The organism is Collinsella sp. AM36-4AA (genome assembly GCF_003467795.1).
Taxonomy (GTDB): Bacteria; Actinomycetota; Coriobacteriia; order Coriobacteriales; family Coriobacteriaceae; genus Collinsella.
Window position 1 is genome coordinate 132,822 of sequence record NZ_QSHS01000001.1, and the last position, 55,960, is coordinate 188,781.

The window sequence follows — 55,960 nt, forward strand, 5'->3', positions numbered from 1 at the left end:
CAAGCCCTCCAAGTTGCGATACTCCGAGATTGAGATTTCGGACTCCTCGATGCCCACCGTGGCACAGCCGCACTCCTTGAGCGCACGCTCGAGCTCGACCAAATAGCTCTTCCCCTGCTCGTGAACACGGAACTCCAGATCGAACTCGCGACCCTGGGCCTCGTTCACATAGCGGCCGTCCATGATGAGAAAACCGCGGTCACGCGTGATGAGCACCTTGCAACCGCTACCGGTCAACGTGCCCAGGTAGCGCTTCATGGTTTTACTCTTGATCAGCAATGCGTCGAGCTCGTGCTCGTCCAAGAAGGTACGGATATTATCCACATGTGCATTCATCGAACGTAGCGCCTTTCAAAGGAGCCCGACAATGAAGTCTCCCCCATCGCCGGGCTTTCATACTTTCAAAATTAGCAGGCGCAGGCGCCTGCTATTCCACTTGATTAGAAGTCGAGGTCAAGATCCTCGAGCAGAGCCTCGTCCTCAGCAGAGATCTCGGAATGTTTCTCGGCAGCCATACGAGCCTCTTCAGCCAATGCACGCTTCTCGGCAACCTTGCAGAAGGGGTAGTACACGATCAGTGCGAGGACCAGCTGAACCACGTTGGCCGCAATCGAGGTCCAAGACATGTTGGTCAGGAAGCCTTCCAGGAACACACCGACGTAAGGAGGCGTGAAGGTAGAGCAGGGTACCCAGCCCCAGCTCATGAACCAGAACGGGATGGAGGACAGGATGCCGCCGAAGATAACGAACGGGATAAAGAAAATCGGATTCAGAACAATCGGAGCACCGAACAGAATCGGCTCGTTTACGCCGAACAGCGACGGGATGAAAGCGATGCGGCCGATCTCGCGCTGGACCTTGGACTTGGAGAACATGAACCAGATAACAACGCCCATGGTCACACCCAGGCCGGTGAAACCGCCAAATGCGGACATGGGGCCAGGGGTGAAGATGTGGGTAGCGACACCACCGGCCTGAACCGCAGCGATGTTCTCAGCCAGGAACTGCGTGGAAATCGGCTGAACAATCGGCGACAGAACGGAGGGGTGAATGCCGAAGAAGAAGATGAAGCAGCGCAGGATGTGGTAGAAGGTAACCGCGAGCGGGCTGTCCATCGAACCGACGAGCGGGGCCAGGATGATCGAGAAGATCTCGTTGGGCATGATGCCGAAAACGCCCTGACACAGAACACGGATACCCAAGAACAGGCCGATGACGATAGCGGTGACCGGGATGATCTCGAAGGAGCTCGAGATGAAGTCGGGCACGGTATCAGGCATCTTGATGGTGAAGTGACGCTTCTTGCACCAACGGTACACCTCGACCGCGAGTAGCGAAGCGACCATGGCAACAAACAGACCCTTGGAACCCATGCCACGCAGCGCGATGCCGCCGGCCTCGTCCATTTCCATGCCGAGCAACAGGAAGGCAACGAGGGCCATGGACATGGAGCCGGGAGCGTCCAGCTCATAGGACTTGGCCAGGTGGTAGGCGGTAACGACGGAAACGAAGACCGACATCAGGCCCATGGAAACGTTATAGGCCAAATCGAAGTACTGGGTGTTGTTCAGAATCCAAACGGAGATGGGGTTGGTCTCGCCAATCATGTTGGGAATGGCGGCCGGGATCAGGCAGAACGAACCAATCAGTAGCAGCGGGGTCATGGCGATCATGGCCTTCTTAACTGCGGACAGGTGACGTTGCTTGTCCATCTTCTCGGCAACAGGGCCAAGATAGGTGTTCAGCAGGTTTTCGAATTTATCAAAGGCACTCTGCTTTTTCTCTACAGCTTCCGACATACGTCGCATCCTCCACTTCAGGAAATATCAAACAGGGGCTTACTGGTTTGCCTCGGCGGCCTCGCGGGCCATGTCAGCCTTCTTCTTGGCGATGAGCAGCTGCTTAAACACGGTAGCACCGTCCATCTTGCCGTAGGTCTCCTGATCGACGATCACGTATGGGATGTGACGAGGCTCAATCAGGGGCTTGATGGACTCGAGCTTATGGGCGATCTGAGGACCCATAATCAACGCGTCCATGTGGTCGACCTCCTGGTCCAGCAGGTCGGCAGCGATGGCCTTGAGCTCAAAGTCATCGTCGTTGAGCTTCTGGCTGTTGTGGATCGTCTGCTTGATGCGATCCATCAGCATGGTGGTGGAGAAACCACCGGCACAGCACAAAACGATGTTCATCTTTGCCATTGTTTATCCCTTTCTAACGGCAATTGAATACTGTTGGAGAAGGAACGGACCGCAGCGCTCGTAGCGCGCATCGCTCCTTCGCAGACGTGTTTCTTACGCCTGCTTGGCCTCGGCGTCGCGCTCCTCGAAGATCTTGACGATCTCCTCGATGAGGTCACGGGCGAGCTGAGAGGTCATGTAGTGATCCTGGGCATGGACCATAAGCAGGCTCGCAGCGGCGGCGTTCTCCGCGCCGGACAGGGCCTGGGTAATCACCTCGGTCTGGGCGGCATGGGCGGCCAGATCGGCCTCCTTGGCTTCGGCAAGCAGCGCACGGGCGCCCTCGTAGTCGCGCTCACGCACGCAAGCGAGCGCGGCGAACGCCTTGCCCTTGCTGGCGCCGGCAGAGCCGATGATGGTCATGATTTGCTGTTCGTTGTTTTCCACCGGGATAATCCCTTTCTGCTCGGCGGGCACGTCACCGCTTTGACGGCGCGCCCGATTGAAACCGTTGACTGCCGAAGCGCTACTCGAAGCTCTTAAGCTCCTCATAGGTGACGCGATCGATCGAGGTTGCCAGCGCGCATACCAGATCGACTGCCGCGTCCAAATCGGCACCACGCATGACAGACCACGAACCGTGGCAGTAGCGCAACGGCACGCCGATCACCGTTGCCAGCTTGCCGTCTCCCACTAGATGAGCGGTGCCGGCATCGGTGCCGCCGCCCTTGAACAGGTCACGCTGGAAGGGGATGTTGTTCTTCTCGGCGGTGTCCACGATGAAGTGCAGCAGCTTCTCGTTGGGGACATGCATGCGGTCGTAGTGCACGATCATGGGACCGTGGCCGTTCTTGCGGCTGTTATTCCAACCGCGATCGAACTCGGGCGGATTAGCGATGTCCACTGGGATGACGATATCGGCATCCAGGTGCGCCGCAGCCGTCTGAGCACCACGGCAGCCAACCTCCTCGGAAGAGGAACCGGCGAACCACAGCTCGGCTGCGTGCGGGGTGTTGGCCAGGCGCTTCATGGCCTCGGTCACCACATACACACCGGCGCGGTCGTCGAACGCCTTGCCCAGCAGAATGTCACTCACGGGCTTGAGCTCGCACTCGGCCGCAAAGGTTCCCCAGTCGCCAATCTCAATGCCCAGCTCACGGACTTCTTCAGCCGTCTCGCAGCCAAAGTCGATGTACATATCGGTCGGAGTGCCGTCGGTATCGCGCTTGGCAAACAACACGCCGCGAACTTTCTCGCCGCTACGCGTCTTGATGCGCACAATCTGGCTCTCGACGCTGTTCTTACGCGGGCCGCCCACGCCGATCACATGAACCATGCCGATATCGGAAATATAGCGAACCATAAAGCCGGCCTCGTCCATGTGGCCGGTGAACAGAATGCGGACCGGATTCTCCTCGGTACCCGCGCTCTTAAACATGATCGAACCGAGTTTGTCGTACTCGACGGCGTCGGCGATATCGTCAAGCTCGGCATGCATGATGGAGCGGACCTCGCCCTCGCGGCAAGCGACAGCGTCGGCGTTGCTCAAGGCGAACATAAGCTCCTTGTTCATAGGTAACCCCCCTTGTGGTCGTATGGCGGCGCCCGTAGTGGCGGCGTCTGTATGCGAGTGTATCGACAGCGCGCCGCAAATGATGTATCCGGGCTTTCACCGTAGCGGTGAAACGGTGAAAGCCCCTCCCCTTTCACCACGGCCGTGCAATTACTGGGGATGGGGCTCCATATGCATCTTTGTCATACTTATCTGCAACATACGCCGCTGATGCGAACCACGCCGGCGGTGTGCGACCCACATCCGCGGGTCGCGCCTATATCGCCGAGGAGGATACCTTATGCCGGTTTACGACTTCGATTCCATGGCTGACCGCTCGCTCGATCACGCTCGCAAGTGGGACCCCGCCATCATCAAGCAGAAATTCCCTAAGGCTGGGGATGACTACATTCCCATGTGGATCGCCGACATGGACTTTGCCGCCGCCCCCGCAATCTGCACGCGTCTGGCCGAGGTAGCCCAAAACGGAGCATACGGCTATGGCTATGCGCACGACGGCTTTTACAACGCCGTCATCAACTGGCAGCGCCGCCGCCATAACAACGAGGTCAAGCGCGAGTGGATCACACTCGCCTATGGAACCGTCCCGACCATCCACTACCTGTATCAGGCATTCTGCCAGCCCAACGACTGCGTCATCCTCAACACGCCGGTCTACGACCCCTTTGGCTACGCGGCGCACAACAACGGGTTCCGCGTAATCGAAAACCCGCTCATCTATCGCGATCGCACCTATCGCATCGACTTCGACCTGCTCGAGGAACAGATGGATCGTTTCCGTCCACGCGTGCACCTGTTCTGCTCGCCGCACAACCCCGGTGGTCGCATCTGGACGCTCGATGAAATCACCCGCGTCGCCGAGATCTGCCACAAGTACAACTGCTTACTGGTGGTCGATGAGGTTCACTGCGAGCACATCATGGCCGGCTCGTTCATCTCGGCCCTGCAGCTGCCCGAGCGTTATCTGGACAACCTTATCGTACTCACCTCGCCCAACAAGGGCTTTAATCTGGGCGGCCTCAAGACTTCCTACTCTATGATCCCCAGCGAGCGCATCCGCACTATCTTCCGCCATCGCCTGGAGATGAACTCTATTACCTCTCCCAACACGTTTGGCTGCGCCGCCATCATCGCCGCTTACGATGAGTCCGAGGAGTGGCTGGACCAGATCACCGACTATCTGCGCGAGTCTTATGCACAGACCGCCGCCTTCATCGAGGAGAAGATGAAGGGTTGGGAGCTCATGCGTATGGATGCATCCTACCTACCGTGGGTGAACATCGCTGGCACGGGCGCCACGGCAACCGAAATCTGCAACCACATGGCAGCGAAGGCGGGCGTCATCGTGGGCGATGGCACCTTCTATGTCGCGAACGGCGCCGACTTCGTGCGCTTGAACCTGGGCATGCCTCGCAAGCTGGTCATCGAGGCCATGGATCGCATGGCTACCCACCAGCTCATCAAGTAGACCTCGCCCGCGTATCAAAGGCCCTCCTTTCATGCAACGCCCGCCCGAGTATGTGCTCGAGCGGGCGTTGTTATTTATGAGTTGAAATGTCGCGAAGCGACAAGCGAGAAGGCGACCACCCGACAGAGGGCCTTTTTGACGTAGCCACCCCCGCTTGTACGCAAACCCTACGCACAACGCAACAGGGCGTCCAAGAACTCCTGGTAGCTTTTTGCATGGGAGATGGCGCGCACAGCACCGGGCTTGAGTAGCACACCCGAGATGTAATTGAACAGCTCGCCAAAAAACGCCCGGTCATCACGGGTAATCGACAGCATGATCACCGCATGCACCGTCGCGTTGTTCCACGCAAGGCCGCGCGGGAACAGAGCGACCGAGACGGCAGTGCGCTTGGCGTCCATATCGAGCGGGTGTGGCATCGCGATGTCACAGTATGCACTGGAGCTGATGTCCTCACGCTCCAGTAGGCGCTCAGTAAAATTCTCAAACGCGTAGCCACCCTCGATCAGCGGCGCACTCATCTTGCAAATCGCATCGCGCCAATCGTCAACCTCGGGCTCGATCGCAAAGAAATCCTCGGTGAAGAAGGTGCGCATGCTGCACTCAAGGTTTGTCCGCAGGCGCGCCTTAAGCAGCGCTTCGACACGCTCACGCATCAGCGAAATATCTTGCTTGCTAAAGAACGGAGAGACATTAACCACCGGTACCGGGCAATACCCCGACAGCGGCACGGTTGAAATCACGAGGTCAACGCGCGAGATGTCACCCGCCGCGTCGATGGCAGGCACGATACCCTCAACCACCACACAAGCATCAAGGGCATCGAGGAAACTGTCGATATGAGTCTCGTAGGCGTTGTGACGTGTGCACACCACCAGCGCATGCAGTTTATCGGCATTGGCGCGCTGCCCCTCCACCAAGCACCCCACGTGGAGCGCGATGTAGGCGATTTCGTCTTCGTTGACAGAAACGCCGGTCTCCGCAGCGATGACATCGGCGACAAACACCGCAACATCGTAAATAAACGGTTGACTGCTCTTGATGGCCTCGAGCTGCGGGTTACGCAACAGCATCCCGCAGCGCACGCGGGATAGCATATTGGCCAGATGCAGAGAGAAACGAAGCTCAAACTCGCCATCACTCAAATTAAGCCCGAATTGATCGTGCACGCGCTCCACAATCGCACCCAACAGCTCGCGCGCATGCCGGTGCTCCGGGTCACTTGGTTCAAAACGATTCGCATGAATCAAGTTTGCACCCAGCATCAAGCGGACGGCATCGCGATCGGCATCGGACACGAGCACAGAGAAAAGGTCCTCGATAGCCGCACAAACCTCACCCGCCACCTCGTCAAGACCCTCGCGCGCCTCGTTACCGGCGGGCTGAGCCGCCTTGACCGTCGTCGGTACCGACTCGAACCCATTGCTTGTGCGCTCCACGAAGATGGCAATATGTATGATGAGGCTCGAGAGCGCATAGCCGTTGATGTAGAACCCGCGGCGCTTCAGGCATGCGTCGATGCGCTCCTGCAACTGCGCGAGGTCGAGCTTGGGGAAATAGCGATTGATAAGGTCGATTTGGCTGAAATAGTCCTTCGTCTCGTCAAAGATCAGCTGGTTGACCATCTTCTTCTCACCCGATGCACTGCCCTCGATATACAGCGAGCCCGCGCGCGAACGCAGCACCAGGCCGTACCCGGACAACTCTCGTTTGATGGCAACCAGCTCATTATCGAGCGTCGCAAGCGAGATATAGAGGCTTTCCGCCAAATCAGCCGCGCGCACCTTGCGGTGGCGCATCAGCAGTTCAAACAGAATATAACGCTTGCGCGCCTCGGCCGTCTGCGGCACCTCGTTCGCCTGCTGCGACAGCAGCTGCGCCGCTGCTGTGGCATCCTCGATACGATAGCCCTTCGAGCTGGCACCAATCATGCCCTCATGGGTGCGATTCAGCGCGGTGATGTCGCTTTTGACAGTACGGGAAGAGCATCCAACCTGCGAAGCGATCTGAGACGCCGTGGTCCAGGACGCCCCGCTTTCGAGAATACGAACAATTTCCCTGCTTCGATCGGAACTCACGGCACCCTCCTATCATCGTCTCAGATAACTATACCTTCCGTCATAGGACCTGCCAATTTCACGCACATTCAAATCTTTCACCGCGTAGGTGAAATAGCAATCGTGGAAGTGCTGGTTATGCGATGTTGCAGCACGAAAAAACCGCCTATTATCGTAACGACGATGAATGCGCCACGGGAACGGTATCCCCGAGCGCGGCGGACGGGCCACATGGGCACCGGCCGCGACGTATCATACGCCGACATAGAAAAGGAACGCTATGAACATCAGACTGTTCGAATTGCGCGACGACGAGGTTGCCGCCTACATGCGCGCTGCCGCCAATCTTCCAGCAGGCTACTCCATCTCCTTTGACACTCAAATCCTCTCCGAAGCTAACATTGACTCCGTTGCAGGCTGCGAGGGAATCATCATCAACAACAAATCCGTGATGTCCGCCGCTTTGGTGGAGCGCGCGCACGAGCTGGGCGTTCGTTACATCGCTATCCGCTGCGTCGGCTTCAACCACGTGGACGTCAAGCGCGCCCAGGAGCTGGGCATCAAGGTGTGCAACACCGCCTATCCGCCCTACGGCGTTGCCGAGTTCACCGTTATGCTCATCCTGATGGCCTTGCGCCGCTGCAAGGCCGCCATTTGGCGCCAGCAGGTGAATGACTACTCCCTGGACGGGCTGCTGGGCCGCGAACTGCGCACGCTGACCGTGGGCGTGGTTGGCACCGGCCGCATTGGTCGCACCGTCATCGACAACCTCTCCGGCTTTGGCTGCAAGATCTTGGCCTACGATCCCTACCCCAATGCCGAGCTGGCAAACCGCGACAGCCTCGAGTACGTTGACATGGATACGCTCGTTGCCAACTCCGACGTCATCACCCTGCACGTGCCCCTCATGGACTCCACCCGCGCCATCATCAATGCCGATGCCATCGCCAAGATGCGCGAAGATGTGACCATCGTCAACGTCTCGCGCGGTGAGCTCATCGACACCGATGCCGTCATCGAGGCGATTGAGTCCGAAAAGATCGGTGCGCTTGCTATGGACGTCTTCGAGGACGAAGTGGGCATCTACCATGAGAACCGTATGCACGACATTCTTGCCAACCGCAAGATGGCTTACCTACGCCAGTTCCCCAACGTGCTGCTCACCAACCACATCGCGTTCTACACCGATATCGATGTAAACTGCATGGTCGAGCAGGGCGTTGCCGCTGTTCCCGCTATGGTTGAGGGTACCTGTGCCACTCAATTGTAATCACACCCATTCAGCGCGATAGCGCACCGTAGCCCCCGTCGGAACTTAGGTCCGACGGGGATACTTTTGTTCTTGGGCTTTGCCTTCTCAGCATGATATGGGCTCATAACTCGTCGCAACGCGCCAGCGTGCAGAGCAATCTGGCAACGAAGGCGATGAACACACCACCGGATGAACTGCATCCTGGCCTTTTTGTTTTTAGAATCGTGTTGAGCGTGTCACTTGCCCCTGCTTGCAAGCCTGCTCCACCGGCCGCCGCGACTATCGCGCGCGATTGAGCACCTTACCAATCCCGATTGCATGGGCGCTGCGTCCATGCGCCTCTTTCCGTGTGGCGGATACGACCTTCCCGGTGGATGCCCCACATCCTTGGTCGTATCTGCCTTTTTTGCTTTTGAGCGGCCCGCGCCGCACGTTTGTCTCAATCTGTAACATCGAGCCGGGTTTTCGGTCCCAGCTGTTACAGACCGAGACAATTCGGCGACGCCGATTATTCGATACGGTGTGGTACAATTATGTCCCAACGCAAAGGAGGTACCTATGCCCACCTGTGTGCCTGTCCGAGACATGAAGGACACCGCTGCATTTACCGCGCTTGTTGAGTCCGAGCGCGACGTCACCGTAACCAAGAACGGCTACGAGGCCATGCACTGCATCAGCAGCGACCAGTATCGCCTCATGCAAGACGAAATCGCCAAAGCCAAGCTGCTGTCTCGCATGATGCTGGCAGAAGACGAGATATCGCAAGGCGACTACAGCGACTACGACTCCTTCGCGACCTCGATACGAGACAAATATGACCTATAACGTCGTAATACTCAAAAGCGCACGATACGAATACGAGAGTATTGTCGGATACCTTGCTCAAATCCTCATGAATCCACGTGCAGCAGGCAATTTTGTTGCTGAGTTTGAATATCAGCTTGATCTGCTTCGCGAGCAGCCGCTCCTACGGCCTCTCTCCCATATACGAGAGCTGGCGGCACGCAATTATCGATCGTTTCCCGTCAACAACTACGTGTGTCTTTACAAGTGTGAGCGCGATACGATCTATATCGCCCATGTCTTTCACCAGTCACAGGACTACGCCCGCCTGGTCTAGCCCGGCAGCACGAGCTAGCAGATGACCTGCGTGTGTTCCTCGATGGCGGCGCGGTCCTCGGCGGCGATACCTGGCTCGCACACCACGGCGTCTAAATTGTCCAGGCGACAGAAGGTATAGAAATCGCGCTTGCCGATCTTGCTGGAGTCGGCGATCAGATAGCGCGAGTCTGCCTTGCTAAAAGCGAGCTGCTGGATACGGCCCTCGTCCATGTTGGACGTAGACACGTCACCGTCCAAGATGCCGTTGGCGCCGATAAACGCCGCATCGATGCCCAGCGCGCGCAGGGTATCCTCGGCCGTTGGTCCCACAAAAGCGGCGGTGCGGCGACGGTACATACCGCCCACGAGGCACAGCTCGCAGTCTTCGCGCGCCTCGAGCAGGTTAAACACCGAAAGCGAATTGGTCACAATGCGCAGGCGAAACGTCGGCAGCATCGAGGCCATCTGCTCAACCGTGGTGCCCGTGCCCAAAAAGATGGTCGAGCCCTCCTCGATAAGCTCCACAGCACGGCGCGCAATCTGCAGCTTTTCCTCGGCATGCTTAGTGCGCTTTTCGCTGTGCGAATACTCATGGCGCAACATAGCGTGCGGACGGCCCTGTGCACTGCGGGCTCCGCCGTGCACGCGCTCGATCTCGCCTAGGCTCGCAAGTTCTTCGAGGTCGCGGCGAATCGTCATGTCCGAAACGCCCAACGCATCCGAAATCTCTTTGACCGAGACCGTGCCCTGCTCCTCGAGCAGCTGACGAACCTTATCCTGTCGCTCTGCCTTAATCACGATGAATCCTCGCCGTTCTTTGCGCGCATATCATTCAAACAGTAACGAACAAATTGTATCAGACTCGTACGCGTCAAAAATGAACGCCCGCACAGCTCCAATCATCACTTTTTTGAGAAAAATACCCCCAGCTTTAGTGGGGTGTAGTGATAATCTCGCCTGTTCGCGCTACAGTTTGTCGGAAATACCTCGATGTTAGGAACCAAATGATCACTTCCGAGCTTTTCGGCACCGCGCCGTGCGGTACCCCCGTTCATCGCTACACCCTCAACGGGCCCGAGATCTGCGTTCGCATTATGGACTATGGCGCCACCGTGTTGGGCATCGATGTGCCCGACATTCCCGGCAACGTGCGCGATGTGGTGCTGGGCTTCGATAAGCTCGAGGATTACTTTGACAACCCTGCCTGCTTTGGCTCGACCATCGGACCCGTGGCAAACCGCACCGCGAGCGCCACGATCACCATCAACGGCACGGACTGGCATATGTCCGCCAACGAGGGCGCCAACAACCTGCACAGCGATCTTGAGCACGGCCTGCATAAACGCGTGTGGGATGTTGAGCTCGACGAGGTCCATAACGCAGTGCGCATGACCACCTCGCTTAAGGATGGCGAGCTGGGTCTTCCCGGCAACCGCACCTTTACGGCCGTGTTTACCGTGACGCGCACCGGCGCCTTTCGTATCGAGTATAGCTGCGAGAGCGACTGCGCCACGTACGTGTCCATGACCAACCACACGTACTTTAACCTTGCCGGCCATAACGCCGGCATGGACTGCGAGCACTTCTTTGTTGCTAATGCTGCTCACTACCTGCCCATTAACGAGCAGAACATCCCCACCGGCGAGATCGCTCCGGTCGAGGGAACACCGTTTGACTTTCGCGAGCTTCGCCCCGTCGCACCCGGCATGGAGGCCGACGACCCGCAGATCAAGCAGGCCCGTGGCTACGATCACTGCCTGTGCATCGATGGCTATCAGTACGGCCGCAACCTGCGCCGCGCGATGCACGTCGAGGAGATGTGGACCGGTCGTGAGATGGACTACTACACCACTGCCCCGGGCGTGCAGCTCTACACCGGCAACTGGCTGGGCGACGAGCACGCCAAGGACGATGCCAACTATGGCTGGGGCGCCGGCTTTGCCCTCGAGGCCGAGATGTACCCCGACACGCCGCACCAGCCGCTGTTCCCGCAGGGCATCGTGGGCCCGGGACACCCCTACAGCAATGTGATCGAGTACCACTTTATGAGGCATTAAGCCCACAACGCGACATATCGCACAGCAGCGCCCGCCGGCACCACCGCCGACGGGCGCTTTTTCATCTTTTGGGCTCATTTTCGCTGTGACTGTATGGGTGACATATCAAAACTATGTCCATTTACTACGTTTAGCCCGAAATGCTCGACCATGCGCCAGTTTTTGTTTAATTCGCGAGCCGTCTACCTGCGGTTTTGTTTTTCTCAAATTCAACATGCTCGGCGATAGCCGATCAAACGTAGTAAATGGGCATAGTTTTTGACAGGCGGCATCGCACGCGTCCCTCGCAAGGGCAAAATGATCCGTTTTCCTCCGTCCCCAAGGATCAGTTGAACAGATTGCCGATGGGGTCGGGATTGGAGCTGGGGAGATAGCGGATTTCTAGCTCTATACCGAGTGCTTGCAGCTCTTTGAAGGCAGCGAGGTCTGCGTCGTCTACGGCAACTGCAGGCGTTATGGGGCGCTTGCCTTCCCCTGCTTGCATGTGACCGATGCTGATCTTGGTGATCGGCACACCACCCTTAACCAGCGCGAGCGCATCGGCGGGTGAGGCCACCATGATCAGAATCCATTGACGCGGCGTTGCGGTATGAATGATGTCGATGGTCCTTTGCACCGAGAAAAACCGCATCCACACGCCTTCTGGCGCCGCGACCCTCATAGGCGCCCACTTGCGCGAATCCGCCGCAATCTCGTCGTTAACGATTAGGACGAGGTTGGAACCAACCGCCTCATTCCACAGCACAACGTCTTGCCCGTAAATGAAACGGTCGTCGATGCGTGTGAGAAGAATCTTGGGTTGAGCCATCGCTGCCCCATTCTGTTTGAGACCCGTAAGAGCAAGACATCGCGTCTCCAATATTAGTGCATTTAAAGTGAGAAAAGCCGTCAGAACACTTGCGCGGATGTGCGATGTCCCGTATCATAGACAGCCGTTGACGCCTCACTTGCGTCACCACATGGCCGCCAGCGTAGCTCAGTTGGTAGAGCACCGCTCTCGTAAAGCGGGGGTCACCGGTTCGAGCCCGGTCGCTGGCTCCATTGCTCAAGATAGCCGCCTTCGGGCGGCTTTTTTGTTGCCGATTTTGAGTGCGTGCGCGCCAATCCAAGCATCGCCACGTCAACAGCGGCCCACTCGGTGGACTTCGGGTTTAATGCTTAGGGGCGGGGATTTACCAAAGTGAAAAATTAATGAAAAGAAACCCAGTGCAACAAATGCCATGGCGAGGGCTCGAATTGGCCATATAGATCTAAAATAGTCACGATATACAAATGTCGAGAGACATTGGGGATAGAGATGAAAAGAACTAAGGGTTTTCTTTTGTTGGTATTGATGCTGCTCGGACTGTTCTGCCTGAGTGGCCCTTCTTGGGCCGAGGCTGCCTGTCCTGAAGGTGAGCCTCAGCAGTCTTATACGGGCAGCCTGCTGATAACTGCTAAGGAGGGCGATGCCGACTCTCAGTCTGGGGTAAATCCCCTTGCCACTTTTGAGGGGGACGGCGGAACGGTCAAGCTTGACCATATTGGTAGCGGGATTTTGAGGTGGCAAGTTCTTCCGGACAAAATTGCGAACGATCCCTTCTCTTTTGCTGGAACGATATATCTATACAAGGTTGTGAGCGGAAAACAAAAATACGTCGATTGCTATCCGACAAACGGGTCTGGAATTGCATTCACCGGCATTTCGGGGCAGATTGATACACATGTACGAAAGGGAACCTATGTGGTGCGTTGGGTTGGAGCTGCTGGAGGCCCGATATGGATTGCGGTCTTGCGCCCCGATGTCCAAATAGGTTTCTCTCTCTAGACGGGAAGTTGCTCATGAACGCCATATATGACGGAGATGACTGGGTCGATCATTATACTTGGCGCCTGGTCGGCTCGGATGACAATGGGGATGTGGTGTTTGATGGACTATGTCCAAAGCATCTCCATCCTTTTGTCTCGTCGTTAATTGAGAGTTCCGCTCGTGTTGCCCCCTACAGCTCGGCGTCGCTTCATGATACGGACGTTTTGAAGACCATAAGGGAATCAATTGACGAGGGCACGATGAGCAGCCCGCTGTTTTCTCAGCTTGTGGGGCTAGATGAGATTGGCTCGAAACGACTGCTTGCGGGCGAAAAAGTGGAACTCACTTATCGGTCGATGATTTCAATCCTGCGGCTAGCCGATGTTCTTCGCAAATAAATGAGGCTTCCCTATTCAAAACAGAAAACCCCGCCAAACGTGATTTCCCTAGGGAAAACCCGTTTGGCGGGGTCCTAGCGTGATTTCCCTAGGGGAATCACGCCATCAGACGAACAGCTCAGCCGAGCAGCTCGCTACTCCTCCCAGTAGGCGTCGGCAAGCAACTTAAAGCAGATCTTCTTGACCGGCTGTGCGCCATCGCCCGGGAACTCGAGCGTGGGCATGTGGGGCTCGCCGGCAACGAACAGCGCGAACTTGTCGTCGGTAAGATCGCCGGCGATCGAAGCGTCGGAATCGACCAAATCGTAGTCGTCCTTCTCGTCAAACTCCTGGACCAGCGTCAGGCTGCCCGTAGCGACCTTGAAGGCCTCGCGACCCTCGACGTCGATCTGCAGGTCGTGATAGCGCTGATGCGTCTCATAGTGAGCCTCAGCCTCGGGACGCGTCGTGGGAGACATGACGTTCGCAAAGACCTTCTCACCCAAAATCGGATGGCTGCCGACCTCGAGCTGTGCCGGGTCGTTCTCCTCGAGCCAGTCGATCAGCACGTCGAGGCCCTTGAGCATTCCGCGGTATTCCTCGATATCGCCCAATGCACCGTAAATCATCTAAATCCCCTCTCGGATCGTTTATTTGGCAGCTACTCGGTAAATGCATTACCGACGCTGTTGCCACCCACATACGTCTCGACCAGGGTAAGGTCGGGATTGAACACGACAGCATCGGCGTCGCGCCCCGGCATAATGCTACCGCACTTGCCGTCAACTCTAACCACAAGCAAGCAACCGATGCCGGGGGCGGCGCACAAGCTCCTACAGCTCGGTCACGACAACGCCGTTGTAAACCTCGTCCCAACGATCCATAACCAAGTGGCCAGTCATGGGATCCATGGCATTGAGCTTGCCGCAGGTGTTGGCGGTACGCAGCACCGTCTCGTCATCCGCGCCAGCAGCAATCGCATGCGCGAAGCCGGCAATGGTCGAATCGCCAGAGCCCGTAGCGTTAACGGCGGGGATATCGGGGGTCTTGGCGCGGAATGCACGGCCATTATGGAAGCCCACGGAGCCGGCAGCGCCCATGGACACGACGACCCAGGGGATATCGGAGAAGCGGGCATCAGAGGCGAGCGCGGCGCGGAGCTCGTCCACATCGTCGGTGGTAAAGCTCGTGCCCAGAAGGCCGTTAATCTCGGTCAGGTTAGGCTTGACCAGCTCGGGCTTAATTTCGGACTTAAGGGCGGCCTCGAGCGAAGCACCCGAGGTATCGAGCAGCACCTTGGCGCCGGCGTTCTCGGCAATACCCGTGATCTTGGCGTAGTAGCCTGCCTCGACACCACGGGGCAGCGAACCCGAGATGGTAACGACAGCGGCCTTGCTCGCAAGCTCGGCGAACTTGGCGGTAAAGGCATCGAGCTCCTCGGGGGCAATCGTCGGGCCGCTCTCGAGTAGCTCGGTCTGGTTGCCGGCGTGGAGGATGTTAAGGCAAATGCGAGTCTCGCCCTTGATGGGTACAAAATCATTCTTAATGCCGTTGGCATCCATGAGCTCGGCCATGTAGGCGCCCATGTGGCCGCCGAGTAGACCGGTTGCCACAACGTCGTCGCCCAGCTGACCCAGTACACGGGCCACGTTGAGACCCTTGCCGCCGGCGGTCTTTTCGGGCGTCACACGGTTAACGTCGTCGATAATGAGCTCATCGAGCTGATAGCGTGTATCGACGGACGGGTTCATCGTAACGGTGAGGATCATTTTTAGCTCCTTATCTCGCAGGCTCCTTGTGCCTCGCGATACGAGTCGACAAAACGGAATTACAGAATCTCAATCGTGAACGAGCGAACGACGGTCTCCTTGGGCTTGGCGACAAGGCAGCCACGCTTATGCTCAAGCACGTCGTCCTCATCGGAGCAGGTCGAAAGGCCGCCCCAAGGCTCAACTGCCACAAAATCACCCTCGGGCTTGCTCCACACAATGAGATATGGGAAGCCCTCAAAGCTCAGGCGGACGCCCTTGTCCTCGCCCTTTTTGGAAAGCGTGACCTGGCGGCTCTCGAGCACGTCAAAGATGGTCTCCGCAAAATCGAAGAGCTCGTGCGACAGGGGCAGCGTCTTTCCCACCATGGGGTTCTTGGAGCGCTTGTCCACGTCAATCAAGCCAGTCGAAGGGACAGCGGTGCAAAGCTCTGCAGCCTCTTCTTTCTCAAAGCGCAACTCGTAGTCCGTATAGGCCTCGCCCTCATCGAGCGGGCACCTAAAGCCGGGATGCCCACCGATAAAGAACGGCATGTCCTCGGTGCCCTCGTTGGTAACCTCATAGGAGACACGCACGGCGGCGTCCTCGAGCGTATAGCGGGCGACGAGCCTAAACGGATACGGATAATCGCTCAGCAGCGCGGCGTTATCCTCCGAAGCCAGGCACATAGCCAACTCGTTCTCGCCTTGGCTCAGCAGCTTCCATTCCTGCTTGCGCGCAAAGCCGTGGCGAGCGAGCTTTACATGATGCCCGGCAAACGTCATGGCGCTGTTGTCGCGCAAGCCTCCGCAAATCGGGAAGCAAATCGGCGCCTGGCCGGACCACACGGTGGGATCACCCTGCCACAAGTACTCGCGACCTCCGGCCTCAATCGAGGTAAACGAGCCACCAGCCGTGGAAACCTTAATAGAAATCGAATCGTTGGAGAGAGCGTATTCCATTACCCATCCTTTCGAACAACTGCTTTATTTCACGCAAGCGCCCGTTTCAATCCTAACCATAGAACAAACCCGCACGCTCATCGATGCGTCCGGTATCCCGGCCATGTAACGGGGTACCATACAGACATTGATGCAATTACAGCTGAAAGGCCTTCTTATGCGAACCATCATTCTTTATGCCTCACGCCACCACGGCAATACGAAAAAGCTCGTGGACGCCATCGTCGAGGCGCACCCCGAAATCGATACCCTCGATGTGAAAACGCTCGGCAAAAACGAGTATCCCAACCTGCACGAATACCATCTGATTGGTGTCGCCACGGGCATCTATTACTCCGAGATCGACAAGGACATGGCACGCGTGCTCACTAACGTGTTGCAGCCGCAGGACAAGGTGTTTGGCCTTATGACCTACGGTGGCAAAAACAAGTGGTACGGCAAGGATATCGATGGCATCTGCCGCATGAGGCAGGCCATCTTTATGGGTGTCTACGGCTGCCCCGGCTTTGATACGTGGGGGCCGTTCAAACTCACCGGCGGTGTCCAAAAGGGGCACCCGACCGCTGAGGAAATTAAGGGTGCCGTCGACTTCTTCGACAAGATCGAAGACGAGTATGGAGACATCATCGTCGAAGAGTACGCCAAGCGCGAGAAGCGCCTAGCATACGAGAAGGAGCATCCTGCAGGAGGCCTGGTGGCCGGCGTTAAGCGCACGGCAAAGAAAATCGCTAGCAAGCTGTAACTGTAAAGGTGCTTTTGAGCGTTTAACCCGTACGGCGGGTCCGAGCAGATTCGGGCCCGCCGTCTTTTTCTTTCGTTACTCGGTAAAGGCGTTGCCGACGCTCTGGCCGCCAACATACGTCTCGACGAGGGTGAGCTCATGGTCGAACACGACAAAGTCGGCGTCGCGACCCGGCATGATGCTGCCGCACTTATCCTCGATGTGCGCGGAGCGTGCCGGCACCTCGGTTGCCATGCGAATGGCGATATCGGCGCTGGCGATGCCCCAGTCGACGATGTTCTTGACGCCCTGGGCAAGCGTGAGCACCGAACCGGCAATGCTCTTGCCATCGGCGAGCCAGCACAGGTTGTCCTTCATGATGACGTCCATGCCGCCGCTGGTGTAGCTGCCCTCGGGCATGCCGCCGCAGCCCAGGCAGTCGGTGATGAGTACCGTGTGCTGCCAGCCCTTGGCCTGCAGCAGCGCCTTGATGGCGGCAGGGTTTACGTGCTTGCCGTCACAGATGATCTCGGCGTAGGTCTCGGACGTGGACATAGCAGCACCCACGACACCGGGCTCACGGTGATGCAGCCCGCGCTGGCCGTTATAGGTATGCGTAAAGCAGCTGGCACCGGCGTTGATGGCGGCGATGCACTCATCGTAGGTGGCGTCGGAGTGACCGATGCTGGTCACCACACCCTTGGCGTTCAGAGCAGCCGCATAAGCAGCGGCACCGTCGCGCTCGGCCGCCATGGCGCTCTTAACGATGCGACCGCCCGCAGCCTCCTGCCACTGATCAAAGACCTCCTCGGAGGGATCGATAAGATAAGCGGGGTTCTGCGCGCCCACGTGCTTCATGGTAAAGAAGGGGCCCTCCAGGTAGATGCCCTGAATGCGAGCACCGCAGAAGTCGGGGCCGCGACCCTCGTCCGCCTGAGCGATGGCGGCGCAGGCGTCCTTGATCTGCTCGACGCCATCGGTGAACGTCGTGGGTAGCCAGCTGGTGGTACCGCGACGGGCGAGCTCAGTCGAGCTGATATCGATACCCTCGGGGTCGTTATCGGTAGTTGAGTGGTTGTAGAAGCCATGGATGTGGGTATCGACCATACCCGGTGCGATCCACGATCCCGTGTAGTCCTTGATCTCGCAAGAGGGCTCGTCGGCCTGCCAGGCGCCAAAGACGCCATCCTCGACCATAAGATAGCCGCCCAGCTGCGGGCCTGCCGGCAAGAAGAACTTGTCAGCCTTAATTGCGTACGTGCTCATATGCACTCCTTGCTTCTAAAGCAGTTGACTGTGGTGATGCTTATACCCGGTCCAAGTGAAAACAAAAAGCGCCCGCCCGCCGTTATGAGCGGACGGGCGCCCTTACAGGGGGGACGCGATTAAGCGGTGAAGGGGTGAATCGTCACGCCCTTAACCACGCGGTTGACCGTGCCGGTGGGGCTCGGCGTATCGGGCGTGTTGCCCACGCGCACGGAGTTGAGCAGGCTGATGGCCTGGGCAAACATCACGAACGGCAGGGCAAGGTAGCCCTCGGGGAGTGCCTCATAGCCCTTAAAGGTGAAGGACTCGCCCTCGTAGACGATAGCGCCATCCTGCTGAACGGCAACGGTGTGCTGAGCGATCTCGTCGCCACCGATCTCGTTGAGGATGTCGATATCGTACTGACGGGTGTAGGCATCGTTGTTGACGAACACGAACACGAGGGTCTTGTCGTCGACGAAGGACTTGGGTCCGTGACGATAACCCATGGAGGTGTCGTAGGAAGTGGCAACCAGGCCATGAGCAAGCTCGAGGATCTTGAGCTGGCTCTCCTGGGCAAGGCCACCGAAGGAGCCGGAACCCAAGTAGGTCACGCGGTTGAAGTCGCCAGCCAGGTAATCGGCAACCTCGGACTCGCGAGCGATGACCTCCTCGCCCATCTTGGCGATGGTCTCGACCCACTCGGCCTTCTGCTCGTCGGAAGCCTCGTCAAAGATGAGGGTAGAGAGCAGGGTCATGCAGGTGTAGGAACCGGTCATGGCGAAGCCCTTGTCGTTGGCGCGCGGGATGAGCAGCGTCAGCGCATTGGGATCATCGGCGGACTCGACGGCGAGCTTGCCCTCGGGCGCGCAGGTGATGTTGAGGAACTTGACGTTGTGGACGAGCTCCTTGGCAACGGCAACGGCGGCAAGGCTCTCGGGGCTGTTGCCAGAGCGGGCAAAGGAAACCACGAGCGTGGGATCCTCGGCGCGCAGGAAATCGCGCGGAGCGCTCACGATGTCTGTCGTGGCGATGGGCTTAAAGTCGTAGAGATCAGTGTTGCCAGCGTGACGCAGGTACGGGGCGCAGGTATCGCCAACGTAGTCGGACGTACCGGCACCGGTGAAGACAACGGACAGACGGCCCTCGCCCATAGCACGAGCCTCGGCCAGGAAGGCCTCGATGGCCTCCTTGTTCTCGCGATAGATGTTGAGCGTATCACGCCAAAGCTCGGGCTGCTGAGCAATCTCGGCCGTGGTGATCTGGGCGCCGAGCTCGGTGAGCTCCTCGACACTCTTCTCGAACATTTCTAATACCTCTCTCTAGAAGTAATCCTCTGACGTGCAATTATACACTTCGGTTGGTTATCTGGTAGTAACCAGTTAAATGCAAAGAATCACCATATGGAAACGATGCGGACACTAGTTGCTACGCTGGTGGTAAACCTTGCATTTAAACTGATCGGCACGAGCAACCGAGAGTGTATACTCCACAACCTCGTTTGACTCGTTATACGTAGTCCTGACCAAATCGAGCACAGGCGAGCCCTCGACAATTCCCAAAAGGTGGGCGTCGGTGGGACGGGCTATGCTCGCATAGAACTCCTCTTCAGCCACGCGTATCTTTTGCTGAAAGTCCTGCTCAATCACATCGTAAAGCGGCTTGCGCTCCAGCAGCGGTCGCTTTAGGGACAGAAATTGACGAACCGGTAGATAGCTGCGTTCGACCATCATGGGCATGTTGTCGGCAGAACGAAGGCGCTTAAGCTTAAAAATGCGATCACCGATACGCAATCCCATATGCTCGGCCAGATTCTTATCGGCCTCCATCTCGCAAAACTCGAGAATCGTGGTCTCGGGTTCTCGACCCATCGCGCGCATCTGCTCGGTAAAGCTGTAGGACTGCATAAGATTGGTTGCTTTTGCCGAACGGTCGGTCACAAAGGTACCGCGACCGTGCTGCCGAACCACCAGTCCTAAACGCTCCAGTTCCTGCAGAGCCAAGCGTACCGTAGTGCGCGAGAGACCATAGCGCTCCGAAAGTTCGCGCTCGGAAGGAATCATGTCACCGGCGCGATATTCATGGTCAATCTTTTCGGTCAGAATATCGACCAGCTGATCGTACAGCGGCTGCCTACGCGCTCCGATCGCCATCCTATCCTCCCTTTTGCTCGAATTCGGCTAACTACCTAGGGTGTTAAGCATTATCGTTCTGCAACACCCGACTCATCAAGAAAACAAAAGCCGCGCGCTCTTTCGAGCACGCGGCTTTTAACATACACATGGCTTAAGGGGTCGGGGTGTGAGCCGCGCAGGGACACACCCCTCAAGCTAGAGCCTTACCAGATGCTCGGCCAGAGACCAAGCGGGCCAGCGCCCAGGATGCCCAGGACGAAGAGCAGCAGAATGCCCTTGGTCGGGGTCCAGCTGTGCTTAGCGAACATGTAGTAAAGCAGCAGCGTAAGCATAAGCGGGACGAGCTTCGGGACGATGGTGTTGAGGGTGTCGGCAACAGAGAAGTTGACCGGATCCTCGGTGACGGTGCCGTAGGTAACGGACTCCATGCCGTTGCCCAGATCGGTGACGCCGCACTCGACAGCGTTGCCGTCGGCATCGGAAGCGGTGAGGGCGTTGCCGTCCTCATCGGTCATGGCGATGGTACCGGCCTCAGCGGTCTCGGTATCGATGCCCTCCATACCGGTGAAGTTCTCGGCCTCCTTCTCGGAGACGATCACGGTAGTAGCGGAGAGGCCACGGGTGGTGCCGTTGGGGATCTGGAGGTTGATCTGGGTGCCACCCATGGTGACGACCAGGCAACCGACGACGAAGACGCCCATAATGGAAGCGGCACGCGTGAAGGCCTGCATGTTGGCAGTCAGAGCGTCAATAGCGCTGGTGCCAAGCTTGTAGGACCAGTTCATGAGCCAGAAGCGCAGAGCGAACTGGACGACGTTGAAGATCACCAGGAAGATGATCGGCGCAGCGGCGTTGCCGTTGATGGCCATGTTGGAGGTGATGCCGGCCGTGATAGGCACGAGCGTCAGCCAGAACAGGGCGTCACCGATACCACCGAGCGGGCCCATTGCGGCGACGCGGACGGCGCGGATCGTGGGGATGTCAACCTTGTTCTGCTCGAGCGAAAGCACGATACCCATAACAAAGGTGACGAGGAACGGGTGGGTGTTGAAGAACTCCAGGTTGTGGCTCATGGAAGCCGCGAGGTCGTTCTTGTTGGTGTGGATCTTCTCCAGACCGGGGATGATGGAGTAAAGCCAGCCAGCGGCCTGCATGCGCTCGTAGTTGAACGATGCCTGCAGGAAGCAGGAGCGCCAAGCCATCTTGTTGAGGGTCTTCTGGTCGAGCTGCGGAGCAGGAGTGAGATCCTCGTAGTGCTCCGGGATCACATACTCATTAGATGCCATCTTCGAAGTCACCTCCGTCAGAAACAGCTGCACCCTTCAGCTCGGTCTGCTGCTGGAAGTCCCAGAAAGCGATGCCGAAGCCGATGAGAGCGAGGATGAGCAGGGCAGGGGTTGCCAGAGAATCGTTGGCAACGGTGATGAGCGCGAGGCCAAAGCCCATGAGGAAGAAGCCCCACATATCGCGGTTCATCATAACCTTGAGCAGGACGGCGAAGCCGACGAAGCGCATCATGCCGCCTGCAGCGGACAGACCGGTCTGCAGCCAAGTCGGGATGGCGGAAGCGATGGTCTGACCGATGGTAGCGCCAGCGATGAAGAACAGGGTGACGACGACAGCGAAGATCAGGCCGAGCAGAGCCATGGCGAAGTAGTTCAGACGCTCGATGCCCTTGGTGTCAGCGTTATGAGCCATGTTGTCCGCGGAGGACATGAGGGGCGACATAAGCGTGAAGACCAGGGTAACGCCGAGCTGACCAAGCAGAGCGAACGGAATGGCAAGGCCGACTGCCGCGTTGGGCTCGAGGCCCGTAGCGATAGCGAGAATGGCTGCCATGATGCCGCCGATGACGGCGTTAGGCGGCTGAGCGCCTCCGATCGGCATGTTGCCGATCGTCATGAGCTGATAGGTACCACCCACGAGAAGACCGGTGTTGAGGTCGCCAAGGATAAGACCGATGACGGCGCCGGTGACGATGGGCTGATAGAGAGACTCGAGGAAGTTGAACTGGTCGATTGCCGCGACGAACGTGACGATGAAGACCAGAGCGACCTGGATGATCGAGTATTCCATCTTGCTCCTCCTTTCAAAATGTATGTACGCACTTTGGATATCACGTACAGAACGTCAGGGTTTCAATCCTGACAACGTGGATCACGAGGATTACGAGAAGAGCTTGCTCGTGTCCTCAACAGGCGTGCTCGGAACGCGCCTGATCTCCAACTCCACCCCCAATTCCTGCAGCTCTTTAAACGCAGCGACATCCTCGTCGTTAACTGCGACGGAGGTGGCGACTTGGCGCTTTCCTTCCGACATGTGCATGTTGCCGATGTTTACCTTCTTTATAGGCACACCGCCCTTGACGAGCGTAAGCACGTCTTCCGGTGTTTCGGCCACGATGAAGATCTTCTGGCGCGGGCTCGCCTTGCCAATGACGTCGATGGTCTTCTGCAGGGAGAAGAAACGCGTAGCGACGCCGGCGGGAGCGGCCATCTTCATGAGGTTCTGGCGCATGGTGTTGGTCGACACATCGTCGTTGGCGACGAGGATGAGGTTGGAGCCCAGGGTGGAGTTCCACTGGGTAGCGACCTGACCATGGACCAGTCGGTTATCGATGCGGGTAAGAAGAATGTTGGGTTCTGCCATGTTGATCAGCTTCCTTTCGTTATTTGCTGACGACAGTTACTTGATCTCCTGAATCGCGTAACGCGAAACATCTACGACGGCACCGGATCGGACTTTGATCTGGACCTTTTCGCCTTCGATGCCCTTGACGGTTCCGTAGATACCGCCGGCGAAAAGAACCTCCTGACCCGGCTTGAGCTCGGTGTGCAGCTCCTTGAAGTACTTCTGCTTCTTCTTCATGTTGATTTGCGACCAGATGGTGTAAATCAAGCCCATGATGACAAGCAGGCCTAAAAGGGCGACCGAGGAGCTCAGGACGTTGGCTCCGAAATCGGCCATTAGATGCCGTCCTCGTCGCCGAAGATATCCTCTTCGTCGGAGCCGGCAACGGATGCGACCGTCTGGGCGGTGACGCCCGTCTGACCAACGGTCACGGCCTGCTCGCCAAGCTCGGCGAGCGTGGCGTTACCGCGGAGGAACAGAAGCTCAATAACCATGGGAAGGTTGGTGCCAGTCAGAACCTCGACGTTGTCGACATCCTGGGCAATCATCATCGACTGATTGAACGGAGTACCACCGAGCAGGTCGGTAAAGACGAGCACGCCATCGCACTCCTCGCGCATGGCGGTAATAGCGGCGCGGAGATCCTCACCGTAGGAAGCAGCCTGGTCGCCCTCAAAAGGAACGACGGTAAAAGCGGGCTGATCGCCGGCAACCATAGCGATAGCACTTGCAAGGCCGGGTGCGAACTGTCCATGACCGGTAAGAATAAAGCCAACCATTCAAATTTCCCTTCCGAAGGTGTGTACGATCTGAGTCCGATAATTTTCGGAAGCCAGCGGGCGCTCGCCCTTAAAGCTTCTTAGAAAGCGTTCTTTGAAGACCAGTGGTTTCTAAACTGGTAGTAACCACGTGACGTGTTGTTGTCACTATATCACCCCAGAAGAGGTCGCTTTCGCTGATTCATACAGTAAAACGTTTTTGCACCGTTCACGGTGATAAATCGACCGTTTACCGCTCATTAACACTTCTACCTGCAGTTTTGAAACCGTTTCGAAATGCTTTGGCAATCGATCACAACTATTTTCGTGTCTAAACAACACAGGGTGGCTAAATATAGCGTGTAGAAAAAGTGCAGGTCATTGTGAAGATTTGTGAATTGGTCTTTTTGACTTAATACCAGTTAGAACCAGTTTAGAAATTATCGGTGAACGGTAGTTTTCGACCGTTCACCGGAGAATTTCAATCGTTTGCAGCCTTTTTCCTAGATGAATTGGGGAGACTCGATGAAGCACTTGCGCGGTTGCAGGGTATTTCAATACTCGTCCATCCCCCGCGTTCCAAACTCCCATTCCCTGAATATGCCATAGCTCTCGCTATTCGTCTCACAAACATTACTTACTCTAATCTGTAATTGTTTATCGTTTATCATTAAGTATGATATAAGATACAAGTATCATCCAAGACATTGGTTGGAGGAGCTATGATCCGCTGGAACGTATCCAAATCGAATGAAGCCATCGACCGTGAACAGGCAATAGCCAAACTGAGGAAGCTCACTCGCTACTGCAAATGGGGCACAATCTGCACCATCGTGGCGCTCGCTCTGGCACTCCTCGCAGTCATTGCAATCGAAGATCTAGTCATATTGCCTAGCCTCTCCCAAGGGTTCTGTCTCCAATCCGTAGAGCTTGAGGCTAGCGAAGGGCCAATTCTCGCTCTCGTCGGCACCAATGAACAGACTCCTCTTATGCTTGTCGCGCACGACGGTCATACTGCCATAGGGAGCGCCATGATGGCATGCCTCGCGCTTGCCATCGCGCTAAGCGCATACAGGTTTTTCTCCGCCATTGAAAAGGCGGGCAGGCCCTTTGACCTCGAATGCATCCGCATACTACGTCAAATAGGACATTTGTTCCTTATCGGCGGCGCTGCCGTGAAACTTTTTGGTGCCATAGTCACAGGGCTGATACTCTCAGGATTTGGCGGTAGCTTTACGGATGCGCTTGGCGGGCAGCATCTCGACCTCTCTATGCTCTTTGCAGGCCTAATTATTAGCCTGATTGCCAGCATCTTCCAGTACGGGTGTATCCTGCAAAAACAAGATGACGAGTTGCTCTAGGGGGAATCCATGATTATTCTGCGGCTCGACCGCATGCTTGCCGAACGCAAGATTTCATCCAAAGAGCTTGCGGAACGCGTGGGTATCTCCCAGGTCAATATGTCGCGCATCAAGACGGGCAAGGTTTCTGCCGTGCGCTTTTCAACTCTTGACGCGATATGCCGGGCACTCGACTGCCAACCGGGCGATGTACTGGAATATATGCCTGACGATGAAGCCGATAACCTCTTTGGACTTAAAGATTAATAGACATAATTTAGCCACCAGCGCCTAAACGCAATAAGCCCGCTAGAACGACATCCGTTCTAGCGGGCTTAATCAGATATATCAGCTTCGCGCTCGGTAGCTCGGGCAAATCTTACGCAAACAGGCCGTAGATGCTGATGTTGGCCTTGGCGTACAGGCCGTTGGCATACTCGGTCCACTTGGAGCTGGCGCTCGAAGCCTGCGAAGAATACTGCTGGTAAGCAGTGTAATAGGCAGTCATGGCCTGCTTATAGGTGGCGCTATCGGCGGTAAAGGCATCGTCGGCGAAGGCCTTAGCATAGGTGCTGTCGGCGTCCTTCCAGGTGCCCTTCGAGCTATCCCACTCGTCGCCGGCAAGTTTGATGATGTAGTCGGCGTAGTCCTTGCTCGCGGTCTCCTCGTTGCCGTCAGCAGGCTCGGTCGGGGCGGTCGGCATGCTTGCAGAGCTATCGCCCACCTTCTTCTTGTAGAGCTTTTGCAGCGTCGCGGACTGACGGACGATCTGCTTGGCCTGGTCCTTGGACACGCCGTACTGCGTGGCCATGGTCTTGTAGTCCGAAGTGCCGATGGAATCCTCGGCGTACTTCTTCATCTCCTTAGAAGAGACGGTAATGCCCTCGTCCTCGGCAGCGTCGAGCAGGATCTTGTTGCGCACATAGGACAGGATGACGTCGGCAGAAGGAGCGGTGTAGTTGCCATCGCTATCCTTGACGGTATCGAGGCTGTACTGGCTCTCGATGGCCTCGCGCGCGGTGATGTCGCTCTTCTTGCCGTTGTAGCTGTAGCTCGCCACGGTCGAATCGAGCTGGTCCTCGGTCAGGGTCGCCGAGCCGACGCCCTTGCCGCCAAAACCACCGTTGCCAATAAAGAAGCCGACCACGGCAGCGATCACGACTGCAACTACAAAGGCGGCAATCATCGTCTTCTTGTGCTTGCAAGCGTGGTCGTCCACGTCGGAGTCGCTGTCCTCATCCTGCTCCTCGGGCATGAGGTTCTCGTCAGCGGCATCCGCGGCGATCTTTGCCTCCAGTCGGGCGTCCTCCTCCTCGGCCGTCGTGCCGGCGGCAATGTGCTCGGCAGACGTACCGGCGACCAGGTCGATCTTCTCGTCCTCGTCACCGTCGGGTCCTTCGCCGCGCTCGATGATCTGGATGCCGTCGATCTCGTCCTTCTCGTCCTTCTTTTGAATCAGACCCATATCGGTTACTCCTTGTTAGGAAACATAGTCCCCAATAGAATACGCCCGACAGAGCGCCGGGCGTATTGATTCTTAGGTTATACGCAAACACTTAAGTACTATTTAGGCGTTTGCAGTGTGCATGCCTTAGGCCAGGTGCGCGATAACGGCATCGGCAAATGCCTGCGTACCCACAGCGCCCTCAACGGAGCCGGTCTGGGCACGACGCACGTCACCGGTAACCTGCTCGCCCTCGTCGAGCGTGGCAGAGACGGCGGCACGAATGCGATTGGCCGCGTCGTTCTCGCCTAGGTGATCGAGCATCATCGCGGCAGAGAGAATCTCGGCCGTGGGGTTGGCGATATCCTGACCAGCAATATCGGGAGCGGAGCCGTGCGTCGCCTCAAAGATGGCACAGTCGGCACCGATGTTGGAGCCGGGGGCCATCCCTAAGCCGCCCACCAGGCCGGCGCACAGGTCGCTCACGATGTCGCCGTACAGGTTGGGCAGCACCAGGACATCGAAGTCGTTGGGGTTCTGGACCAGGCCCATGCAGGTGGCGTCGACGATCTTGTCGTTGAACTCAATGTCGGGATAGTTGGCGGCCACCTCGCGCGCAACGCGCAGGAACAGGCCGTCGGTTGCCTTCATGATGTTGGCCTTGTGCACGGCCGTCACCTTTTTGCGACCGCAACGGCGGGCGTACTCAAAGGCGTACTCCACAATGCGGCGGCTCTTGGCGATGGAGATGGGTTTGATCGAGATGGCGGAATCCGCGGCGAAGGTCTTCTGGCCCGAGCGCTCGACGAGCTGCGAAAGCTCCTCGACCTCGGCAGCGCCCTCATCGAACTCGATACCGGCGTAGAGGTCCTCGGTGTTCTCGCGCACGATGACCAGGTCGACGTCACGGAAGCGCGAGCCGTCGCCCGGCTGCGACAGGCAGGGGCGCACGCAGGCGTACAGATCGAAGTGCTTACGCAGAGCAACATTGACGCTGCGGAAACCCGTGCCGACCGGCGTGGTGATGGGCCCCTTGATGGCGACCTTAGTCTCGGCAACCGCATCGAGCACATGTTGGGGCAGCGGCGTGCCAAACTCGTCCATGACGCCGGCGCCGGCCTCCTGGACATTCCAGTTAATCTGGACACCGGTGGCCTCGACCACGCGGCGCATGGCCTGCGTAATCTCGGGACCGATACCGTCACCGGGAATCAGGACTACATCGTGCGCCATAATCTGTTACTCCTCGTCTTCGGCGTCGTCAGATTTTTTAACGCTAGCACGCTTCTTCTTTTTGGAGAGATCCAGGCCAAAACGTTTAACAAGCATTTCGCAAATCTCGCTCGAACGGGCCTTGAGATAGCTGCCCTTGCCGTTCTCGGCGTCGAACTTAAGGCGCAGCGCAAGCTTCTCTGCGACCTCGGCGTCGATCTCGCCCTGGCAAAACTCGTACAGGCAACCGAGCATGTCGCGATACTCAAGGTCGCCGTGGTAGCACTGGATGGCCTCATCCAGGATGGGCCAAGCCTCGCGCGAACGCTCGACACTCGTGGCACCCCACACGCACAGCAGGCGGAAGGCGGCATAGCGCAGCGTGGAGGAGATCTCGTCGAACAGTGCGGTCTCGGCGCCCTCAAAGGCATCGCCCAGCTGCTCGGGGCAGGTGGTGGCGAGCGCCGTCAGGGCATCGAGGGCCTCCCAGCGGGTCTGCGCCTCGGGGCGGTCGAGCGCCTCGATCAGCGCGGGTACGCAGGGCTCGACGCGCTGCGGATCGCGCTCGGCAAGCAGGTGCAGCACGCGGGCGGCAAACTGGCGGATGCGGCGCGTGGGGCAGCCGAGCTCCTGGACCAGACGGTCGACGGCGTTCTCGTTCTCCTCTGCCAGCTGGAGCTGTGCCAGCTCCTCGTCGGTGAGCTGTTCGTCTTTATTTTCTGCCATAGTTACCTCTTCTTACTATTTCTTAGCGTGCTTGCCAGCACCCTTGCTGTCATCGGTGACCGAGATGAGCTGCCGGTTGGCTGCGCCCTTGCGACGCGCACGGCGGCGCTCCTCGGCATCGCCCGCATCGGCGGCGGCGCGATGGGCTTTGTTGACGTTAAAAACCTCGTCGTGCTTGCGCCACGGGCCGACGGACTCGCCAAAGCTCATCTTAAGGCCGGCGATAAAGCCGCCGAGCCAGCCAATCGGCGCAAACTGCACCAGCGGGAACAGCGAGAACACCCAAGTCAGCAGGACGACTGCCGCCGCTCCTGCAAAGTTGGCGATCCAGTATTCGCGCTTGGTGATGACGCGCTTTTCGCAGGCCCACTGGCCGCACAAAAAGCCGATGTAGATCGCAAAGAGAAAGAGCACCAGCGCAAGCACCACGAACGTCCAGCTCATAGGCGCTACTCCTCGTGATGGTGGCCGCAGCAGCACTCGTGGCCGTCATCGTGACCGTGACCGCCGCAGCACTCGTGGTCCTCGCCGTGGTGGTGGCCACCGCAGCACTCGTGGTCGTCGCCATGCTCGCCGCAACCGCAGCCTTCCTCGTGGGCACCGTGCTCCTCGGGACGATACTGCGACCAGTCCAGACCGGCGGCGATGGCGTCGGCCTCCTCCTTATAGAGGACCGTGATGGCCTGGGTGCCCAGCTTGGCACCACCGATGGCATCGAGCATGTCGTAGAGCGTAAGGGCCACGTCGGCGCCGGGCAGCGCAAGCTCGCGATCGTCGGCATAGGCGAGCGCCAAGCGCAGGTCCTTAATAAAGTGCTCGACCATAAAGCCGGGCTTGTAATCGCCGTCGAGCGCCTTGGGTGCCAGGCTCTCCATGGCGCCGGACTTGCCGGTGCCGCCCAGGATCATCTGACGGGTCTTCTCCAGATCAAGGCCGCTCAGCTCGGCAAACGCCAGCGCATCGGCCATGCCGACCATGCAGGCGCCCAGCGACACCTGGTTGGCGAGCTTGGCAGCCTGGCCCTTGCCGGCGCCATCGAAGCAGCAGATAGTTGCCGCAAAGGTGGAAAGGATGTCGCGGACCGGGGCGATGTCGTTCTCGGTGGCGCCCACGATGGCCGTGAGCGTGCCGGCGATAGCACCGGACTCGCCGCCGGTGACGGGGCAGTCAAACGCCATGCGGCCGGAAACCTGGGCGGCCTCGGCAATATCGCGCGCGAGCTCGGGCGAGCTCGTGGTGAGGTCGATCAGGACCGCGCCAGGCTTTGTGCACGCGAGCAGGCCGTCGCCCGCCAGGTAGAGCTCCTCGACCTCGGAGGGATAACCCACCATGGTAAAGACGACGTCGGCGTTCGCCACGGCATCTGCCGGCGTATCGGCCCAAACGGCACCGCGCTCGATAAGCGCGGCGGCCTTGGACTTAGTGCGGTTGTTGACCGTGACGGGATAGCCGGCATCCAGGATGTGGCCGGCAATGGGGGCACCCATGATTCCGGTGCCGATAAATGCGACGGAGAGCTTGTTTGCCATGAAACCTTTCCTTTTGGGTTGGGTGTTATTACCAGGTTGAATACTCGGTGCCAGCGTTGGGCTGTGAGTCGAGGGCGATTACGGCCGCGTTACTTGCCTACTGACCGCGCACGCGGCGGGCGATGCGGTCGGAAAGCGACGCCTTGTCGGCGCGGTTCTTGCCCCAAAACGCGCAAGCCACCATGCCGGGGCCCACGTGCGAGCCAATGGTGGGGCCCACAGAGCTGCGGATGATGGTCACGTCGGCGCAGCCTTCCTCCTTGCGGATGGCGGCCTCGAGCCAGTCGCCGTCCTTTTCGGCATCGGCCGTCATAATGGCGATGGGCATGGTGCGATCGGGCACATAGTTCTCGCGGAACGACTTGAGAATGGACTTGAGCGCCTTCTTGCGACCGCGGTTGACGCCGATCAGCGACAGCGAGCCGGCCAGGTCGTAGGACAGCTCGGGTTTGACGTCGAGCTTTGCCGTGAGCTGTGCCGCCGCGGGCGGAATGCGGCCGCCGGCAGCCAGCGCGTCAAAGCTCTCGAGCGTAAAGTAACCGTGGACATAGGTCTTGGCCTCGTTTGCCCAGTCGACCAGCTGCTTAGCAGTCAGTCCCGCCGAGCGCTGGCGCACGGCCTCGAGCGCCAGGAGCTCGCCGGTCGCGCAGGGCAGAGCGTTGTCGACCACGTACAGCTCAAAGTTGGGATACTCGGCGCGCACGGCGTCCGCCGCCTGGCACGCGGAGTTGTAGCTCGACGACAGCGCCGAGGTAAAGCACAGGTAGACCGTGGGCGTACCCTCTTTGGCGCACTCGGTAAAGAACTCGATATAGCGACCGAGCGACACAGCCGAGGTGGACACGCGGGCACCGGCGCGCATGCGGTCGTAGAACTCCTTGGGTGTGATGCTCGACCAGATGTCATCCGTGCGCTCCTCGCCATCGATAATGAAGGGGAAACCCAAGATATCGACATCGAGGTTCGCGGCGACCTCGGGGCTAAAGTCGCAGCAGGTATCGACGACGATGCGGCAACGGTCCGAATGACCGGCGGATGCGGCCTTGTCCATCAAAGCGACTCCTTACGTAAAAAGGCGGCCACCCGCATGGGATGGCCGCCAACCGTTAACTCATGCAAGTTAACGTATTTTACTCGTCAAGTGTTTCGATGCGGGGCTTGATGATGCCATATCCACCATTCTTACGGTGATACACCACATTGATGAGACCGGTCGTCGCGTTCTCGAACACGTAGAAGTCGTGGCCCAGCAGATCGGTCTGCACCAGCGCCTGCTCCTCAGTCATCGGGGTGACGTCGATAACCTTCTCGCGGACGAGCAGGTCGTCCTCCTTCTCGGGCAGCAGCAGGTCGGCCAGATCCTCGACGCGCTCGACCGGCGCGACATCCGCGGCGCTGGCACCGCCCTGGCGGTTGTCCACGACCTTGGTCTTGAACTTACGCAGCTGGCGGGTGACCTTATCGGCGGAGAGGTCGATGGCGGCGTACATATCTGCACCGTGCTCGGCAACGCGAATCACCGAACCGCGGGCACGAACCGTGACCTCGACGATTGCCGGGTTGGGGTTCGAGGGGTTCTTCTCATAACGAAGCACGACGTCGACTGTCATGGGCTCGATATCGAAAACCTTGAGCGCCTCGCCGATCTTCTCATCCACATGCGCACGCAGAGCATCGGTTACCGTCGTCTTGCGTCCAGAAACCTTGATATCCATACGTGGCTCCAATCTGCCTCGGGGACTTACTGTACTGGCTATGTACCCATTGCCGTGCATTTAATCACGCGGATTCCTAAAGACCCGAATAACGATTGCTTAATACCGCATACCGAAGTCTCGCACTTTTCTGTGGCAAAGTGCGCTATGGGAGGGCGTCGGCGACTTTGTATTTGGTCCCGAAAATTGGCTTTGACCTGCTGGTTTTATAGGGATAAAAAAGCCGGGCTCCCCTATTGGGGAAACCCGGCAGTGCGTGTTGAAACCGTGAAGAGGTGTCCTTTCCAACGTATAGGAGACACCACCCCTAGCAATAACTAGCTATTAAGTTTGTTAATGTCGTCGTCAGTGATGGTGCCTTCCTGGCTGGACGATTTGTCCTCGGAGGATGCGGTCTCATTGTTGGAATCGGAGGACTCGCTGCCGGAGGACGTGGTCTCACTGGACTCAGAGTCGCCCGGCTGCACGTTAGCGCCCGAAACCGTCTTAGTGGTGAGGTCGTAGGGAATCTGGCCGTACCAGACGCAGTGAACCGCCTCGAGCGTGCCGTCGACCGTGATGTCGTCGAGGGCATCACTCACGGCACGGCACAGTTCGTCATTGGACGAGAGGCCCGCAACACCAAGCGTCGAGGGCGCCTCGAGCGCACCGACATAGGAGACCTCGCTCATCAGGCGTGCAAGATAGCCGCCGGCTGTGGAGTCGCAGATCACATAGTCGACCTCGCCAGACTCGAGCGCCTCAAAGCACTCGTTGATGTTGGAGTAGGTCTTTTGGTTGGCGGTGATGCTCTGCTTAGCAAGCGCCTCCTGCGAGGCCGAGGACATCTGGACACCCAGAGTAGACGTGTTAAGGGTATCGGTGGAAACGCTTAGCGACCCACCATCGCTGGTTTTACCGAACACGGAAGCGGCATCGTACAGGCAGGTGCCGAGCGAGCTAACGTCCCCGTCCGTGGAGTTGATCTCGCCGATAAAGATATCAGCCTTTTTGTCGCCGAGCGCGGAACCTGCCGAGGACGCATCGACAAAGGCGACCTTAAGGCCCATGCGGCTTGCGAGGGCGCGGGCAGCATCGACTGCATACCCCGTAAGCTCGCCGTCGGCGCCCTGCATTGCCTGCGGCGCATCGGAAGTATCGAGGGCGACCGTCAGGGTTCCGGGAGTGACCAGGGCATCGTCCGACACCGCCGGCGTGACGGTCTCGTACTCGATCTGGTCGATCGTGGGAGTCGTGAACGTAGACAGCGGGTTGAACGCGCATCCGCTCAGGCCCAAAACGGCAATGACCGCTGCGGTCCCAGCACCTAACCGAGCCGCGTGCATCAAGCTGCCCCTCACCATGTCCACTACCCTGCCTTCTGTGTCGTATACGATCCGTGCGTTGCGCGGAATATCGGGTTGTTCCCACCAGCTGACCTGGTATTTGACCCCACACTTGCGCACCGGGGTGTTTGCTCGGGAGGCCGCAGCCACCCTCACGACTGGCCCGCTCGCCCGCGAGGCGGTATTGCCCCAAAGAAAGTAGAACGGACGGTGCGGCTTACATCTAGGACGCGCCATGATCGCGCCGCGCGCACGCGGTCGCTTACGTGGATCCCTTTGACCGCGTCTGTCTTGGACTAGGACGGGCATTTCGTCCGTCCGCAACCACAGCCTGGTAGGAACGTAGCGCATTATAGCTAAGTTCAAGCTAAAGTTTAAGGTTAGGGGCGTCATTCGCATCGCGAGTACAGATTTCGCAGGTCGGAGTGGGCTATTCGTGCCCCTGTGAAGCCCGGAGCTCCCCTATGGGGAGCTCCGGGGCACCCTTCCTAGGGTGCTGTGGCCAAAAAATGGCAAATATGAGTACTGTCACCAATTTAGTAACAGGCAGTTTTAGCCTCTCGGACAGATTTTGCGCTCAGTGTCGCCAACCTGATGCTTAGTTATTCTACATTTGTTTATTATCTTCTTACTTTATGACGCCTCCGAGTCCTAAATTCCTTGATTTTGCTGTTACTGATTTAGTGACAGTACTCATATTTGCCATATTTTGGCCAGGGCATATGATTAACCCCTATTTTCGACGTGAATTAGACCGGCTTAAGCCCAAAACACGCCCGCAGCGTGTTAAGCAACGCCTCTTGCTTCTTCCTGCGGGCATCGACACGATTCCGGTACCGCTTTCGCATACGCTGGTGCATGCGCCATGCGAGCGCTTCCATCGCTTCCATGTCACAGAGCATTTCGTTGTTGACCGTCGCGACCTCGATTCCCATAGTAATCAAGCCCGTGTTGCGCTTTTCATCATGGATACGTCCCCTCCGAGAGGAATGGCCCAGCTCACCGTTGTATTCCAGGTCAAACCGGGCTGCCTCCTGATATGCATCGCAAACTGCATGGGGCATCCCCGAGATTGCCTGCGCACGGTCATCGAACTCGATCTTGTAGTCGGTCTTAAAAGGTCCGCAGGCAAACCCGCCATAGGAAAACGGAAGCGAAAACAGGGCGAGCATGATGCACTCCATGGGCGAGAGCAGGTTTTCCGAAAGATAGGGACACAGACGCAGCAGCTGTTTGGCCACATTCCCCTTGCATGCCGCAAGGTAATCTGCCAGACGATCGGGCATCAGCACCGGCTCGACTTCAAAGTAGCCCACGTCTGCTGGCTGGTCCTTGTCCTTTGCAAGTTTATTCGTAACAGGCGAGGTGTAGGGAGGCAGATACTTCCCGCGGTCGCTCAGTGAAATCTTAGAGCACAGCTCCTGGGCCAGGGCAAACGCCTGGATGCAGCCGACCTCACGCGCAACGGCAACACAAAGGGCCTCGGGAGATAGGCTGTACACCCCCGGTTCCACCTCTAGAATCGAGCCGGCGGGCAACCTGGAACACACGGACCAGCCTACGCCAGGCATGCGGCGGCGCTGCGCCGCAGATCCCACCAGCAAGCACAGATCTTCTTGCACCTCGCCACTTTTGGCTCCAATTCGCACCAAGTCAGGAAGATAGATATCCTCGGTCGAGGGCGACGACGTGCGCAGCACACGGCGCTCTTCATCGAGATTAAGGTCCTTCCAGCTGATATAGCCCATCTGCCGGCGCTCGGCGCGCATCATGCGCAGCGCTGAAGCGCCTGTTAGGATTACGGAAGCCGCTAGCTGTTCGCCTGTCGGCTCGTTGCGCCGCTCAATCTTCACTGCCACAAAACCACCCCTACCAAACACGTGCGATAGCAAGGCCATCGACTGCCGCAGCGCCGGCACGCTTGAGCTCCGCCGAGGCTGCTGCCATGGTCGCGCCCGTGGTGATAACGTCATCGATAAGCAGCAGGCGGCGGCCGTGCACGTCCTCAACCGTCTCGTACATGCCTTGGGCACGCTCGCGACGCTCCTCACGACCGAGTTCGCGCTGGTCGCCATGCCCGTACTTGACGAGGGCATCGAGCAGGGGAACACCCGACAGCTCGCAAAATGGGCGCGCAATGGCCTCCATATGATCAAAACCGCGCCGCCGAAACGCTGCCGCCGTCGCAGGCACAAACACCACCGCATCCGCACCGGACAGCACACCTCCTAAGCGATCGGGCGCTACGACCTGGGCATGCAGGGCGGTGTCGTAGAGCAGCTCCGCCAGATACGGCGCCAGGCGTCGCTCGCCCGCGTCCTTGTACGCTTTAATGATGCGCGGCAGCGGATGCGCATAGACGGAGCACGCCAGGCAGCGGTCGAGCGCCTCCGCCATTGCCGAGGACGTGCCCTCGACCGAACACTCAGTGCACAGCAAATCCCCAAACGGGGCGCCGCATCGGGTGCAGCTATGACGTGGGTCGATGAGCGTGAGCGCGGCCAGGCAGTCTTGGCAAATAAGCGCACCGGCGCGCTCGCAGCCGGCACATCGTGTTGGCGACAATGCCTCGAGTGCCTCGCGTGCCGCCCGCTCGGCAAACGGCAGCAATTCGTCCGCAAACGGTAGGGCGCCGGCACCCTGCAGACGGCTCAATTTGTTCAGATGGCTCTTCAAGACACAACCCTCCCTACGTTCGGTCGCAGGGAGGGTTGTTGATTCAGCGCTATGGTACCCCGACGCGATTGGGGTAAGGCGGGTTAAATCCGCTCGCGGGCGTTATTCGCCGGCGGGCGGTTGTGGTGCGGCCGAAGACGGGGTCGAGCCCTCGCCACCATCCTGGCGCGGCTTGCGGGAACGGCGACGACGACGGCGCTTTTGACCCTGGTCGGCCGAGCCCTCGCCACCGCGATCCTCGCGCGGCTCGCGCTCGTCGCGAGCGGCGCCACGCGAAGCCTTGGCAGCCGCTCCCCCGCCATCTCCGGGACGACGGCGCGTGACCTTGACCTCGCCATCCGAGACCTGATCGGCCACGGAGGGCACTGAGGGCTTCTGCTGTGCGCCCGAGGAATGGCGACGGCGCGGACGCGGCGCGCGCTCCTCCTCGCCACGTGACTTGCCGCCCTTGTCGACAGGCGCATCGGAGGCCGAGGGACCCTTGGAAGCGGCACCAGCCTCGCGAGCAGCTGCGGCGCGGAAGGCGTCCTCGCGCTCCTCGCTCGACAGATGACGGCGACGACGGCGCGTGGGATTCATGCCACCGCCGCGATTCTGCTGCTGGGGCTGTTGAACCTCGCGCTCGCGAGCGCCGTTCTTGCCGGCGGCTGCGGCCTCGCCGGCATCGGCAGAGCCCGCACGCTTGCGGCGGCGACGGCCGCCAGCGGCCTCCTCGGCCTCAGGCGTTGCGGCATTGCCACGGCCCTTTCCGCGGCCACGGCTCTCGCCCTGGCTCTGACCGGCGCGAGCATCGGATTCGGCATCGCGACGACGGCGCTTGGGCATCGACGTGCCGGCCAGACGGTCGGCACTCGACAGGCCATCGCCCACGTCGACGCCGTTCTCGCGATCGAGCTCCATGAGCGCCAGGCGCATCTCGGGCGACTCGATGCGCTCGAGCACGTCGCGCGTCACGCAGTCGGGACGGCAATTGCAGCCCTGCTCGGCAGCTTTCTTCTTGCAGCCCTCAGAGCAGGTCATGTCGGCCAAGTTGACCTTAAAGACTTTGCCGTTCTCCAGGCGCAGCACTAGCTGCTCACGCGGCGTGTCGTATTCCTGAATACGTGCCTTGCCAAGCGGCGTATCGATGAGCGTCTTCTTTTTGGGTGCACGGCTCTTAAAGTCCTTGTACGCCTCGAACTCATAGCGCAGACAGCACATCAGGCGGCCGCACACGCCGCTGATCTTGGACGAGTTGAGCGGCAGGTCCTGCTCTTTTGCCATGCGAATCGAGACGGGCTCAAACTGTCCGCCAAAGCGCGTGCAGCAGAGCTCCTGTCCGCATTGGGCATAGCCGCCCACCAGGCGGGTCTCGTCGCGCACGCCGATCTGGCGCATGTCGACGCGAATGTGCAGCGTCGAGGACAGGTCCTTGACGAGCTGACGAAAATCGACGCGCTCCTCGGCCGCAAAGTAGAACACGGCCTTCTCGCCGCCAAACAGGTACTCGACGCCGACCGGCTTCATCTCGAGGTCGAGCTCCTTGACCAGGCGACGGAAATCGACCATGGCCTCGTCGCCCTGGATGGCCAGATCATCGGCAAGCTGCAGGTCGATGTCGCTCGCCACGCGCAGCACGGGCTTGAGCGGCTGGCCGATCTCGTCCTGCGGTACCTCGAAGGGATCGGCCGTGACCAGGCCGATCTCGGTTCCGCGCTCGGTGGAGCAGATGGCATAATCGGCCTCGAGGATATCCAAATCCTGCGGGTCGAACCACAGGTCGCGCGAGGCGTAGGTAAACTTAACGGGTACGACTAACGGCATTTCAGTGCCTTCCTGATATCGAACAGCATGACCTCGATGGCCAGCTGGGGAGTAACGTTTCTGGCGATGTTGCGCTCGGCGGTCGCGACCGCCTCGAGCGCCTGGGTGGCACCCGCAACATTCGTCGCAGCGGCAAGCCGACCGATCGTGTCACGCACGTCTTCGTTCACCACGTCGGCCGCCTCGTCCTGAAGTGTCAGCAGCACGTCGCGCATGAGCGTCCGCGCGCTCGCCAGCGCTTCCATGATACCCGAACGCTCGCGCGCGTTGAGTTCGCGCTTGTTGCGGTCCTCAAGCTGCTTCAATGCTCCACGCGACAGGTAGTCGGCATTTTGCTCGAGTACCTTTTCCTGCGTGGACTTGACCTCGGCGAGCGGCGCCTTGACGGCGACGATGAGCGACTTGGCGCGACTGAGCACGTCGGCCTCGTCGGCGGCAATGAGTGAGTCGATGGCACGGACCATCTGACGGCGGGCGTCCTGGCGCTCGGCGCTCTTAAGAAACTCGATGCCGCGTGTGGGGCTTCCCGCCACGGCGACCGCCATGCGGCAACGCGCGGGGTCCTGGCCGGTGGCGCGGCTCACGGCCTGCGCGGCGACGGCGGGCGACACCAGCCGAAACGGCACGCACTGGCAGCGGCTCACGATGGTGGGCAGCATCACGTCTGCCGAGGTGCCCAGCAAGATGAACATAACGCCCTCGGGCGGCTCCTCGAGTGTCTTGAGCAGTGCGTTGGCGGTGTTGGCGCGCAGTTGCTCGGCACGGTCGATGATGTAGACCTTGGCCTTGGCGCGAATGGGTGCCAGCGGCACGTCATCGAGCAGCTCGCGGGTCTGGGCAATAAGATAGCCCGTGGCGCTCTCGGGCGTGTAATAGTGCACGTCGGGATGCGTATGCCGAGAGACGCGCACGCAACTGTCGCATGCGCCGCAGCCGTCCTGCTCGCACAGGAAGGCTTGGGCGAGCGCCCACGCGGCATCGAGCTTGCCCGCGCCGGGCGCGCCCAAAAACAGGTAGGCGTGCGATGCACGGCCGCTGGCGACGGCATTGGTCAAAAAGTCGCGCACGCGCTCTTGGGTGTCGAGCTTGGCCAGCAGGCTTGCCTGAGCGGGGGCCATGTTACTCGGCCTCCTTGGCAAGCGCGGCGGCGACAGCATCCTGGGGGATATCGAGACCGTACGCGCGAACCTGCTCGACCGTCTTCTCGAAAACTACCTCGACGGTCGTAGTGGCGTCGATGAGCTTTACGCGGTTTGGCTCCTCGGCAGCAATGGCGCAAAACCCCTCGTAGACACGCTCCTGGAATGCCATGCCCTTAGCCTCCATGCGATCTGCCGCGCCACGGGCTGCCATGCGTAGCGCCGCCTGCTCGGGCGTGATGTGGTAGACGAGTGTGAGCGCCGGGTGCGTTCCCGCGACGGCCAGGTTGTTGGCGTCGCGCACCATCTGGCGATCGAGGCCGTCGGCAAACGCCTGGTAGCAGGTCGTGGAATCGTAGAAGCGGTCGCACAGGACCACCTTGCCGGCAGCGAGGGCGGGCGCGATGACCTCGTGCACCAGCTGGGCGCGCGCGGCCTCGTAGAGCAGCAGCTCGCAGGTGTCGCCCATTGCCGTATTGGCGGGGTCGAGCAGCAGCGCGCGAATCTTTTCGCTGATGGCGGTGCCGCCCGGCTCGCGCAGAGTTACGACCTGATAGCCAGCGAGGTCGAGCGCGCGGGCCAGCAGGCGCGCCTGCGTGGATTTGCCGGCGCCGTCGACGCCCTCGAACGTGATAAAGCTATGTTGAGCGGGCTCAAAAGCCATGAGCGCAGCCCCTTCCTACAAGGCGCGAAAATGCAAGTTATAGCAACCAAGCCATGATACCCCAGCGTCCGGCGCACCCCAAATCGGACCTAGTCATTGGGCGCGGGCATAGATAGCGGATGAGATGTCGCGCTCCAAGGCCAAGGCCTGCTCGCGTTCGAGGTCTTGGGTGAGGATTGCCAGCACGTAAGGGCGCTCGGCGTAGACGATTGCGGCATCGTGCTGAGCATTCGCCAGGCTGCCCGTTTTGTGCGCGACCAAAACGCCGCTGAAAACGCCCTCGACAATACCGCGCGCGTCTTCCTGCGCCAGCAGATATCCGCGCGCTCGCTCGCACAGCTCGGGCGTCGCGATTGTCCCCGCCGCCAGCCGTTGCAACACGGCCGCAGCATCACGGGCGCTCGTATAGTTCTCGCGACCTTGTGCCTGGGCCTCGGCATCCATCATCAAACGAGCGAGCACGGTTTGAGTCAGCCCCAATGCAGCGCATGTTTCGTTGACCGTATCCATGCCAAGCCTGCCGATAACAAGGTTCGCTGCCACGTTATCGCTCTGGGCGATCATAGCGTGCAGCAGCTCGTCAATACTGTACGACACACCCGCGCCGCGCGACTGAATGTTGCCGCTGCCACCCACGATATCCCGTTGCGTTACTGTTATCTGCTCGTCGAGGGACAGCTCGCCCGCCGTCACGGTCTCGAGCGCACAAGCGAGAATGGAAAGCTTGATGATGCTTGCCGCCACACGTCGCGCATCCGGCGCCACAGCGACTTCGCCATCGAGCGACGCGAACGTCTGAGAATCAAGCGCCACAGCATAGACCGAAGTAGACCCACCATACGGCTCGACAAGGGCTTCGATATCTTGTTGAAGGCCGGCAATCCAAGAAGCCCGGGAGACAGCCTCCGTCTTTTGAGCGGACGGATGATTCGCCTTTTGTTTGGCAGGGACAGCGGAACCCTCAGCCTCGTTGTGGCGCGCGGCACAACCGCCGAGACTCATCACCGAGGCAAGCGCTCCGGTCAACATCCCGGCACAAAACACCCGACGCGAGCAATCGCGCGCAGCGAGAGGCGCATCCCCCTGTGGGAACCGGAACGCCTCCACGTTGTCGCCACCACCCCGACCTTGCTCGCCGCAGTACACAGACTCACTCCCCACCGTCGCATTCTACCGAGCCGTCGATAAACGGCGGCGCCGGACACCCAGCACGCCGCACTCATTGTGACGCATGCGACAGGGCTTGCGCGACACGACTATCCTCACACAACCAGTTGGGTCGGCGCGGCCCAACCGCACCTGAACCACCTTATAATCTAGCCAACACATCGAATGGAAGGAACCATCATGCCCCGGTTTTGCACCCATTGCGGCAAGCTTCTGAAAGACGACAAGCGTTTTTGCACCAGCTGCGGAACGCCGGCAACCGATGATGGCCAGGCCTCTCAGTCGCAAGAGGATGCGCAGGCGGCCGAACATGCCGCCACGCCCGATGCCGCCTTCGACACCGCCGCGACCACGGTCCAGTCTGCGCAGCAGCCCACAGCGACTCAGCCCCAACCGGCAGACGTGACCGTGCAGTCCGCCCATCAGCCCGTGCCCGCTCCCCGGCCCGAAGTCGGCACGACGCAGCAATGGGCGACGCCAGCCGGCTCCGCGCCGCAGCAGCCCATACCGACCGCCGCTCAGCAGGCCGGCGCCCCCACTGCTCCCAAGAGCAACAATGCGCTGCTTATAGGCATTATCGCCATACTCGTTGTCGTGATTATCGCGCTGGTCGTGTTCTTTATGATCAAGCCTTTCGACAAGGGCGTCGATGCTACCAAGGGCACGACGATCGAAAAGGTCAAAATCGACCACGATGACGATGACGTCTCCGTTAAGGGCGACCCCAACAAGTTTGACGATGATGATGACGATGACGCCCACGATGCCGCCACCATCAGCGAGCAAAACGTCTACGACCAGCTGAGCTCCTACTACAGCAGGCTCTCCGATCTTGATCAGCAGGTTCGCGACTGCGCCACCACGTTTAACACGTATTACCTTAAGGATGACCGCAGCTCGCGCCAATCTGCCAGCGATGCCGCCGAGGCGCTCGAGGATCAGATCAGCGACCTGAAGGACGAGGTCGAGGACCTGGACGTTCCCATCGACTCGCAGAATTACAGCTCGTGGAAAGACATCATCACGCTCTACGACGACCTGGAGAATCGCATCGACGTCATTTGCGACGCTTGGGAGATCAGCCTTGAGTACTCCAGCCCCGCCAACCACAAGGACGAGATCGTGGCGCCGCTGTCGCGCGACAACGTGGCGGGCACCAATGACAATAAGTACCGCCTAGACTTTGAGGAGCGCTATCCCGGCGCCAAACCCGTCGAAGTGAACTAGCGCTTTGTCGTTCCCGAGCCGGCAGTTAGGGACGTTCCTAAACTGCCGGCAGAAAAGGAACGTCCCTAACTGCCGGTCAAAAAAACGAGCGAGGATCATGAGACCCTCGCTCGTTTTTTGGGCATTGTTTCGACTGCGCCGTTACTTGTCGGCGACCTTCTTGGCCGTCGTCTTCTTGGTGGTCGACTTCTTGGCAGTCGACTTTTTCGCCGTCGAAGTCTTCTTCGCAGCGGTCGTCTTCTTCGCCGTGCTCGCCTTGGTTGTGGTCTTGCGGCCGCGGGCGGGCTTCTTCTCCTTGGTCGGGCAGTCCATGTTCACGCAGATACGCCACGGGCCGCGCGCCGCGTTGACCACCACGATGGGAGCGCCGCACTCGGGGCAGGTCTCGCCCGTCGCCTCGAGTTTTCCACGCGCCGGCAGTGGATAGCTCACGCCGCAATCGTCATAGTTGGTGCAGCGGATAAAGCGCTTGCCGCTCTTCTCGCTCTTGTGCGCGATCAGGTCGCCATGGCGTCCGGCCTCGGCGCACACCTTGCACTCGCCCACCTTAAGGTCGGGCTCGTAGTTGGTGGGGCACGTGGGGTTCACGCAGATCTCGAAGGCCTTCTGGCGGAACGGCTGGCACTTAATGCGCGGCGCACCGCACTCGGGGCACACGGCGGCCTCGCCCTCGAGCGGGCTTACCTTGACGCCACTCGGCACCGGATAGGTCACATCGCAGTCGGGCCAGCCCATGCAGCCGATAAAGCTGCCGCGGGTCTTGGCGCTCGTCTTCATAACCAGGTCCTTGCCGCACTTGGGGCAGGTACCCACGCGCGCATCGGCCGTGACGGCGTCGCTGATGGCGTCGCCGAGCTCCTGCGTATGCTTGAGCAGCTCGTCGAGCACGCCGGCCAGCAGCGCACGCGAGTGCGTCACGACATGTTCTTCGGTGTCCTCGCCGCGCTCCACGCGGGTCATGTCGCCGTCGAGCTCGCTGGTCATATCGGGGCTCGTGATGCGCGGGGCAAACTGTGACAGCGCATCGATGATGGCGATGCCCAGCTGGCTCGGCTCAACGGGATCGTTTTTGAGGTAGCGCACGGCATACAGGCGCTCGATGATGCTCGCGCGCGTGGACTTGGTGCCCAGGCCGCGCTTCTCCATCTCCTGCACGAGCTTGCCCTGGCTGTAGCGCGCGGGCGGCTCGGTCTGCTTGGCCTCGAGCTTAATGTCGAACACGTCGACCGTATCGCCCTGCTCCAGCGGCGGCATCTGCTCATCGCGCTTGAGTCCGTACGGGTACGCCTCGCGGAAGCCCGGGGTCACGAGCACGTCGCCCGAGGCCACGAACGGCTCGCCGTTGACGTCGAGCTCGAGCTTGGTGTTCTCGATGGTCGCAGGACCCATGAGCGTCGCCAGGAAGCGGCGGGCGATGAGGTCGTAGAGCTTGCGCTGGCCGCCGTCGAGCGTGGACGGATCGCCCTCGCCCGTGGGATAGATAGGCGGGTGGTCGGTAGTCTCGACCTTGCCGCGCGTGGGCTTCATGGGACCGGCGAGCACCTTTTTGCACACGGGCGCCAGCGCCGGGTTGATCTTTGCCAGGTCGCTCACCACGGCGCCCAGATCGAGCGTCGCGGGGTACACGGTGTTGTCGACACGCGGGTAGCTGATGAGACCGGCCATGTAGAGGGACTCGGCGATGCGCATCGTACGCGCAGGCGAGATGCCCTCGGCCGCGGCGGCAGCCTGCAGCGAGGTCGTCGCAAACGGCGTGGGCGGCTGCTGCTTGCGGGAGCGCTTGGTCACCGCGGCGACGGTTGCCGTCGTAGCGCCGTCGACGTGGCCGTACGCCGTCTCGGCAGCATCTTTGTCGGTAAAACGTGTCGTCTTGTGCGCAATCTTAAAGCGGTCATCCTCGGCGGCACCCTGAGCGGCACCCATGCCGCGAATCTGCCAATAGTCCTCGGGCACAAACGCCATGCGTTCGCGTTCGCGCTCGACCACCAGAGCGAGCGTCGGCGTCTGCACGCGGCCGGCGGAGCGCACGTTGCCAAAGCCGCCAAACTTGGCGAGCGTCAGGTAGCGCGTGAGCACCGCGCCCCAAATGAGATCGATGTGCTGGCGGCTCTCGCCGGCGTCGGCCAGATTCTGGTCGAGCGAGACAAGATTATCGAAGGCCTGCGTGATCTCGGCCTTGGTAAACGAAGAATACTGGGCGCGGGCGACCGGCAAGTCAGGCGCAACCTCGCGCACTTTGTTGAGGGCGTCCGAACCGATCAGTTCGCCCTCGCGGTCGAAGTCCGTGGCGATAATGACGCTGTCGGACTTCTTGGCAAGGTTCTTGAGCGAGCGGATGAGCTCCTTCTCGGCCGGCAGCTTAATGACGGGCGCCCAGGTGAGGTAAGGCAGGCTCTCGAGCTTCCAGCCCTTGATGGAGATACCATCGGCAAGAAACGGCTTGCGCTTGGTGTCGTAGGGCGGACGTGCCAGGCCATCGGGCATATCGGCCGGCAGCATCTCGCCGTCCTCGGTGACCGAATACCAGCCCAGCTTTTTATCGAACAGCACGCTGTCGCAAAAATCGGGCGCAAGGATGTGACCGGCAAGGCCGATGGTCACGCACTCCTCGCCCTTCCACTCAAAACGGTAGATGGCGGTGTTGTACACCTTGTCCTTTTTGGGTTTGCCCGTGGACAGACGCTCGGCAATCTGACGCGCGGCGTCGTTTTTCTCTGCGATGATGAGCTTCAAAAGAGGCTCCTATCTCGTGTCTCTGCGGCTACGCCCGCCCGTATGGCGGCCGACTTACGCCCTTGCTTGCTCAATCTGCCCGATGAGCCAATCGCACCAGGCATCCATGCCCTCGCCCTTGCGCGCGCTCACGGCAAACCGCGGCGCCTGCGGATTGAGGTCATCGAGTGTCTTAGTATACCTATCCATGTCAAAATCGAAAGCCGGAGCCACGTCGACCTTGTTGAGCAGCTGCGCGCCGGCGTGTTGGAAGATGCCCGGGTACTTGATGGGCTTGTCGTCGCCCTCGGGCACCGAGAGAATCATGATGGACAGGTTCTCGCCCAGGTCAAAGTCGACCGGGCAGACCAGGTTGCCCACGTTTTCGATAAAGATGACGTCGATGTTCTCCAGACCGACGGCCTGGTCGAAGGCATCGACGGCCTCCATGATCATGTTGCCCTCGAGGTGGCACAGGCCGCCCGTGTTGATCTGAATGGCGGGCATGCCGGCTTCCTTCATGGTGATGGCGTCGACGTCCGAGGCGATATCGCCCTCGATGACAGCACAGCGCAGGCCGGCTTTGTCACGCAGGCGCTCGTTGGTGCCCAGAATCGTGGTGGTCTTGCCCGAGCCGGGGCTCGACAGCACATTGATCACGTAGGTGTTTGTCTCATTAAATCGCTGACGCAGCTGATCTGCCAGGCGCTCGTTGCGCGACAGAATCGGCGATGCAATATCAATCGTTTTCTCGGCCATACTTAGCGCTCCTTACTTTGGCCCCTTTATACCCCATCACCAGATGGCTAGCGGGCTAATCGTCGGGGGTTTCGATTTCGATACTTGCGATATCGAGCTCGCGGCCGTGCAGTAGGCGCACGTTGGCACCACCACACTGAGGACAGCGACAGTGGAAGCGATCGTGGTCGAAAACCTCGCCGCAGTCTAGACACTCGCTTTGTGGATGGACCTCCTCCACGGCAAGCTCGCAGCCGCGCGTGAGCGGGTCCTCGTCGCGAAACGTCTCCCACGCAAAGTCGAGCGCCTCGCGCACAACTTCGGTCATATCCCCGATACGCAGCGTTACCAAAACGGCGCGCGAGGCCCCCGCCCCACGCGCCGCGCGAATCACTGTATCGAGTATGCCGTTGACAATGCCAACCTCGTGCATACCGATTTACTCCTCGTCGTCCTCGTCGTCCGAGAACAGGTCCAGACGGCTCACGAACAGGCCCTCCTTGCCCTCGCGCGCGGTAATGACCACGCGAGCGATGGCGAGCGAAATCTCGTAGAGCGAGAGCAGGGCGCCATACATGAGACCCAGCGTAACGGGCGAGCCGTCGGGCGTAATCACAGCCGAACCCACGAGCAGGCCTACGTACACGTAGCGCCAGGCGCTGCGGAAGGCCGCATAGGACACGATGTGGAAAACGGACAGGTAGAAGATGATGAGCGGCAGCTCAAACGCCACACCAAAGCCGATCATAAAGAGCAGCTCCATGTTGACGTAGTTCTCCAGATCGGGCAACGCCGTAGCGACAGCCGAGGTCTCGCCGATGAGCCACTCAAAGCCCGCCGGGATGATGATGAAGTAGCAGAAGATGGCACCCAGGAAGAACAGCACCGTCGAGGCGAGCACCGTGGGCACAACCCACTTGCGCTCGTTGGGGCGCAGTGCCGGCAGGAAAAATGCCAGAATCTGCCAGATGATCATGGGCGTGCACATGACCACGGCCATCTTGATGGCAAGCGAGAAGCGCAGGCCAAAGCCGCCGAGCGTGGTGGTGATGTAAAACTTACCGTCCGGCACAAAGGAGCGGATGGGGTCCTCAAGAATATCGAGCACCACGGGCGTGGCAAAGTACAGCACGATGGCGGCGGCAAACACCGAAACGACCACGATGGTCAGGCGGCGACGGAGCTCTCCCAGGTGATCGAAGAGCGGCATGCGCGCAGGTCCGATCGGCATTACTCATCGCCTCCCTTCGGGGCGTCGGCGGCAGCAGCCTCGGCATCGTCCTCGACCTCGAGCTCGCGAGCGAGCTGGTCGACGACGGCCTTGCGCTTGCGGGGACGACGGGCGTAGAGGTCAGCCGTCGTGGGCTCTGCCGGCTCGGGCTCGGGCTCTGCAGCAGGCTCGGGCTCGACGGCAGGCTCGGCGGCAGCGGCAGGCTCGGCCTCGGCACCCTCGGCCTCGGACTCCTCAGCAGCACCCTCGCCCTCGGCGGCAGCCTCGCTCGCGGCCTTCTCGGCAGCAAGGCGGGCACGACGCTCGGCAAAGGTCTCCTTCTTGGCGGGCGCTACCGTCTCGGCAGCATCCTCGTCCGCATCGGAATCGTCATCGACGGCAGCCTTCTTGGGCTTGACCGGAGCCGAAGCGGCCTCGCTTACCGGATCGATGATCTCGGACTGGACAACCGCCGTCATCTTTTCCTGCGTCTCGCGGAACTGACGGATGGCACGGCCGATCGTACGGCCCATCTGCGGGAGCTTATCCGGGCCAAACAGCAAAAAGCCGAAGACCACGATGATTGCCAGCTCACCTTCTCCAATACCAAACACACATACCTCCAAGGCTCGATGTGATTCGAGCCCGCACCGCGCCATTCGGCCGGAACTCGTCTATTCATTCGGTCAAGTATAGCGCCCGGACGCCAAAACGTCCGAGCGCATCACAAACATATGCCAAACGGCACGCCCTTTTGGGGCAAAGATTATGCAGCGGTGATCGAAATCTCCTGGTCGACACCCAACAGCTGAACCACGCGCATCACCGGGGGCTGCACATTGGTGCAGCTAAAGCGCTTGCCGTGGTCAACCGCGTGGTGCGCGGCGCCCACGAGCACGCCAATGCCCGTCGAATCAATGTAGCTCACCTGGGCAAAATCGAGCTCAACGGCCTCGGTGGGCTGCTCGAGTGCCAGGTCGATGGTATTGCGCAGGCTATCGGCGTTAGAGATATCGATCTCACCGGTCACCTTAATGGTGTAGAGCTCTGGCGTGGGGTTTGTGGAAATACCCAAATCCATGTATACGCTCCTTTACGTATCGAAAGTGCGGATAGTACTAGGCGCGGACTTGCGGGGCCCTACGCGTTAGGCGCGCTCGGCACGCGCAAGCTCGGCAGCGACAAGCTTAACGGCCAGCACCAGCACATCGAGCGCGGCCTCCAGGTCCTCGACCGTGGGATAGCTCGGCGCGATGCGGATGTTGGTGTCGCGCGGGTCCTTGCCATAAGGCCAGGTGGCACCGGCCGGCGTGAGCTTGACGCCCAAGTCGGCGCAGAGCGCGGCGACCTTTTGGGCCGAGCCCTCGGGACCATCGAAGCTCACAAAGTAGCCGCCGCGTGGATGCGTCCAGGTGGCGCAACCCGTGTCGCCCAGGCCCTCGGTGAGCTTGCGCTCAACGGCCTCAAAGCGCGGGCGCAGGAACTCGGCATGCTTTTTCATGTGCTTCTTGACCGCCTCGATGGTGGGAAGGAAGCGCACGTGACGCAGCTGGTTGAGCTTGTCGGCGCTAATAAGACCAGCCTTCAGGCGCTTGGAGAACTCGGCGATGACCGCGGGGCTCGCACCGATAAAGCCGATGCCGGCACCCGGGAAGGTGATCTTGGACGTCGAGGCAAAGGCCACCACGCGGTCCTCGGTGCCCGCCGCGCGGGCAAGATCGAAGATGTTGGCGAGCTCGTCGGTCTCGTCGTACAGGTCGTGCACGCAGTAGGCGTTGTCCCAGAAGATGCGGAAATCGGGCGCGGCCGTGGGCATCTCGACCAGGCGACGCACGGTGTCCTCGCTAAAGGTGATGCCCGTGGGGTTGGAATACTTGGGCACGCACCAGATGCCCTTGATGGAGTCGTCGGTGGCAACCAGGCGCTCAACCTCGGCCATGTCGGGGCCGTTGTCGGTCATCGCGACGGGGACGTTCTCGATGCCCAAGTCGGCGGTGATGCCAAAGTGGCGATCGTAGCCGGGAACGGGGCACAGGAACTTGACCTTCTTGCCGTCGTGCGCGGCCTCGTAGGCGTCCCAGGGCTCGCTGCCGCACGAGCCACAGCGCCAGAACATGCCGGCGATGTCATGCTCGATCAAAAGGCTCGACGAACCCAGCACGAGCGTCTGCTCGGCGGGGCAGCCCAGGAACTCCCCTGCCAACTTGCGTGCCGAAGGAATACCCTCGAAGCAGCCGTAGTTGGAGCAGTCGACGCTGCCGTCGTGCAGATCGGCATCGGCGTTGAGGATATCGAGCATGGGGCGCGAGATGTCCACCTGGGAGGGCGACGGCTTGCCGCGGGCCATATCGAGCGCCAGACCCTTGGCCTTGACCTCGGCGACCTCGGCCTTGAGCGCCTCGATGGCGGCATCGAGTTCGGTGGTTTCCATCTTCTGGTAGATCGTCTGCATGGGTGCGACCTTTCGCGAAGCGGGACGTTGCAGTTCGTCTAAGTATAGACCGCCACCGCCGCAACGTTATGAAGCCGTGATAGATTAAGTCCATCGCAATAAATTACGAATCGCCGCGCATGCCGGCGTGGGGCGCCCAAGGAGGCACTATGGAGTACGGATTGTTCCAGGCCGAGGAATTCGGTGACCTGCAGCGCCTGGTCGACGGACTGTTTTACGACCGCCACGCCATCGACCGGCTTGACCTAATCGTGCAGGCCGAAATCGTCGACTTGGCACCCGACCTCATGGAAATCGTGAACCTTTTGCCGCCCGGCTGTTACGATCGCCGGTCGCTGTGCGACCAGCTCAACTCCGCCTTGGCTGCCCACGGCTGGGGCGCCGTCTACGGAACGGTGGAATAAGCCTCGAGGCCGGCGATTTGGCCCGCTTCCCGACCTTGGCGAGGCTTGTTTTAGGGCTTGTGGCCAAAAAAGGGCAAATATGAGTACTGTTACCTTTTTAGTAGCAGCGATTCTTGGTCGAAATCGGCAAAACTCGACTTGAAACTTCCTAATCACCGTCAGCTAGCGCCAAATTGGAAGTCGATGGTCACTCATTAACTTACAGTTCTTATAACTTTGTTCATTATTTTCCGCACCTAAAATGATACGCCGTTTGTGACAGTACTCACAAACGGCGTTTTTTGACCACTGGCGTGTCTGGCAGGCGGCAAGCACCGCCCGAATCCGCATTTTGAACGCGCCCGAATCGGTTCTGGAGCCGGTTTTCGCGCTCTTACTCGTCCTTGGTCGCGGGGTGCTTGCAGATCACACTCATGTAGATCATGCCAAGCACGGCTGCGGTGACCGAACCGGCGAGAATAGCGGCCTTGGCTGCAAGAACCTCAAACTGGGCCGTCGGGAAGGCAAGGCCGCTGATGAGAATCGACATGGTAAAGCCGATACCGCCCAGAATGCCCACGCCGGCAATCATGTGCCAGTTGACATTGTGCGGCAGCTCGCAGGCCTTAAGCTTAACCAGGGCAAACGTCATACCAAAGATGCCGATCGGCTTGCCCAGCAGCATGCCAAAGTACACGCCGAGCGTCACCGGGTCGGTGAGCAGCGTGCTCATGTCCACGCCCACTAAGCGAACCTGAGCGTTTACGAACGCAAAGATCGGCAGGATCACAAAGTTGACCGGCGTGGAGATCAGACGCTCCATGCGGATAAGCGGCGGGGTCACGCGGTGCATGACGCGCTCGACCTTGGTGGTCGAGACGGTAAAGTCATGCTGGCCCAGGATGTGTGCCTCATCATCGTAGCGGTCATCGAGCAGCGGCAGGCACTCGCCCAGCCAATCGGTGAGGCTATCGAGCTTGACGCCACACTTGGCCGGGATGGTAAAGGCCAAGATGACGCCAGCAAGCGTGGCATGTACGCCGCTCTTGAACATGCAGAACCACAGCAGCAGCCCCAGTACCGAATACGGGGCAAGGCGGTAGTGCTGCGTCTTGTTGAGCCACACGAGCGCGCAGGTCACAAGCGCGGCGGCGCCCAACCAAAACGGATTGGGGCTCTGACCGTAGAAGATGGCGATGGCGGCGATGGAGATGAGGTCGTCGGCGATGGCGAGCGTCGAGAAGAACACGCGCACGCCGTTGGGCACGCGATTGCCCAAAAGCGACAGCACGCCCAGCGCAAAGGCAATATCGGTTGCCATGGGAATGGCCCAACCGCTGCGGGCGCCAGCATGGTTGAAGATCAAGTAGATGCAGGCGGGAACGACGACGCCGCCCACGGCCGCCAGCATGGGAAGCATAGCCTGGCGCGGGTTTTTGAGCTCGCCGACCGTCATCTCATACTTGAGCTCAATGCCCACCAGCAAAAAGAAAATCGCCATGAGGAAGTCGTTGACGAATAGCTCGACGGTGAGACCGGCCGTAAGGTTGCCCAGACCCACATACAGCGGGGTCTCCAAAAAGTGATGGATGGCCTCGTAGGCATCGGTATTGGCGCAAATGACGGCGGCGATGGCGGCGAAGACCATAACGGCGGCGGAAATCGTGCCGTTCTCGGCGATGCGCTCCCAAATGTCGTGGCGCTCAAAACGCTTGCGCTCACGAACGTTGAACAGCTGCTCAGTTGCTGCCATGGGCGGCTCCTTTCACGGGAAAGCTCCCGTCTTAAAAAAGCACGGCCCGCCCAAGTGGCGGCGCCGCGCTCTAACGTATTACGCTTGCATCTAGCCTACCCTGCACGACAAGCACGCAGGCATGGCCGAAAAGCGGAACCACAGGTTGAACATTATTTGTTCAACGGCACGGGCACGCCTGTCCAAAAGACGACGCGGCACCGTGCACAAAAAACGACCGGAGCGCGGGGCGTCCGCGATCCGGTCGTAGCGTTTGGTCAACTAAACCTAGCAGGCGGCCATGATGGGGGCAGCGACCTGCTTCTTACGGGAGAGGACACCCGGCATCCAGACGCCGTCGTGCTCGTCGGCAATGCCCAGGCCCTTCTGAGCGGCCTCAGTCTCGCCCTCGAGCAGGACCTGCGAGCCCTCCTCCATGATGTCAGTGATGCACAGGACGATGCCGTCAGCACCCTTCTCGGCGGCGTAGGCGCGCATGGCCTCGCGGATCTCGTCAATCATGCCAAGCGCACGGCTCTTGTCGACGGTCTCGTACTGGCCGATGAGCAGCTTCTTGCCGGCAGGCTCGAACATCTTGATGTCGTTGCCGACCATCTCGGCTGCGGTGAAGGAGCCGGACGGACGAGTGAGGAAGACCTCCATGCCAAACTTGACCGGGTCGACGCCCACCTGCTCGCCGAGCTTGGCGGCGACGGCGCGGTCGACATCGGTGGTGGTGGGGCTCTTGAGCATGAGCGTATCGGTCATCATGGCCGAGAGCAGCAGCTTGGCCTGGACATCGGAAAGCTCAACGCCGAGCACGCCGGCGAGCTTGGTGACGATGGTGCAGCTGGAACCCCAGGGTAGGCAGATGTAGTGCAGCGGGCCGGCGGTCTCGAAGTCGCCGATGCGGTGATGGTCGACAACGCCAAAGACCGTGGCGTCCTTAAGGCCGGCGACGGACTGGGCGGACTCGTTGTGGTCGGTGAGGACGACGAGCTGACCGGCCTCGACGGACTCGATCACGCGGGGCTCGGCGATGCCGGCGTCGGCGAGCAGCTTGGCGGACTCGGCCGGAAGCTGACCAAGGGCGCAGGCCTCGTAGGTGTTGCCGGCATACTCAACCTGGTTGAGCAGCTGGGACAGGACGACGGCGCTCATGATGGCGTCGTTATCGGGGTTCTGGTGACCAAAGACAAGAACGTTTGCCATGGATATCCTCCACTTGATATGTGTACTTGGACGTAGCTATGGTAGCACGCTGACGCCGAACCCTATGAGATGGAAGGGCCGCGGCACAAATTGGGGCAGGCACGGGGGCCAAGGCTGTCCCTTTTGCACCATGTTGGTGCAAAGTAACCTGTCCCCCTTGCACCAGCTATTTACCGGCGGCGCGCAGGGCTACGTAGGCGGCACCGATGATGCCGGCGTCGTTTCCGAGCGAAGCGACATTGATGGGTGTCTCGCGCGAGGCGGAAAGCGCGTACTGCTTAAAGTGCTCGCGAACCTTGTCGAGGTAGACATCGGCCGAGGCGGAGGCGCCGCCGCCGATGAGGAACATCTCGGGATCAACCACGTTGGCAATAAGCGCCAGTGCGCGGCCGAGATAGTCGGCCATGGTATCGGCCGCGGCAAGCGCGAGCTTGTCACCCTCGCGGCAGGCCTGGAACACGTCCTTGGAATCGGAGGGGCCGGTGAGCTCGATGGGCTCGACGCCCGCCTTCTTGCACTCGGCAAGGTAGTTGCTCACCACGCCGGTGGCGCTGGAATACTGCTCCAGGTGGCCATGGCCGCCACAGCCACAGGTGCGCTCCTCGGCCGGGTTCAGGCACATGTGGCCAATCTCGCCGCCGGCGCCCACAACACCCGATACCACGTCGCCGTTAACGATAACGCCGCCGCCCACGCCGGTACCGATGGTGACCATCACCACGTTCTGCACGCCCTTGGCAGAGCCGAGCCAGGCCTCGCCCATGGCAGCGGCGTTGGCATCGTTCTCGTACTTAACGACCGCGTCGGGGCAGTGCTCCTGAATGGCGACTCTCAGCTCGGGCAGGTTAATGGCAATGTTGGCCTTGACCTTGGCATCGCCCGATGCCGGGATGGGGCACGGAACGGCCAGACCAATGCCCGCCACAAAGGCACGCGGAATCTGAGCCTTGGCGACCACCTGGTCGATAGCCTCGGTCACCGCGGCAAAGCCCGCGGCGTCAACGATAGGCGGCGTGGGCACGCTGGCCTTGGCCAGCAGGTTACCATCCTCGTCGAACAGGCCCTCCTTAACCGAAGTGCCGCCGACGTCGATGCCGATGTAATACTGCTTAGGTTCCATGGGAGCCCGCCTTTCTCGTTTAAACATTGCCTGTATGGTACCGCTCCCAAGGCAAAAACCTGCCAAAAAGGGACAGGTTTGTTTTGGCAGGTTTTATCTGTGAAAACGCAGGGCATGGTATTTGGTTCGTTGGGCGGTAAAACGGCTCAACCCCATCCTCGAGTCGATCAATTTGCTCAATACCACATTATTCGAATGCATATTCATTTAGAGCGCTCTAGTTTTTAAAGAGAAGCGTTTTTTAATTAAACCTTTCTCGAACTTTTCAAAAACGCAATAGGGATGCTTAGGTGTTGACTATACTTTCTTCTGTACTCAATCAAGCCGGAAAGGAGGTTCCATGATTCCCAAATACGAGGCGATAGCTGCAGATATCCGTCGAAGCATCGAGGACGGCTCCCTTAAGCCGGGCGACAAGCTACCCACCGTCGTTGAGTTCTGCGAGCTCTATAGCGTTTCCAAAATCACCGTCAAACGAGCTATCGAGCAGATCACCGAGGAGGGCCTTGTCACCAGCCGGCGCGGGTCGGGCACCTACGTTAAGGACACGGCGGGTCTCCCCGACCAGGCATTTTTCCAGGGCAAAAATGACCGCGCCCAGGGTTTTTCGTATGAGCACCGCGGGGAGAAGGTGACCTCGGTGGTCTACGATTTCTCGATTGTCAATCCACCGGCGGACGTCGCTACTCAGCTGGGAATTGCCGAGGACGACTTTGCCTATCACATCGTGCGCGTGCGCCAGGTCAACGAGAAGCCCATCGTCATCGAGTACACCTACATGCCTCTCGAGCTGATACCGGGCCTTAAAAAGAAAGACCTGTATGGATCGGTCTACAGCTTCATCCGCGAGCAATGCGGGCTGAAGATTTCGAGCTTCCACCGCACCATCCGCGCCGTAGCGGCAACCGAGGAAGAGGCTGAGCGCCTGGACACCGAACCCGGCGCTCCCCTGCTCGAGCTCAACCAGATTGGCTTTTTGGATAGCGGCAACGCCTTTGAGTACTCGATTTCGCGCAACGTCGGCGACCGCTTTGAGCTGCACAACGTAACGTTGGCATAGGTTTTTGTAGTCATGCGGGCGCACGTTATGGCTCGTTTAGAGTGGGCGACCGCACAACACCATGGGGGTATGAACATGTCCGATTTGATTAAACTGACGCCGATCTTCCACGAGAAGATCTGGGGCGGCCGCCAGCTCGAAACCGTATTTGGTTACGACATTCCCGAGGGTCCCATCGGTGAGTGCTGGGCCATCTCGGCCCACCCCAACGGCGACTGCCAGATTGCGGAGGGCCCGTATGCCGGCCACACACTGTCGTGGCTGTGGGCCGAGCACCGCGAGCTCTTTGGCAACTGCGAGGGCAAGGAGTTCCCGCTGCTCATTAAGATTCTGGACGCTAAGGACGACCTTTCGATCCAGATTCATCCCAACGACGAGTACGCTGCCGAGCACGAGAACGGCAGCCTGGGCAAGACCGAGTGCTGGTATGTGCTGGACTGCGAGCCCGGCGCCACGATTATCGTCGGGCAGCGCGCCAAGGACCGCACCGAGGCCGCACAGATGATCGAGGACGGCCGCTGGGACGACATGCTCAACGTGCTCCCAATCCACAAGGGCGACTTTTTCCAGATTGACTCGGGCACCGTGCACGCTATTAAAACCGGCACGCTCATTTTGGAGACGCAGCAATCGAGCGACGTGACGTATCGCCTGTACGACTACGACCGCCCCGGCACCGACGGCAAGCTGCGCCCGCTGCATATTGAGCAGAGCCTCGACTGCATCGACTTTGATGTTCAGGCACCGACCGACGGCACCGTGACCGCGCCCGAAGTCGACGGCGTGACCGAACTCGAGTCCAACCCCTGCTACACCGTCGATCGCGTGCGCGTCAACGGCAGCAAGACCCTCGAGCAATGCTGGCCCTTCATGTGTCTGTCGGTCATCGACGGCGAAGGCACCGTCTGCGGCGACCCCGTCCACAAGGGCAGCCACCTGCTGGCCCCGAGCACCGTGAACCAGATCGAACTCGAAGGCAAGATGGAACTGATCATCAGCCACCTCTAGGTCGCAACAACAACCAAAACGAAACAAGGGGCTCCCTCGTTCATCAACGGAGGAGCCCCTACTCACATCTATTTTTCTATCAGCCCACCCGGCTCTCCAGACCAAAAAGCGAACGAGTAGAGCGACGTTCGCAAGCAACGTCACCTGAGGACCTGGGTGGGCGTATAGGGCAACATCGGTCGCGAGTTCCGCACGAGCCGGAGAGCACTTAATGTGCTCTCCGTGCGAGCAGGACTGTCCGAGCAGGCGATGTTGCCCCATACGCCCACCCGGGTCCGCCGGGATTACGACAACTTGACGATCGGTGCAAAG

The 55,960-nt window shown here is 59.6% G+C and carries 58 protein-coding genes and 1 tRNA gene (2 of these 59 only partly in view); 15 read left to right on the forward strand and 44 right to left on the reverse strand.

What is annotated here, in order from left to right:
* From DW850_RS00575 to DW850_RS00595, 5 genes are all read right to left on the reverse strand, one after another.
* Positions 1-336 carry the start of a M24 family metallopeptidase gene (locus DW850_RS00575; RefSeq protein ID WP_117716311.1) on the reverse strand. It extends 738 nt beyond the left edge of the window, so 336 of the gene's 1,074 nt are visible here — the first part of the coding sequence; its start codon is at positions 334-336; its stop codon lies beyond the left edge, outside the window.
* A gap of 104 nt (positions 337-440) precedes the next feature.
* The gene (locus DW850_RS00580; protein WP_117716310.1) at positions 441-1,799 is read right to left on the reverse strand and encodes a PTS sugar transporter subunit IIC; all 1,359 of its coding nucleotides are present in this window, start codon (positions 1,797-1,799) and stop codon (positions 441-443) included.
* Between the two features lie 39 nt (positions 1,800-1,838).
* The gene (locus DW850_RS00585) at positions 1,839-2,201 is read right to left on the reverse strand and encodes a PTS sugar transporter subunit IIB (RefSeq protein WP_199412180.1); all 363 of its coding nucleotides are present in this window, start codon (positions 2,199-2,201) and stop codon (positions 1,839-1,841) included.
* 93 nt (positions 2,202-2,294) lie between these two features.
* Complete coding sequence (locus DW850_RS00590) at positions 2,295-2,627, reverse strand: PTS lactose/cellobiose transporter subunit IIA (RefSeq protein ID WP_233508986.1); 333 nt, start codon at positions 2,625-2,627, stop codon at positions 2,295-2,297.
* 79 nt (positions 2,628-2,706) lie between these two features.
* Positions 2,707-3,753 (reverse strand): aminopeptidase, encoded by a 1,047-nt coding sequence (locus tag DW850_RS00595; protein WP_117716308.1) that lies wholly within the window; start codon positions 3,751-3,753, stop codon positions 2,707-2,709.
* Between the two features lie 280 nt (positions 3,754-4,033).
* On the opposite strand from DW850_RS00595, the gene DW850_RS00600 reads away from it, so the two are divergent.
* Positions 4,034-5,221: a MalY/PatB family protein gene (locus DW850_RS00600; protein ID WP_117716307.1), complete on the forward strand. Its 1,188-nt coding sequence runs from the start codon at positions 4,034-4,036 to the stop codon at positions 5,219-5,221.
* 167 nt (positions 5,222-5,388) lie between these two features.
* On the opposite strand, the gene DW850_RS00605 is transcribed toward DW850_RS00600, so the two are convergent.
* Complete coding sequence (locus tag DW850_RS00605; RefSeq protein ID WP_117785942.1) at positions 5,389-7,299, reverse strand: transcription antiterminator; 1,911 nt, start codon at positions 7,297-7,299, stop codon at positions 5,389-5,391.
* A 259-nt stretch (positions 7,300-7,558) separates the two neighbouring features.
* Here DW850_RS00605 and DW850_RS00610 point away from each other — a divergent pair, with 259 nt between their 5' ends.
* From DW850_RS00610 to DW850_RS00620, 3 genes are all read left to right on the forward strand, one after another.
* Complete coding sequence (locus DW850_RS00610; RefSeq protein ID WP_117785943.1) at positions 7,559-8,548, forward strand: D-isomer specific 2-hydroxyacid dehydrogenase family protein; 990 nt, start codon at positions 7,559-7,561, stop codon at positions 8,546-8,548.
* Positions 8,549-9,088: 540 nt separating this feature from the next.
* Entirely contained in the window at positions 9,089-9,355 is a 267-nt protein-coding gene (locus DW850_RS00615) for a type II toxin-antitoxin system Phd/YefM family antitoxin (RefSeq protein ID WP_117799771.1), read from the forward strand.
* Positions 9,345-9,650: a type II toxin-antitoxin system RelE/ParE family toxin gene (locus DW850_RS00620; RefSeq protein WP_117785945.1), complete on the forward strand. Its 306-nt coding sequence runs from the start codon at positions 9,345-9,347 to the stop codon at positions 9,648-9,650. Before DW850_RS00615 ends, DW850_RS00620 begins: the two co-directional genes overlap by 11 nt.
* Positions 9,651-9,664: 14 nt before the next feature.
* On the opposite strand, the gene DW850_RS00625 is transcribed toward DW850_RS00620, so the two are convergent.
* Positions 9,665-10,429, reverse strand: a complete 765-nt coding sequence (locus DW850_RS00625; protein ID WP_233540578.1) for a DeoR/GlpR family DNA-binding transcription regulator — start codon at positions 10,427-10,429, stop codon at positions 9,665-9,667.
* Positions 10,430-10,635: 206 nt separating this feature from the next.
* On the opposite strand from DW850_RS00625, the gene DW850_RS00630 reads away from it, so the two are divergent.
* Positions 10,636-11,688, forward strand: a complete 1,053-nt coding sequence (locus DW850_RS00630; protein ID WP_117785946.1) for an aldose epimerase family protein — start codon at positions 10,636-10,638, stop codon at positions 11,686-11,688.
* A 325-nt stretch (positions 11,689-12,013) separates the two neighbouring features.
* Here the strand turns inward: DW850_RS00630 and DW850_RS00635 are convergent, their stop codons facing one another.
* Complete coding sequence (locus tag DW850_RS00635) at positions 12,014-12,496, reverse strand: PTS sugar transporter subunit IIB (protein ID WP_117785947.1); 483 nt, start codon at positions 12,494-12,496, stop codon at positions 12,014-12,016.
* Positions 12,497-12,653: 157 nt separating this feature from the next.
* Between DW850_RS00635 and DW850_RS00640 the strand changes: the two genes are divergently transcribed.
* The 3 genes from DW850_RS00640 (at position 12,654) to DW850_RS00650 (ending at position 13,875) form a co-directional block, all read left to right on the forward strand.
* Positions 12,654-12,729 (forward strand) — tRNA-Thr (locus DW850_RS00640).
* Positions 12,730-12,985: 256 nt separating this feature from the next.
* Positions 12,986-13,495 carry a hypothetical protein gene (locus tag DW850_RS00645; protein ID WP_117785948.1) on the forward strand — a complete coding sequence of 170 codons (510 nt, stop codon included), beginning with the start codon at positions 12,986-12,988 and terminating at the stop codon, positions 13,493-13,495.
* 14 nt (positions 13,496-13,509) lie between these two features.
* Positions 13,510-13,875 (forward strand): hypothetical protein, encoded by a 366-nt coding sequence (locus tag DW850_RS00650; protein ID WP_117785949.1) that lies wholly within the window; start codon positions 13,510-13,512, stop codon positions 13,873-13,875.
* Between the two features lie 134 nt (positions 13,876-14,009).
* On the opposite strand, the gene DW850_RS00655 is transcribed toward DW850_RS00650, so the two are convergent.
* From DW850_RS00655 to DW850_RS00670, 3 genes are all read right to left on the reverse strand, one after another.
* A complete protein-coding gene (locus DW850_RS00655) occupies positions 14,010-14,483 on the reverse strand; it encodes a YhcH/YjgK/YiaL family protein (protein WP_117785950.1) in 474 nt (157 codons plus the stop codon).
* A gap of 204 nt (positions 14,484-14,687) precedes the next feature.
* The gene (locus DW850_RS00665; protein WP_117648435.1) at positions 14,688-15,623 is read right to left on the reverse strand and encodes a hexose kinase; all 936 of its coding nucleotides are present in this window, start codon (positions 15,621-15,623) and stop codon (positions 14,688-14,690) included.
* A gap of 59 nt (positions 15,624-15,682) precedes the next feature.
* Positions 15,683-16,564, reverse strand: a complete 882-nt coding sequence (locus DW850_RS00670; protein ID WP_089572398.1) for an aldose 1-epimerase family protein — start codon at positions 16,562-16,564, stop codon at positions 15,683-15,685.
* A gap of 157 nt (positions 16,565-16,721) precedes the next feature.
* On the opposite strand from DW850_RS00670, the gene DW850_RS00675 reads away from it, so the two are divergent.
* Positions 16,722-17,306 (forward strand): hypothetical protein, encoded by a 585-nt coding sequence (locus DW850_RS00675; RefSeq protein WP_089572399.1) that lies wholly within the window; start codon positions 16,722-16,724, stop codon positions 17,304-17,306.
* Positions 17,307-17,381: 75 nt separating this feature from the next.
* Here DW850_RS00675 and nagA read toward each other — a convergent pair whose 3' ends face one another.
* The 8 genes from nagA to DW850_RS00715 all read right to left on the reverse strand — a co-directional run bounded on the left by nagA (position 17,382) and on the right by DW850_RS00715 (position 24,075).
* Positions 17,382-18,551, reverse strand: a complete 1,170-nt coding sequence (gene nagA, locus DW850_RS00680; protein ID WP_117646248.1) for an N-acetylglucosamine-6-phosphate deacetylase — start codon at positions 18,549-18,551, stop codon at positions 17,382-17,384.
* A gap of 119 nt (positions 18,552-18,670) precedes the next feature.
* Entirely contained in the window at positions 18,671-19,837 is a 1,167-nt protein-coding gene (locus tag DW850_RS00685; protein WP_117785951.1) for an SIS domain-containing protein, read from the reverse strand.
* Positions 19,838-19,951: 114 nt separating this feature from the next.
* On the reverse strand, positions 19,952-20,683 hold the full coding sequence (locus DW850_RS00690; protein WP_117785952.1) for a GntR family transcriptional regulator: 732 nt from the start codon (positions 20,681-20,683) through the stop codon (positions 19,952-19,954).
* A gap of 185 nt (positions 20,684-20,868) precedes the next feature.
* Positions 20,869-21,951 carry a PTS system mannose/fructose/sorbose family transporter subunit IID gene (locus DW850_RS00695; RefSeq protein ID WP_022094609.1) on the reverse strand — a complete coding sequence of 361 codons (1,083 nt, stop codon included), beginning with the start codon at positions 21,949-21,951 and terminating at the stop codon, positions 20,869-20,871.
* Positions 21,941-22,741 (reverse strand): PTS sugar transporter subunit IIC, encoded by an 801-nt coding sequence (locus DW850_RS00700; protein ID WP_089572403.1) that lies wholly within the window; start codon positions 22,739-22,741, stop codon positions 21,941-21,943. The genes DW850_RS00695 and DW850_RS00700 overlap by 11 nt, the downstream gene beginning before the upstream one ends.
* Positions 22,742-22,831: 90 nt before the next feature.
* On the reverse strand, positions 22,832-23,314 hold the full coding sequence (gene agaV / locus DW850_RS00705; protein WP_089572404.1) for a PTS N-acetylgalactosamine transporter subunit IIB: 483 nt from the start codon (positions 23,312-23,314) through the stop codon (positions 22,832-22,834).
* A gap of 36 nt (positions 23,315-23,350) precedes the next feature.
* Positions 23,351-23,632 (reverse strand): preprotein translocase subunit YajC, encoded by a 282-nt coding sequence (gene yajC / locus DW850_RS00710; protein WP_022094612.1) that lies wholly within the window; start codon positions 23,630-23,632, stop codon positions 23,351-23,353.
* Positions 23,632-24,075, reverse strand: coding sequence for a PTS fructose transporter subunit IIA (locus DW850_RS00715; RefSeq protein ID WP_117772902.1), 444 nt, complete (start codon positions 24,073-24,075; stop codon positions 23,632-23,634). Before DW850_RS00715 ends, yajC begins: the two co-directional genes overlap by 1 nt.
* 701 nt (positions 24,076-24,776) lie before the next feature.
* Here DW850_RS00715 and DW850_RS00720 point away from each other — a divergent pair.
* Both DW850_RS00720 and DW850_RS00725 read left to right on the forward strand, forming a co-directional pair.
* Positions 24,777-25,415 carry a DUF2975 domain-containing protein gene (locus tag DW850_RS00720; RefSeq protein WP_117564747.1) on the forward strand — a complete coding sequence of 213 codons (639 nt, stop codon included), beginning with the start codon at positions 24,777-24,779 and terminating at the stop codon, positions 25,413-25,415.
* A gap of 9 nt (positions 25,416-25,424) precedes the next feature.
* Complete coding sequence (locus DW850_RS00725; RefSeq protein ID WP_117564746.1) at positions 25,425-25,661, forward strand: helix-turn-helix transcriptional regulator; 237 nt, start codon at positions 25,425-25,427, stop codon at positions 25,659-25,661.
* A gap of 112 nt (positions 25,662-25,773) precedes the next feature.
* Here the strand turns inward: DW850_RS00725 and DW850_RS00730 are convergent, their stop codons facing one another.
* The 14 genes from DW850_RS00730 to DW850_RS00795 all read right to left on the reverse strand — a co-directional run bounded on the left by DW850_RS00730 (position 25,774) and on the right by DW850_RS00795 (position 40,656).
* Positions 25,774-26,859, reverse strand: coding sequence for a hypothetical protein (locus DW850_RS00730; protein ID WP_117785953.1), 1,086 nt, complete (start codon positions 26,857-26,859; stop codon positions 25,774-25,776).
* Positions 26,860-26,985: 126 nt separating this feature from the next.
* A complete protein-coding gene (locus tag DW850_RS00735) occupies positions 26,986-28,071 on the reverse strand; it encodes an isocitrate/isopropylmalate dehydrogenase family protein (RefSeq protein ID WP_022094615.1) in 1,086 nt (361 codons plus the stop codon).
* 6 nt (positions 28,072-28,077) lie between these two features.
* Entirely contained in the window at positions 28,078-28,776 is a 699-nt protein-coding gene (locus DW850_RS00740; protein ID WP_117772900.1) for a HEAT repeat domain-containing protein, read from the reverse strand.
* Positions 28,777-28,791: 15 nt separating this feature from the next.
* A complete protein-coding gene (locus tag DW850_RS00745; protein WP_117785954.1) occupies positions 28,792-29,220 on the reverse strand; it encodes a hypothetical protein in 429 nt (142 codons plus the stop codon).
* A gap of 5 nt (positions 29,221-29,225) precedes the next feature.
* Positions 29,226-30,305: an NAD(P)-dependent oxidoreductase gene (locus tag DW850_RS00750; RefSeq protein WP_117785955.1), complete on the reverse strand. Its 1,080-nt coding sequence runs from the start codon at positions 30,303-30,305 to the stop codon at positions 29,226-29,228.
* 97 nt (positions 30,306-30,402) lie between these two features.
* A complete protein-coding gene (locus tag DW850_RS00755; RefSeq protein WP_089572413.1) occupies positions 30,403-31,356 on the reverse strand; it encodes a DegV family protein in 954 nt (317 codons plus the stop codon).
* Between the two features lie 79 nt (positions 31,357-31,435).
* Positions 31,436-32,020 carry a ribosome hibernation-promoting factor, HPF/YfiA family gene (gene hpf, locus DW850_RS00760; protein WP_117785956.1) on the reverse strand — a complete coding sequence of 195 codons (585 nt, stop codon included), beginning with the start codon at positions 32,018-32,020 and terminating at the stop codon, positions 31,436-31,438.
* Between the two features lie 317 nt (positions 32,021-32,337).
* Complete coding sequence (locus tag DW850_RS00765; protein WP_158551262.1) at positions 32,338-33,345, reverse strand: ABC transporter substrate-binding protein; 1,008 nt, start codon at positions 33,343-33,345, stop codon at positions 32,338-32,340.
* Positions 33,346-34,094: 749 nt separating this feature from the next.
* Positions 34,095-35,204 carry a hypothetical protein gene (locus tag DW850_RS00770; RefSeq protein WP_117785957.1) on the reverse strand — a complete coding sequence of 370 codons (1,110 nt, stop codon included), beginning with the start codon at positions 35,202-35,204 and terminating at the stop codon, positions 34,095-34,097.
* Between the two features lie 10 nt (positions 35,205-35,214).
* On the reverse strand, positions 35,215-36,021 hold the full coding sequence (locus tag DW850_RS00775; RefSeq protein ID WP_233540049.1) for a double zinc ribbon domain-containing protein: 807 nt from the start codon (positions 36,019-36,021) through the stop codon (positions 35,215-35,217).
* A 102-nt stretch (positions 36,022-36,123) separates the two neighbouring features.
* Positions 36,124-37,824, reverse strand: a complete 1,701-nt coding sequence (locus tag DW850_RS00780) for a regulatory iron-sulfur-containing complex subunit RicT (protein ID WP_117785958.1) — start codon at positions 37,822-37,824, stop codon at positions 36,124-36,126.
* Positions 37,815-38,942, reverse strand: a complete 1,128-nt coding sequence (locus DW850_RS00785) for an ATP-binding protein (RefSeq protein ID WP_117776801.1) — start codon at positions 38,940-38,942, stop codon at positions 37,815-37,817. The genes DW850_RS00780 and DW850_RS00785 overlap by 10 nt, the downstream gene beginning before the upstream one ends.
* 1 nt (position 38,943) lies before the next feature.
* Positions 38,944-39,627, reverse strand: coding sequence for a dTMP kinase (gene tmk / locus DW850_RS00790; RefSeq protein ID WP_117785959.1), 684 nt, complete (start codon positions 39,625-39,627; stop codon positions 38,944-38,946).
* A gap of 93 nt (positions 39,628-39,720) precedes the next feature.
* A complete protein-coding gene (locus tag DW850_RS00795) occupies positions 39,721-40,656 on the reverse strand; it encodes a serine hydrolase (RefSeq protein ID WP_147349582.1) in 936 nt (311 codons plus the stop codon).
* 318 nt (positions 40,657-40,974) lie between these two features.
* Between DW850_RS00795 and DW850_RS00800 the strand changes: the two genes are divergently transcribed.
* Entirely contained in the window at positions 40,975-42,021 is a 1,047-nt protein-coding gene (locus DW850_RS00800) for a zinc-ribbon domain-containing protein (RefSeq protein ID WP_158565201.1), read from the forward strand.
* A 141-nt stretch (positions 42,022-42,162) separates the two neighbouring features.
* Here DW850_RS00800 and DW850_RS00805 read toward each other — a convergent pair whose 3' ends face one another.
* The 7 genes from DW850_RS00805 to DW850_RS00835 form a co-directional block, all read right to left on the reverse strand.
* A complete protein-coding gene (locus DW850_RS00805; RefSeq protein ID WP_117785962.1) occupies positions 42,163-44,754 on the reverse strand; it encodes a DNA topoisomerase I in 2,592 nt (863 codons plus the stop codon).
* 54 nt (positions 44,755-44,808) lie between these two features.
* Complete coding sequence (gene hypB, locus DW850_RS00810; protein WP_006235936.1) at positions 44,809-45,492, reverse strand: hydrogenase nickel incorporation protein HypB; 684 nt, start codon at positions 45,490-45,492, stop codon at positions 44,809-44,811.
* 55 nt (positions 45,493-45,547) lie between these two features.
* Positions 45,548-45,904, reverse strand: a complete 357-nt coding sequence (gene hypA, locus DW850_RS00815) for a hydrogenase maturation nickel metallochaperone HypA (RefSeq protein WP_022093859.1) — start codon at positions 45,902-45,904, stop codon at positions 45,548-45,550.
* A gap of 6 nt (positions 45,905-45,910) precedes the next feature.
* Positions 45,911-46,702, reverse strand: coding sequence for a twin-arginine translocase subunit TatC (gene tatC, locus DW850_RS00820; protein WP_055285525.1), 792 nt, complete (start codon positions 46,700-46,702; stop codon positions 45,911-45,913).
* A complete protein-coding gene (locus DW850_RS00825) occupies positions 46,702-47,295 on the reverse strand; it encodes a twin-arginine translocase TatA/TatE family subunit (protein WP_158564552.1) in 594 nt (197 codons plus the stop codon). Before DW850_RS00825 ends, tatC begins: the two co-directional genes overlap by 1 nt.
* Positions 47,296-47,447: 152 nt before the next feature.
* Complete coding sequence (locus DW850_RS00830) at positions 47,448-47,762, reverse strand: STAS domain-containing protein (RefSeq protein ID WP_117785963.1); 315 nt, start codon at positions 47,760-47,762, stop codon at positions 47,448-47,450.
* A gap of 66 nt (positions 47,763-47,828) precedes the next feature.
* Positions 47,829-49,133, reverse strand: coding sequence for an aminotransferase class I/II-fold pyridoxal phosphate-dependent enzyme (locus tag DW850_RS00835; protein WP_117785964.1), 1,305 nt, complete (start codon positions 49,131-49,133; stop codon positions 47,829-47,831).
* A 149-nt stretch (positions 49,134-49,282) separates the two neighbouring features.
* On the opposite strand from DW850_RS00835, the gene DW850_RS00840 reads away from it, so the two are divergent.
* Positions 49,283-49,537 carry a hypothetical protein gene (locus DW850_RS00840; protein ID WP_117785965.1) on the forward strand — a complete coding sequence of 85 codons (255 nt, stop codon included), beginning with the start codon at positions 49,283-49,285 and terminating at the stop codon, positions 49,535-49,537.
* Between the two features lie 373 nt (positions 49,538-49,910).
* Here DW850_RS00840 and nhaA read toward each other — a convergent pair whose 3' ends face one another.
* From nhaA to DW850_RS00855, 3 genes are all read right to left on the reverse strand, one after another.
* Positions 49,911-51,269, reverse strand: coding sequence for a Na+/H+ antiporter NhaA (nhaA, locus tag DW850_RS00845; RefSeq protein ID WP_117785966.1), 1,359 nt, complete (start codon positions 51,267-51,269; stop codon positions 49,911-49,913).
* Positions 51,270-51,536: 267 nt separating this feature from the next.
* Complete coding sequence (locus DW850_RS00850) at positions 51,537-52,460, reverse strand: manganese-dependent inorganic pyrophosphatase (protein WP_006235927.1); 924 nt, start codon at positions 52,458-52,460, stop codon at positions 51,537-51,539.
* A 166-nt stretch (positions 52,461-52,626) separates the two neighbouring features.
* The gene (locus DW850_RS00855; protein WP_233508985.1) at positions 52,627-53,580 is read right to left on the reverse strand and encodes an ROK family protein; all 954 of its coding nucleotides are present in this window, start codon (positions 53,578-53,580) and stop codon (positions 52,627-52,629) included.
* Between the two features lie 340 nt (positions 53,581-53,920).
* Here DW850_RS00855 and DW850_RS00860 point away from each other — a divergent pair, with 340 nt between their 5' ends.
* Together DW850_RS00860 and DW850_RS00865 are read left to right on the forward strand one after the other, a co-directional pair.
* Positions 53,921-54,640, forward strand: a complete 720-nt coding sequence (locus DW850_RS00860; protein WP_117785968.1) for a GntR family transcriptional regulator — start codon at positions 53,921-53,923, stop codon at positions 54,638-54,640.
* A 75-nt stretch (positions 54,641-54,715) separates the two neighbouring features.
* On the forward strand, positions 54,716-55,648 hold the full coding sequence (locus DW850_RS00865) for a type I phosphomannose isomerase catalytic subunit (RefSeq protein WP_370215512.1): 933 nt from the start codon (positions 54,716-54,718) through the stop codon (positions 55,646-55,648).
* A gap of 284 nt (positions 55,649-55,932) precedes the next feature.
* On the opposite strand, the gene DW850_RS00870 is transcribed toward DW850_RS00865, so the two are convergent.
* Positions 55,933-55,960, reverse strand: the 3' portion of a protein-coding gene (locus DW850_RS00870; protein ID WP_117785970.1) for a UvrD-helicase domain-containing protein. Its footprint extends 2,873 nt past the window's final position; the window shows 28 of its 2,901 coding nt (coding positions 2,874-2,901); its start codon lies off the right edge, out of view — the gene reads right to left on this strand; the stop codon is at positions 55,933-55,935.

What these genes read in the sequence shown, in the direction of transcription:
- DW850_RS00580 (WP_117716310.1), bottom strand. Translation starts at nt 1,799, where the DNA reads ATGTCGGAAGCTGTAGAGAAAAAGCAGAGTGCCTTTGATAAATTCGAA.
- DW850_RS00585 (WP_199412180.1), bottom strand. Translation starts at nt 2,201, where the DNA reads ATGGCAAAGATGAACATCGTTTTGTGCTGTGCCGGTGGTTTCTCCACC.
- DW850_RS00595 (WP_117716308.1), bottom strand. Translation starts at nt 3,753, where the DNA reads ATGAACAAGGAGCTTATGTTCGCCTTGAGCAACGCCGACGCTGTCGCT.
- DW850_RS00600 (WP_117716307.1), top strand. Translation starts at nt 4,034, where the DNA reads ATGCCGGTTTACGACTTCGATTCCATGGCTGACCGCTCGCTCGATCAC.
- DW850_RS00610 (WP_117785943.1), top strand. Translation starts at nt 7,559, where the DNA reads ATGAACATCAGACTGTTCGAATTGCGCGACGACGAGGTTGCCGCCTAC.
- DW850_RS00615 (WP_117799771.1), top strand. Translation starts at nt 9,089, where the DNA reads ATGCCCACCTGTGTGCCTGTCCGAGACATGAAGGACACCGCTGCATTT.
- DW850_RS00620 (WP_117785945.1), top strand. Translation starts at nt 9,345, where the DNA reads ATGACCTATAACGTCGTAATACTCAAAAGCGCACGATACGAATACGAG.
- DW850_RS00630 (WP_117785946.1), top strand. Translation starts at nt 10,636, where the DNA reads ATGATCACTTCCGAGCTTTTCGGCACCGCGCCGTGCGGTACCCCCGTT.
- DW850_RS00635 (WP_117785947.1), bottom strand. Translation starts at nt 12,496, where the DNA reads ATGGCTCAACCCAAGATTCTTCTCACACGCATCGACGACCGTTTCATT.
- DW850_RS00645 (WP_117785948.1), top strand. Translation starts at nt 12,986, where the DNA reads ATGAAAAGAACTAAGGGTTTTCTTTTGTTGGTATTGATGCTGCTCGGA.
- DW850_RS00650 (WP_117785949.1), top strand. Translation starts at nt 13,510, where the DNA reads ATGAACGCCATATATGACGGAGATGACTGGGTCGATCATTATACTTGG.
- DW850_RS00655 (WP_117785950.1), bottom strand. Translation starts at nt 14,483, where the DNA reads ATGATTTACGGTGCATTGGGCGATATCGAGGAATACCGCGGAATGCTC.
- DW850_RS00665 (WP_117648435.1), bottom strand. Translation starts at nt 15,623, where the DNA reads ATGATCCTCACCGTTACGATGAACCCGTCCGTCGATACACGCTATCAG.
- DW850_RS00670 (WP_089572398.1), bottom strand. Translation starts at nt 16,564, where the DNA reads ATGGAATACGCTCTCTCCAACGATTCGATTTCTATTAAGGTTTCCACG.
- DW850_RS00675 (WP_089572399.1), top strand. Translation starts at nt 16,722, where the DNA reads ATGCGAACCATCATTCTTTATGCCTCACGCCACCACGGCAATACGAAA.
- nagA (WP_117646248.1), bottom strand. Translation starts at nt 18,551, where the DNA reads ATGAGCACGTACGCAATTAAGGCTGACAAGTTCTTCTTGCCGGCAGGC.
- DW850_RS00685 (WP_117785951.1), bottom strand. Translation starts at nt 19,837, where the DNA reads ATGTTCGAGAAGAGTGTCGAGGAGCTCACCGAGCTCGGCGCCCAGATC.
- DW850_RS00690 (WP_117785952.1), bottom strand. Translation starts at nt 20,683, where the DNA reads ATGGCGATCGGAGCGCGTAGGCAGCCGCTGTACGATCAGCTGGTCGAT.
- DW850_RS00695 (WP_022094609.1), bottom strand. Translation starts at nt 21,951, where the DNA reads ATGGCATCTAATGAGTATGTGATCCCGGAGCACTACGAGGATCTCACT.
- DW850_RS00700 (WP_089572403.1), bottom strand. Translation starts at nt 22,741, where the DNA reads ATGGAATACTCGATCATCCAGGTCGCTCTGGTCTTCATCGTCACGTTC.
- agaV (WP_089572404.1), bottom strand. Translation starts at nt 23,314, where the DNA reads ATGGCAGAACCCAACATTCTTCTTACCCGCATCGATAACCGACTGGTC.
- yajC (WP_022094612.1), bottom strand. Translation starts at nt 23,632, where the DNA reads ATGGCCGATTTCGGAGCCAACGTCCTGAGCTCCTCGGTCGCCCTTTTA.
- DW850_RS00715 (WP_117772902.1), bottom strand. Translation starts at nt 24,075, where the DNA reads ATGGTTGGCTTTATTCTTACCGGTCATGGACAGTTCGCACCCGGCCTT.
- DW850_RS00720 (WP_117564747.1), top strand. Translation starts at nt 24,777, where the DNA reads ATGATCCGCTGGAACGTATCCAAATCGAATGAAGCCATCGACCGTGAA.
- DW850_RS00725 (WP_117564746.1), top strand. Translation starts at nt 25,425, where the DNA reads ATGATTATTCTGCGGCTCGACCGCATGCTTGCCGAACGCAAGATTTCA.
- DW850_RS00730 (WP_117785953.1), bottom strand. Translation starts at nt 26,859, where the DNA reads ATGGGTCTGATTCAAAAGAAGGACGAGAAGGACGAGATCGACGGCATC.
- DW850_RS00735 (WP_022094615.1), bottom strand. Translation starts at nt 28,071, where the DNA reads ATGGCGCACGATGTAGTCCTGATTCCCGGTGACGGTATCGGTCCCGAG.
- DW850_RS00740 (WP_117772900.1), bottom strand. Translation starts at nt 28,776, where the DNA reads ATGGCAGAAAATAAAGACGAACAGCTCACCGACGAGGAGCTGGCACAG.
- DW850_RS00745 (WP_117785954.1), bottom strand. Translation starts at nt 29,220, where the DNA reads ATGAGCTGGACGTTCGTGGTGCTTGCGCTGGTGCTCTTTCTCTTTGCG.
- DW850_RS00750 (WP_117785955.1), bottom strand. Translation starts at nt 30,305, where the DNA reads ATGGCAAACAAGCTCTCCGTCGCATTTATCGGCACCGGAATCATGGGT.
- DW850_RS00755 (WP_089572413.1), bottom strand. Translation starts at nt 31,356, where the DNA reads ATGGACAAGGCCGCATCCGCCGGTCATTCGGACCGTTGCCGCATCGTC.
- hpf (WP_117785956.1), bottom strand. Translation starts at nt 32,020, where the DNA reads ATGGATATCAAGGTTTCTGGACGCAAGACGACGGTAACCGATGCTCTG.
- DW850_RS00765 (WP_158551262.1), bottom strand. Translation starts at nt 33,345, where the DNA reads ATGCACGCGGCTCGGTTAGGTGCTGGGACCGCAGCGGTCATTGCCGTT.
- DW850_RS00780 (WP_117785958.1), bottom strand. Translation starts at nt 37,824, where the DNA reads ATGCCGTTAGTCGTACCCGTTAAGTTTACCTACGCCTCGCGCGACCTG.
- DW850_RS00785 (WP_117776801.1), bottom strand. Translation starts at nt 38,942, where the DNA reads ATGGCCCCCGCTCAGGCAAGCCTGCTGGCCAAGCTCGACACCCAAGAG.
- tmk (WP_117785959.1), bottom strand. Translation starts at nt 39,627, where the DNA reads ATGGCTTTTGAGCCCGCTCAACATAGCTTTATCACGTTCGAGGGCGTC.
- DW850_RS00795 (WP_147349582.1), bottom strand. Translation starts at nt 40,656, where the DNA reads ATGTTGACCGGAGCGCTTGCCTCGGTGATGAGTCTCGGCGGTTGTGCC.
- DW850_RS00800 (WP_158565201.1), top strand. Translation starts at nt 40,975, where the DNA reads ATGCCCCGGTTTTGCACCCATTGCGGCAAGCTTCTGAAAGACGACAAG.
- hypB (WP_006235936.1), bottom strand. Translation starts at nt 45,492, where the DNA reads ATGGCCGAGAAAACGATTGATATTGCATCGCCGATTCTGTCGCGCAAC.
- hypA (WP_022093859.1), bottom strand. Translation starts at nt 45,904, where the DNA reads ATGCACGAGGTTGGCATTGTCAACGGCATACTCGATACAGTGATTCGC.
- tatC (WP_055285525.1), bottom strand. Translation starts at nt 46,702, where the DNA reads ATGCCGATCGGACCTGCGCGCATGCCGCTCTTCGATCACCTGGGAGAG.
- DW850_RS00830 (WP_117785963.1), bottom strand. Translation starts at nt 47,762, where the DNA reads ATGGATTTGGGTATTTCCACAAACCCCACGCCAGAGCTCTACACCATT.
- DW850_RS00835 (WP_117785964.1), bottom strand. Translation starts at nt 49,133, where the DNA reads ATGCAGACGATCTACCAGAAGATGGAAACCACCGAACTCGATGCCGCC.
- DW850_RS00840 (WP_117785965.1), top strand. Translation starts at nt 49,283, where the DNA reads ATGGAGTACGGATTGTTCCAGGCCGAGGAATTCGGTGACCTGCAGCGC.
- nhaA (WP_117785966.1), bottom strand. Translation starts at nt 51,269, where the DNA reads ATGGCAGCAACTGAGCAGCTGTTCAACGTTCGTGAGCGCAAGCGTTTT.
- DW850_RS00850 (WP_006235927.1), bottom strand. Translation starts at nt 52,460, where the DNA reads ATGGCAAACGTTCTTGTCTTTGGTCACCAGAACCCCGATAACGACGCC.
- DW850_RS00855 (WP_233508985.1), bottom strand. Translation starts at nt 53,580, where the DNA reads ATGGAACCTAAGCAGTATTACATCGGCATCGACGTCGGCGGCACTTCG.
- DW850_RS00860 (WP_117785968.1), top strand. Translation starts at nt 53,921, where the DNA reads ATGATTCCCAAATACGAGGCGATAGCTGCAGATATCCGTCGAAGCATC.
- DW850_RS00865 (WP_370215512.1), top strand. Translation starts at nt 54,716, where the DNA reads ATGTCCGATTTGATTAAACTGACGCCGATCTTCCACGAGAAGATCTGG.